Origin of the sequence: Clostridium sardiniense, assembly GCF_019753795.1 — a bacterium.
Lineage (GTDB): Bacteria > Bacillota > Clostridia > Clostridiales > Clostridiaceae > Clostridium > Clostridium sardiniense.
Window position 1 is genome coordinate 1 of the sequence record NZ_JAIKTU010000007.1, and the last position, 57,671, is coordinate 57,671.

At 28.8% G+C, this 57,671-nt stretch carries 52 protein-coding genes, 1 tRNA gene and 1 rRNA gene (1 of these 54 running past the window's edge); 47 read left to right on the forward strand and 7 right to left on the reverse strand.

Annotated features, from left to right (window positions below; genetic code table 11):
* The 10 genes from K5V21_RS09415 to K5V21_RS09460 form a co-directional block, all read left to right on the forward strand.
* Positions 1-175, forward strand: a 23S ribosomal RNA gene (locus tag K5V21_RS09415); the annotation flags it as partial.
* Between the two features lie 64 nt (positions 176-239).
* Positions 240-314: transfer RNA gene (locus K5V21_RS09420), tRNA-Asn, on the forward strand.
* A gap of 213 nt (positions 315-527) precedes the next feature.
* Positions 528-1,565 (forward strand): polysaccharide deacetylase family protein, encoded by a 1,038-nt coding sequence (locus K5V21_RS09425; protein WP_221861052.1) that lies wholly within the window; start codon positions 528-530, stop codon positions 1,563-1,565.
* A 104-nt stretch (positions 1,566-1,669) separates the two neighbouring features.
* Positions 1,670-2,353, forward strand: a complete 684-nt coding sequence (locus tag K5V21_RS09430) for a response regulator transcription factor (RefSeq protein ID WP_204595442.1) — start codon at positions 1,670-1,672, stop codon at positions 2,351-2,353.
* A 3-nt stretch (positions 2,354-2,356) separates the two neighbouring features.
* Positions 2,357-3,754 carry a sensor histidine kinase gene (locus tag K5V21_RS09435; RefSeq protein ID WP_221861053.1) on the forward strand — a complete coding sequence of 466 codons (1,398 nt, stop codon included), beginning with the start codon at positions 2,357-2,359 and terminating at the stop codon, positions 3,752-3,754.
* A 2-nt stretch (positions 3,755-3,756) separates the two neighbouring features.
* Positions 3,757-5,235: a hypothetical protein gene (locus K5V21_RS09440; RefSeq protein WP_221861054.1), complete on the forward strand. Its 1,479-nt coding sequence runs from the start codon at positions 3,757-3,759 to the stop codon at positions 5,233-5,235.
* An 11-nt stretch (positions 5,236-5,246) separates the two neighbouring features.
* Positions 5,247-6,629, forward strand: coding sequence for a TldD/PmbA family protein (locus tag K5V21_RS09445; protein WP_221861055.1), 1,383 nt, complete (start codon positions 5,247-5,249; stop codon positions 6,627-6,629).
* 15 nt (positions 6,630-6,644) lie between these two features.
* Positions 6,645-7,988: a TldD/PmbA family protein gene (locus K5V21_RS09450; protein WP_221861056.1), complete on the forward strand. Its 1,344-nt coding sequence runs from the start codon at positions 6,645-6,647 to the stop codon at positions 7,986-7,988.
* Positions 7,989-8,120: 132 nt separating this feature from the next.
* Positions 8,121-8,732, forward strand: a complete 612-nt coding sequence (locus K5V21_RS09455; protein ID WP_221861057.1) for a DedA family protein — start codon at positions 8,121-8,123, stop codon at positions 8,730-8,732.
* 87 nt (positions 8,733-8,819) lie between these two features.
* Positions 8,820-9,407, forward strand: coding sequence for a DedA family protein (locus K5V21_RS09460; protein ID WP_221861058.1), 588 nt, complete (start codon positions 8,820-8,822; stop codon positions 9,405-9,407).
* 21 nt (positions 9,408-9,428) lie between these two features.
* On the opposite strand, the gene K5V21_RS09465 is transcribed toward K5V21_RS09460, so the two are convergent.
* Complete coding sequence (locus K5V21_RS09465) at positions 9,429-11,318, reverse strand: LTA synthase family protein (protein ID WP_221861059.1); 1,890 nt, start codon at positions 11,316-11,318, stop codon at positions 9,429-9,431.
* 129 nt (positions 11,319-11,447) lie between these two features.
* On the opposite strand from K5V21_RS09465, the gene yedF reads away from it, so the two are divergent.
* The 4 genes from yedF (at position 11,448) to K5V21_RS09485 (ending at position 14,575) form a co-directional block, all read left to right on the forward strand.
* Positions 11,448-12,017, forward strand: coding sequence for a sulfurtransferase-like selenium metabolism protein YedF (gene yedF / locus K5V21_RS09470; protein ID WP_221861060.1), 570 nt, complete (start codon positions 11,448-11,450; stop codon positions 12,015-12,017).
* Positions 12,018-12,187: 170 nt separating this feature from the next.
* Positions 12,188-12,505 carry a diacylglycerol/lipid kinase family protein gene (locus K5V21_RS09475; RefSeq protein WP_221861061.1) on the forward strand — a complete coding sequence of 106 codons (318 nt, stop codon included), beginning with the start codon at positions 12,188-12,190 and terminating at the stop codon, positions 12,503-12,505.
* A 199-nt stretch (positions 12,506-12,704) separates the two neighbouring features.
* Positions 12,705-13,610 (forward strand): diacylglycerol/lipid kinase family protein, encoded by a 906-nt coding sequence (locus K5V21_RS09480; protein ID WP_221861062.1) that lies wholly within the window; start codon positions 12,705-12,707, stop codon positions 13,608-13,610.
* Between the two features lie 5 nt (positions 13,611-13,615).
* Positions 13,616-14,575: an NAD(P)/FAD-dependent oxidoreductase gene (locus K5V21_RS09485; protein WP_204595452.1), complete on the forward strand. Its 960-nt coding sequence runs from the start codon at positions 13,616-13,618 to the stop codon at positions 14,573-14,575.
* On the opposite strand, the gene K5V21_RS09490 is transcribed toward K5V21_RS09485, so the two are convergent.
* On the reverse strand, positions 14,546-15,121 hold the full coding sequence (locus K5V21_RS09490) for a GDSL-type esterase/lipase family protein (RefSeq protein WP_221861063.1): 576 nt from the start codon (positions 15,119-15,121) through the stop codon (positions 14,546-14,548). The two genes, K5V21_RS09485 and K5V21_RS09490, sit on opposite strands and share 30 nt — an antisense overlap.
* Positions 15,122-15,137: 16 nt before the next feature.
* On the reverse strand, positions 15,138-15,773 hold the full coding sequence (locus tag K5V21_RS09495) for a RusA family crossover junction endodeoxyribonuclease (RefSeq protein WP_221861064.1): 636 nt from the start codon (positions 15,771-15,773) through the stop codon (positions 15,138-15,140).
* Positions 15,774-15,972: 199 nt separating this feature from the next.
* On the opposite strand from K5V21_RS09495, the gene tsaD reads away from it, so the two are divergent.
* The 13 genes from tsaD to K5V21_RS09560 all read left to right on the forward strand — a co-directional run bounded on the left by tsaD (position 15,973) and on the right by K5V21_RS09560 (position 31,410).
* Positions 15,973-16,983: a tRNA (adenosine(37)-N6)-threonylcarbamoyltransferase complex transferase subunit TsaD gene (gene tsaD, locus K5V21_RS09500; protein WP_221861065.1), complete on the forward strand. Its 1,011-nt coding sequence runs from the start codon at positions 15,973-15,975 to the stop codon at positions 16,981-16,983.
* Positions 16,984-17,002: 19 nt separating this feature from the next.
* Positions 17,003-18,025, forward strand: coding sequence for an alpha/beta hydrolase (locus K5V21_RS09505; protein WP_221861066.1), 1,023 nt, complete (start codon positions 17,003-17,005; stop codon positions 18,023-18,025).
* A 181-nt stretch (positions 18,026-18,206) separates the two neighbouring features.
* Complete coding sequence (locus K5V21_RS09510) at positions 18,207-19,418, forward strand: S1C family serine protease (RefSeq protein WP_204595457.1); 1,212 nt, start codon at positions 18,207-18,209, stop codon at positions 19,416-19,418.
* Positions 19,419-19,544: 126 nt separating this feature from the next.
* Complete coding sequence (locus K5V21_RS09515; RefSeq protein WP_221861067.1) at positions 19,545-22,274, forward strand: sigma 54-interacting transcriptional regulator; 2,730 nt, start codon at positions 19,545-19,547, stop codon at positions 22,272-22,274.
* 249 nt (positions 22,275-22,523) lie between these two features.
* Complete coding sequence (locus K5V21_RS09520; protein ID WP_204595459.1) at positions 22,524-22,835, forward strand: PTS sugar transporter subunit IIB; 312 nt, start codon at positions 22,524-22,526, stop codon at positions 22,833-22,835.
* A gap of 59 nt (positions 22,836-22,894) precedes the next feature.
* Positions 22,895-23,191 carry a PTS lactose/cellobiose transporter subunit IIA gene (locus tag K5V21_RS09525; RefSeq protein WP_204595460.1) on the forward strand — a complete coding sequence of 99 codons (297 nt, stop codon included), beginning with the start codon at positions 22,895-22,897 and terminating at the stop codon, positions 23,189-23,191.
* Positions 23,192-23,267: 76 nt separating this feature from the next.
* Positions 23,268-24,161, forward strand: a complete 894-nt coding sequence (locus K5V21_RS09530; protein WP_221861068.1) for an N-acetylglucosamine kinase — start codon at positions 23,268-23,270, stop codon at positions 24,159-24,161.
* Positions 24,162-24,192: 31 nt separating this feature from the next.
* Positions 24,193-25,281 (forward strand): DUF871 domain-containing protein, encoded by a 1,089-nt coding sequence (locus K5V21_RS09535; RefSeq protein ID WP_221861069.1) that lies wholly within the window; start codon positions 24,193-24,195, stop codon positions 25,279-25,281.
* Positions 25,282-25,381: 100 nt separating this feature from the next.
* A complete protein-coding gene (locus K5V21_RS09540; RefSeq protein ID WP_221861070.1) occupies positions 25,382-26,716 on the forward strand; it encodes a 6-phospho-beta-glucosidase in 1,335 nt (444 codons plus the stop codon).
* A 196-nt stretch (positions 26,717-26,912) separates the two neighbouring features.
* Complete coding sequence (locus K5V21_RS09545) at positions 26,913-27,779, forward strand: DegV family protein (RefSeq protein ID WP_221861071.1); 867 nt, start codon at positions 26,913-26,915, stop codon at positions 27,777-27,779.
* A 19-nt stretch (positions 27,780-27,798) separates the two neighbouring features.
* Positions 27,799-29,160 (forward strand): MATE family efflux transporter, encoded by a 1,362-nt coding sequence (locus K5V21_RS09550; protein WP_221861072.1) that lies wholly within the window; start codon positions 27,799-27,801, stop codon positions 29,158-29,160.
* Between the two features lie 17 nt (positions 29,161-29,177).
* The gene (eutH, locus tag K5V21_RS09555) at positions 29,178-30,263 is read left to right on the forward strand and encodes an ethanolamine utilization protein EutH (RefSeq protein ID WP_221861073.1); all 1,086 of its coding nucleotides are present in this window, start codon (positions 29,178-29,180) and stop codon (positions 30,261-30,263) included.
* A gap of 13 nt (positions 30,264-30,276) precedes the next feature.
* On the forward strand, positions 30,277-31,410 hold the full coding sequence (locus K5V21_RS09560; RefSeq protein WP_221861074.1) for an ABC transporter substrate-binding protein: 1,134 nt from the start codon (positions 30,277-30,279) through the stop codon (positions 31,408-31,410).
* Here the strand turns inward: K5V21_RS09560 and K5V21_RS09565 are convergent.
* Positions 31,399-32,529 carry a glycosyltransferase family 4 protein gene (locus tag K5V21_RS09565; RefSeq protein ID WP_221861075.1) on the reverse strand — a complete coding sequence of 377 codons (1,131 nt, stop codon included), beginning with the start codon at positions 32,527-32,529 and terminating at the stop codon, positions 31,399-31,401. The two genes, K5V21_RS09560 and K5V21_RS09565, sit on opposite strands and share 12 nt — an antisense overlap.
* Before the next feature lie 119 nt (positions 32,530-32,648).
* On the opposite strand from K5V21_RS09565, the gene K5V21_RS09570 reads away from it, so the two are divergent.
* From K5V21_RS09570 to K5V21_RS09580, 3 genes are all read left to right on the forward strand, one after another.
* Positions 32,649-33,644, forward strand: a complete 996-nt coding sequence (locus K5V21_RS09570) for a CotS family spore coat protein (RefSeq protein ID WP_221861076.1) — start codon at positions 32,649-32,651, stop codon at positions 33,642-33,644.
* A 63-nt stretch (positions 33,645-33,707) separates the two neighbouring features.
* Entirely contained in the window at positions 33,708-34,337 is a 630-nt protein-coding gene (locus K5V21_RS09575) for a hypothetical protein (RefSeq protein WP_221861077.1), read from the forward strand.
* Between the two features lie 12 nt (positions 34,338-34,349).
* Positions 34,350-35,396 (forward strand): CotS family spore coat protein, encoded by a 1,047-nt coding sequence (locus K5V21_RS09580; protein WP_204595471.1) that lies wholly within the window; start codon positions 34,350-34,352, stop codon positions 35,394-35,396.
* Between the two features lie 49 nt (positions 35,397-35,445).
* Here the strand turns inward: K5V21_RS09580 and K5V21_RS09585 are convergent, their stop codons facing one another.
* Positions 35,446-36,567, reverse strand: a complete 1,122-nt coding sequence (locus tag K5V21_RS09585) for a glycosyltransferase family 4 protein (RefSeq protein WP_204595472.1) — start codon at positions 36,565-36,567, stop codon at positions 35,446-35,448.
* Between the two features lie 106 nt (positions 36,568-36,673).
* Here K5V21_RS09585 and K5V21_RS09590 point away from each other — a divergent pair, with 106 nt between their 5' ends.
* The 13 genes from K5V21_RS09590 to rho all read left to right on the forward strand — a co-directional run bounded on the left by K5V21_RS09590 (position 36,674) and on the right by rho (position 51,945).
* Entirely contained in the window at positions 36,674-37,675 is a 1,002-nt protein-coding gene (locus K5V21_RS09590) for a CotS family spore coat protein (protein WP_221861078.1), read from the forward strand.
* Positions 37,676-37,771: 96 nt separating this feature from the next.
* Positions 37,772-38,662, forward strand: a complete 891-nt coding sequence (gene yabG / locus K5V21_RS09595; protein WP_221861079.1) for a sporulation peptidase YabG — start codon at positions 37,772-37,774, stop codon at positions 38,660-38,662.
* A gap of 272 nt (positions 38,663-38,934) precedes the next feature.
* Complete coding sequence (locus tag K5V21_RS09600; RefSeq protein ID WP_204595475.1) at positions 38,935-39,171, forward strand: Veg family protein; 237 nt, start codon at positions 38,935-38,937, stop codon at positions 39,169-39,171.
* A gap of 360 nt (positions 39,172-39,531) precedes the next feature.
* Positions 39,532-41,094 carry a DUF3794 and LysM peptidoglycan-binding domain-containing protein gene (locus K5V21_RS09605; RefSeq protein ID WP_221861080.1) on the forward strand — a complete coding sequence of 521 codons (1,563 nt, stop codon included), beginning with the start codon at positions 39,532-39,534 and terminating at the stop codon, positions 41,092-41,094.
* A gap of 138 nt (positions 41,095-41,232) precedes the next feature.
* Entirely contained in the window at positions 41,233-42,078 is an 846-nt protein-coding gene (locus tag K5V21_RS09610; protein WP_221861081.1) for a cyanophycinase, read from the forward strand.
* Positions 42,050-44,656 carry a cyanophycin synthetase gene (gene cphA, locus K5V21_RS09615; protein WP_221861082.1) on the forward strand — a complete coding sequence of 869 codons (2,607 nt, stop codon included), beginning with the start codon at positions 42,050-42,052 and terminating at the stop codon, positions 44,654-44,656. The genes K5V21_RS09610 and cphA overlap by 29 nt, the downstream gene beginning before the upstream one ends.
* Positions 44,657-44,822: 166 nt before the next feature.
* On the forward strand, positions 44,823-45,665 hold the full coding sequence (gene ispE / locus K5V21_RS09620; protein WP_221861083.1) for a 4-(cytidine 5'-diphospho)-2-C-methyl-D-erythritol kinase: 843 nt from the start codon (positions 44,823-44,825) through the stop codon (positions 45,663-45,665).
* A gap of 66 nt (positions 45,666-45,731) precedes the next feature.
* Positions 45,732-46,427 carry a stage II sporulation protein R gene (spoIIR, locus tag K5V21_RS09625; RefSeq protein WP_221861084.1) on the forward strand — a complete coding sequence of 232 codons (696 nt, stop codon included), beginning with the start codon at positions 45,732-45,734 and terminating at the stop codon, positions 46,425-46,427.
* Between the two features lie 120 nt (positions 46,428-46,547).
* Positions 46,548-47,537 carry a tRNA 4-thiouridine(8) synthase ThiI gene (locus tag K5V21_RS09630; RefSeq protein ID WP_221861085.1) on the forward strand — a complete coding sequence of 330 codons (990 nt, stop codon included), beginning with the start codon at positions 46,548-46,550 and terminating at the stop codon, positions 47,535-47,537.
* A gap of 14 nt (positions 47,538-47,551) precedes the next feature.
* Complete coding sequence (locus tag K5V21_RS09635) at positions 47,552-47,965, forward strand: DUF1934 domain-containing protein (protein ID WP_221861086.1); 414 nt, start codon at positions 47,552-47,554, stop codon at positions 47,963-47,965.
* A 127-nt stretch (positions 47,966-48,092) separates the two neighbouring features.
* Positions 48,093-48,386 (forward strand): thiamine pyrophosphate-dependent dehydrogenase E1 component subunit alpha, encoded by a 294-nt coding sequence (locus K5V21_RS09640; RefSeq protein WP_221861087.1) that lies wholly within the window; start codon positions 48,093-48,095, stop codon positions 48,384-48,386.
* A gap of 203 nt (positions 48,387-48,589) precedes the next feature.
* A complete protein-coding gene (locus K5V21_RS09645; protein WP_221861088.1) occupies positions 48,590-50,197 on the forward strand; it encodes a CTP synthase in 1,608 nt (535 codons plus the stop codon).
* Between the two features lie 260 nt (positions 50,198-50,457).
* Positions 50,458-51,945: a transcription termination factor Rho gene (gene rho / locus K5V21_RS09650; protein WP_221861089.1), complete on the forward strand. Its 1,488-nt coding sequence runs from the start codon at positions 50,458-50,460 to the stop codon at positions 51,943-51,945.
* A 40-nt stretch (positions 51,946-51,985) separates the two neighbouring features.
* Here the strand turns inward: rho and K5V21_RS09655 are convergent, their stop codons facing one another.
* Complete coding sequence (locus K5V21_RS09655; protein ID WP_221861090.1) at positions 51,986-53,092, reverse strand: MGDG synthase family glycosyltransferase; 1,107 nt, start codon at positions 53,090-53,092, stop codon at positions 51,986-51,988.
* 120 nt (positions 53,093-53,212) lie between these two features.
* Complete coding sequence (gene rpmE, locus K5V21_RS09660) at positions 53,213-53,419, reverse strand: 50S ribosomal protein L31 (protein WP_204595487.1); 207 nt, start codon at positions 53,417-53,419, stop codon at positions 53,213-53,215.
* A 175-nt stretch (positions 53,420-53,594) separates the two neighbouring features.
* Between rpmE and K5V21_RS09665 the strand changes: the two genes are divergently transcribed.
* The 4 genes in view from K5V21_RS09665 to K5V21_RS09680 are tightly spaced (at most 59 nt apart) and all read left to right on the forward strand, a layout consistent with a single transcriptional unit that may run on beyond the window.
* Positions 53,595-54,182: a thymidine kinase gene (locus K5V21_RS09665; protein WP_204595488.1), complete on the forward strand. Its 588-nt coding sequence runs from the start codon at positions 53,595-53,597 to the stop codon at positions 54,180-54,182.
* Between the two features lie 14 nt (positions 54,183-54,196).
* The gene (gene prmC, locus K5V21_RS09670; RefSeq protein ID WP_221861091.1) at positions 54,197-55,969 is read left to right on the forward strand and encodes a peptide chain release factor N(5)-glutamine methyltransferase; all 1,773 of its coding nucleotides are present in this window, start codon (positions 54,197-54,199) and stop codon (positions 55,967-55,969) included.
* A gap of 50 nt (positions 55,970-56,019) precedes the next feature.
* Positions 56,020-57,102 (forward strand): peptide chain release factor 1, encoded by a 1,083-nt coding sequence (gene prfA / locus K5V21_RS09675; protein WP_204595490.1) that lies wholly within the window; start codon positions 56,020-56,022, stop codon positions 57,100-57,102.
* A 59-nt stretch (positions 57,103-57,161) separates the two neighbouring features.
* Positions 57,162-57,671 carry the 5' portion of a hypothetical protein gene (locus K5V21_RS09680; protein ID WP_204595491.1) on the forward strand. The gene runs 78 nt beyond the window's last position, so the window shows 510 of its 588 coding nt (coding positions 1-510); its start codon is at positions 57,162-57,164; its stop codon lies beyond the right edge, outside the window.

Below are 57,671 nucleotides of genomic sequence, written 5' to 3' on the forward strand. Positions count from 1 at the left end.
AAGTCGGGAAGGGATAAACGCTGAAAGCATCTAAGCGTGAAGCCCACCTCAAGATGAGATTTCCCATAGCGTAAGCTAGTAAGACCCCTTGAAGAACACAAGGTTGATAGGTCAGAGGTGTAAGCATGGCAACATGTTCAGCTGACTGATACTAATAGGTCGAGGGCTTGACCAATAAAAAAGACGATCAACAAAAATTCATGTGCAATTTTCAGAGAATAAAAATCTGAATAAAATATTCCGCGATAGCTCAATGGTGGAGCATTCGGCTGTTAACCGACAGGTTGGAGGTTCGAGTCCTCTTCGCGGAGCCATTTTTATTATAAGCTAATGATAGCTTATTTTTTTTTACCTAAAAATAAAAATTATTGTCTTTACATGTCATCGTAATGCAATAATTTTGTATTATAAAGAGTAAATAAAATTTCTAATGTATTACAAATTTGTAATAGATATTAATGTTTTTGTAATAGCAAATTTTTATATAAGTATTATAATTAAAGTATAGATCATAAGGGGGGCTATCTGTGAGGAGACAGAGTACATATAATAAACATAATTTAGAAAGAATGAAGAAGAATAGGATTATTGAGAAGAAGAGGATTATTAAAATGAAAAAAAGAAAAAAACAAAGTATGTTATTATTGGGACTAGCATTAGTATTAACTGTTGGAGGTATTGGAATTTATTCAGCTTTTTCATCGAACGGTAAAAGTGAACAAGCTTTAGCAGATGGAAAAGAAATTGATAATAAAGAAAGCAAAGATGATAAAGGTAAATCTTCAGAAGGTACTGAGGAAACTAAAAAAAATAATTTAGATAATTCAGGATATTTGACATTGGAAGAAGACCCTAATGCAGATGATGCAATTGTTGTTGCGAAACGTACTTCTGGACTTCTTAAGGGACAATTACATTATCCTGTAAGAGATGATGGAAAAAAAGTTGTTTATTTAACATTTGATGATGGTCCTTCAAGTACTAATACGCCTGAAGTTTTAAATATATTAGATAAATATAATATTAAAGGAACATTTTTTGTAATGGGTAAGAGTATTGAAGCTAAACCAGAAGTAACAAATGACATTTTAAAAAGAATAGCTTCAGATGGACATGCAATTGCAAATCATAGTTATAGTCATGATTATAGTTATTTATATCCGAATAGAGTTATAAATTCAGATAGATTCATGGGAGAATATAATAAAACAAATAAATTATTACAAGGTGTACTAGGAAAAGACTTTTCAACTAGAGTAGTTAGGTTCCCAGGTGGTTATTGGTCATGGAATGGAAGAGAACAAGCTAAGCCAGTTTTAGATAAGAATGGAGTAAATATAGTTGATTGGAATGCATTAAATGGAGATGCTGAAAATGGTGGAAAAAATACTTCAGAACAATTAGTTCAAAATACTAAAAAGAGTGTAGAAGCTTTAGGTTCAAATGCTGATAGTGTTGTATTTTTAATGCATGACACTTATGGAAAAGAGAATACAGTTAAAGCTTTACCAGAAATAATTGAGTACTTTAAAAGTAAAGGATATGAATTTAGAACAATGAAATAATATTTATTAATATTAAGAAACGTAAATATAGATTATAATAGTATTAAAAGAAGCTTGATAATGTTAAGCTTCTTTTTTGAAATTAATAAAAGAGGTGGTAGAAAGTGGCTAAAATATTATTAGTAGAAGATGAAATTAGTATACGAGGATTTTTAAAAATAAATCTAGCAAGAAATGACTTTGAAATAATAGAAGCAAGTAATGGAGAAGATGGTATAAAAAAAGCTATTGCTGAAAAGCCAGATGTTGCTATATTAGATGTTATGTTACCTGGAATAGATGGTTTCCAAGTTTGTAATAGATTAAGAAGTGAATACCCTGATATGGGCATAATAATGCTTACGGCGAAAGGGCAAGATATGGATAAGGTAATGGGACTAGAATATGGTGCTGATGATTATATAGTTAAGCCATTTAATCCATTAGAAGTAGTACTTAGAATTAAGGCTATATTAAGAAGGTTAGAAAAGACTGCAGATGTAAAATCAAATGAGATAATTAATGGACCATTTATAATAAATCTTTATTCACAAAAGATAACTAAAGATGGAGAGGAAATAGAGTTAACTCCTAAAGAGTATTTGATTATGAAAACATTTATTGAAAATCCGAACAAAGCATTTTCAAGGGATGAGCTTTTAAATAGTGTATGGGGATATAATTATTTTGGAGACCCTAAGATAATAGACGTAAACATAAGAAGATTAAGAGCAAAGATAGAGGAAGATGCTTCAAATCCAAAGTTTATAGAAACTGTATGGGGCATAGGATACAGATGGAAAGGGTAATATATGAAAAGTATAAAGAGTAGAATTATAAGAAATTTTATAGTAGTAATTCTTTCAACAATAATGATATTAGATATATTGCTAATAGTTTTTGTTAGGCAGTATTATTATGATAATGCTGAAAATATACTTACAAACCAAATTGATGTAGCAACTAACTTTTATGATAGATATTATTCAACTTCATCATTAGTATGGAATGTTTATGACAATGTTGATTCCTTTTGGAATCAAACAACAGCACAAGTTCAGATGTTTGATGAAAATGGAAAACTTCTAATGGACTCTATAGGAGTTAATGATAAGTCGCTAGAAGGTAATAATGAAGTTAAGAGAGCATTAAAAGGAGAAAGTAGTAGATGGATTGGATATGTAGGTTATACAAAATATAAAGTAATGGCCGTAACTAAACCTCTAGAAGTAAATGGCAAAATAATAGGTGTGATGAGGTTCGTTACGTCATTAAAAGATATAGATGACTCCATAGCTTCAATAGTAAGCTTTTTCATAATTATATCTGTTTTAGTTTTAATTATAGGAGTAGTTCTTAGTTTTATTATGGCAAAAAATATAGTTGGTCCTATATTGAAGCTTAAAGATACAGCGCAGAAGATGGCAAGTGGAGATCTAAATCAAAGAAGTAATTTCGTATCAAAAGATGAAATAGGGCAACTTGCAGATACTTTAGATTTTATGGCTGAAGAACTTACAGAAAAAGATCAGATGAAGAATGATTTTATATCATCAGTATCACATGAATTAAGAACGCCTTTGACTGCAATTAAGGGTTGGGTAATAACACTTAATAATGATAATACAGATAGAGAAACATTAAGTCTTGGATTTGATATACTTGAAAAGGAAACAGATAGATTATCAGCAATGGTTGAAGAGTTACTTGATTTCTCAAGGCTTATAAATAATAAAATTAGTCTTAATAAACAGCCTATAGCTATAAAAGATTTTGCAAATTATATACAATTATATATGACACCAAGGGCAGAGAGAGAGAATATAAATTTCTATGTTTATAATAATGCCGAAGATATGGAGATAAATATAGATCCAAATAGAATGAAGCAAGTGCTTATAAATATAATAGATAATGCATTTAAATTTACTCAAGAGCAAGGTAGGGTTAAAGTAGAATTTATAGATTTAGAAAGTAATTTAATAATTAAGGTTAAAGATGATGGATGTGGAATAGCAGCGGATGAACTTGAGAGAGTAAAAGAAAAATTCTATAAAGGTAGTAATGCAAATTCTAACGCTGGTATTGGTCTTTCAATAGCAGATGAGATAATTAAATTGCATGGTGGATCTTTAATAGTAAGAAGTGAGATAAATATTGGTACAGAAATTGAAATAATTATCCCTAAATTTGAAGGAGCTGAAATTTAAAAATGAAGAATAAGATAATATTATCTATAATTATGATAATTACCTTGTTTTCTTTGAGTGGCTGCGGGAGTATTAATGCTAATCAAATGGTTGAAATTAAATCACCTAGAAACAATGAATTGTCAATAAAAGGGGAATGGCAAGTTGTGGATTATATGGTTTTAGATAAAAATATATATGATAGTAGTAAGATTGGAGATTTAAAAAATCAATTTATTGACATTGGAACTAGAAACATAAATATTGATAATAAAGTATATAACAATGTTGATTATAAATTAAGGGTTGTTAAAAGTGATTATTATATTTCTTATGAGTCAGATTTTACAATTAAGGATTTAGGAATAAAAAATGAAGATGTCGATTTAATAACGGCAAATGATAAAAATAATATTATTTTTGATTTTTTCCATATAAAAGATAATAAAAGTTATATATATTATCAAGGCGTATTTTTAACAGTTAAAAAAGTCGGTGATGTCACCAAAGATACATTTATAAATTCAAATGAAAAATTATTGAATCAAAATGAAGCTGCAGATAAGAGTAAACAAGATGTTGGATTATACTTAGGGATTAAAGAACCAAGAAGATTAAAAGAAGATGGAACATATACTGATGAAACTTATAAAACATTATGGATAAGTTATAAGGATAATAAAGTTCAGCCTATAGAAAAGGCTAATGGAATAATATTTCCTAGAATGACAGGAATATGGACACTTGATAAAAAGACATTGGATAAAAATAATAAACATCAAGAGTATTTTGTAGCAAATACTATCGATAGAAAAAATAAAGAGAATCCGGTAGTAATAAAAAGTGATAAAGATATATATAGAAGTATTAATTTTATAAGTAATAATTATATATCAACTGAAGTATATGAGGGAAATGATTTTCAGAATAAATTTCCTCAATATGAGGTATTGCCAGTAGATAACTTATCTGTTGAAAAGGGCTTTGTTATACAAGATATATATTCAAAAGATATAAATGCTAGATATAAAAAGGATTATGAAAATTCATATGCAGGGCTTACTGAAAAGGAAAAAGAATTATCTAAAAAATATATTGATTATAGTAATTTCACTATGAAGAGAGAGAACGGTAAGTGGGTACTAGAAGGAAAAATATCACCACTAAGTGGTAATGGTGAATCTCATGATTATAGATTATCAATAAAACCAAATGAGAATTTGCTTAAATATGATTCTTTAGTAGTTCCGTGGAGAGTTCTAAAGAATGAAGTTCCATTTATGAAAGATGCATATATATCTCCAGATGGGAATATAGCTGTTATAATAATAGATGGTGAGTTATTAGTTTATGAAATGAAAGATAATAAACTATCACAAGAGCCAGCAGAAAGGTATGATCTTAATAAAGGTGATCAGGTTATAATGGCAGAATGGTGTGCAAGTGATTATGTAGATTATTGGGCGAATTCATTTAAAGAATTCCAGAAAGAAAAAAAATAAGGAGGGATATTATGTTATCAAAAGAGGTTATAGGTAAAGTCTTATCTAAATGTATGATTACAGGAGGAGATTTTGCAGAAATTTATGAAGAAGATACAATAAATAATTCCTTAGGGATTTTAGATAATAAAGTAGAGAGTGCTATAGGTGGAAGAAGCTATGGTGTAGGTATAAGAATATTTAAGGGGCTTAAAAGCGTTTATGCATATACTAATGCTAATACATTAAGTAGCCTTCTAGATACAGCTTATAAGGCTGCTGTGGCACTTGGAGATTTAAAAAATGAGAAAGAGATATTTGTCAATGACTCCATAATAGTACCTAATAAACATATAATAAAGTATTATCCAGGTGATATAATGTATGCAAAAAAAATTGGAGTAATGAAGATGGCATATAATAGCGCAAAGGAATATAGCACAGATATTACAAAAGTTAGTGTTAGTTATTCAGATAAGGATCAAAGAGTATTAATAGCTAATACAGATGGACTTTGTGTTGAAGATAGGAGAGTTAGAACAAGACTTGGAATAAGCGCAGTAGCATCAAAAAATGGAGAGAATCAAACAGGATTCGAAGGACCGGGACGTTCAATGGGATTTGAGATGTTCAATGAGATAAATCCAGTATGGCATGGAGAAGAAGCAGCAAGAAGTGCAGTCACAATGCTTCATGCAAAAGAATGTCCAGCTGGAAAAATGGCAGTTGCAATTGATAATGGGTTTGGAGGGGTGCTTTTCCATGAAGCATGTGGACACTCACTAGAGGCTACTTCAGTTGCAAAAGGAAATTCAGAATTTGCAGGAAAGATGGGAGAGCAAATAGCATCTTCAAAAGTTACAGCAATAGATGATGGAACTATAAAAAATGCATGGGGTTCAATAAATATAGATGATGAGGGAATGGAATCTCAAAGAAATGTGTTAATAGAAAATGGTATATTAAAAGGATACATGATAGATAAGTTAAATGGTAGAAGAATGGGAATGAAGCCAACTGGTAGTGCACGAAGACAAAATTATAAATATGCACCAACTTCAAGAATGACTAATACTTATATAGCTGCAGGTGAAGATAAGCCAGAAGATATAATAAAATCAATTAATGATGGATTATATGCAAGAAAGCTTGGTGGAGGATCAGTAAATCCTGTAACAGGAGAATTTAACTTCTCAGTAGCAGAAGGATACCTTGTAAAGAATGGAGCTATTACTGAGCCTGTAAGAGGTGCTAGTCTTATAGGAAAAGGTAGCGAAGTATTAATGAATATAGATATGGTTGGAACTAACATTGAACAGGCACAAGGAATGTGTGGTTCATCATCAGGTAGTATAGCAGTTAATGTAGGTCAGCCAATGATTAGATTAAAAGAAATAACTGTAGGTGGAAGATAGGAGGTGTTTTTAGATATGGAATTTAAAGATTTTAAAGAAAAGCTTTTTGAAGAAGCAAAAAATGAAGGGCTTACAGAATTTGAAATATATTTTTCAAATAAGGAAAGTTTAAGTATAAGTATATATAAAGAAGAGGTTGAAAAGTATAATTTAAATAAATCTTTTGGAATATCTTTTAGAGCAAAGGTAGATGAAAAGATGGGTTATTCTTATACTGAAATTATAGATGAGGATGCAATAAAAATGCTTGTAGAAAATGCAAAAGCATCTGCATTATCAATAGAAAATGATGATATGCAATTTATATATAAAGGTGATAAAAAATATAGTGAAGTTAAAAGCTACTATAAAGAGTTAGAAAATATTGATGCTAAAAAACTTATAGATTTAGCAATAGATATGGAGAAGGAATGTAAGAATTGTTCAGATAAAGTAGTTAATTTCATAGGATGCGGTATAAGTTATGTAAATGTAAAATATGGACTTATGAATTCAAAAGGCTTAGAACTTACTGATAAATCAAACCTTTTAACAGCTTATGTTGCACCAGTTATAGAGATAGATAGTAGAAAGTATGATGGATTTGGATACGATACAGCTAAATCAATAGAAGAAATAGATCCAAAGAAGATAGCAAAACAAGGAATTGATGAAGCCATGGAGAAGGTAGGAGCTAAATCAATAAAATCAAATAAGTATAAGACTATAATTAAGAATGAAGCTATGGTATCATTACTTCAAGCATTTTGGTCAGTATTTGATGCAGATTCAGCACAAAAGGGAATATCTTTATTAAAAGATAAAGAGGGAGAAATGATAGCCTCTGATAAAATCACATTAGTAGATAATCCTTTAATGGAAGATGGATTAGCATCTGTTGGATTTGATGATGAAGGAGTCGCAACATTTAAGAAATCAATTATTGAAAAAGGAAAGCTTATAACGTTACTTCATAATCTAAAGACAGCTAATAAGGCAGGTATAAAATCAACAGGAAATGGATTTAAGGGTTCATATGCATCACCAGTAAGTGTAGGACCTACAAACTTCTATTTAGAAAATGGAGAAAAAGATTTTAAAGAGCTTTTAGATGAGGTTAATAATGGAGTTGTAATTAGTGAATTTTCAGGACTTCATGCAGGAGCTAATTCAATAACAGGAGAATTCTCATTAGCAGCTAAAGGATTTATGATAGAAGAAGGAAAGCAAACATTCCCTATAGAACAGATAACTGTTTCAGGAAACTTCTTTAAACTTTTAAAGGATATTGAGGAAGTTTGTTCAGATATAAAATTCCCAATGAGTAGTTTTGGTTCTCCATCCGTGTTAATTAAAGAATTATCAATAGCAGGAGAATAAGAATTATAGCCTAAAGTAAGAGAATGGTAATAAATTTTACCATTCTCTTAATTTTTTTAATTATTAATAAATTTATAATATCTAGGTGCTATAATACAAAACAGAATTAAATATAAGGAGATAGGATTTTATATGGATTTTATGAATCATGTAATCGCTATTGCAACACACATCACAGAAAATTTTGGATATTTAGGAATATTTATAGCTACAATGCTTGAATATGCATGTATACCATTGCCAAGTGAAATTGTATTGCCTGCTGTTGGACTTAGCATTGCAAATGGAAGATATAGTTTTATATTAGTATTAGTATGCACAATATGTGCAGCTATTGTGGGGGCGTTAATAAGTTATGCAGTAGGGTATTTTGGTGGAGAAATTGTAATAAGGTGGCTTAAGAGAAAAATACCAAGTAGTAGAAAAGGAATAAAGATGATAGAAAATTTATTTTCTAATTATGGAAAATCTGCAGTGTTTTTTACAAGAGTAGTACCTTTTACTAGGACATATGTATCATTGCTTGCAGGGGCAGAGCGACTTAATAAACCTATATTTATTGTATTTTCAGCAATAGGAATAGGAATTTGGAACTTTGTATTATTACTTGTAGGCTTCTATATAGGTAACAATACGGAACTTATAGGAAGTATATTTAGAAAATACTCAACTATATGTATACTAATAGTAATAGTTGGTATAGTTATATTTATATATAGAAAGAGAAAAAGAAAAAATAGTTAAAATTTTTCACATTCTCACATTATTTAGCTTGTATTAATAAATTTCTAATAATTAGGTGATACAATTCTAAATAATGGAGGGTGTAGGATGAATGTTATAAATATAGCAACTCAATTAACACAAACATTTGGATATTTAGGAATTTGCCTTTTATGTATGATTCCATTTCCTAGTGAAGTAGTCTTACCATTTATAGGACTTGGTATTTCAAATGGGAATTTTAATTTTTTCTTAGCATTACTATGTACAATATTAACTGAAATATTAGTATCAATAGTTAATTATATAATCGGATATTATGGTGGAAATGATGCCTTAGCTAAGATAGAGAATAAGATTCCAAATAGCAAAAAAGGAGTAGATAAGATTGGCAAGATATTGCGTAAATATAGAGGATTTGCAATTATAATAGCCAGAATAGTACCTTTTCTACGTACATATATATCACTATTAGCTGGGGTAGAGAAATTAAATAAATATATATTTACAATACTTTCAGCAATAGGAATTACTATAGTAAATATATTTTTATTAGCCCTTGGATACTATATAGGCAATAATAAATCCTTAATTGGAAGTATACTAAAAAAATATTCTATAGTTACAATTATGATAATAGTAATTACTATAGTTGTATTTATAGTATATGATAAAATGAAAAAGAACAAGAAATAAAAATTCTTGCTCTTTTTTATTTTAATTTTTATTCATATTAAAGTAATCTGAACGTATCATCTTATCAGACATATCAAGAGATCCTTCTATAAGACTTTTATCTTTATCTGAAAGATTACCTAAATCTCCAACGAGCTTTCCATTTGTAAGTACTGCATAGTTTCTATTTGTGTTAAATAGATTTCTTCCAAGGGCAGTATCTTGGTATTCTTTTGATGGTATACCAAGTCCATATAGTAGAGTTGGCATTATATCAATTTGACCACCTATAGTATCAAATGTTTTTCCAAGTGGTTTGCTCTTATTGTAAATTATAAGTGGAACAGTTGGTTGTCCATGGTTTGAATACCAATCTTTCTTATTACTTAAGTTAGCAAATTTATCTTTATAATACTTGTCTATATTATCAATTCTATATTGATAATACTTATGAACACCGGTATGATCTCCTTCTATTGCAATAACTGTATTATCAAGTAGTCCAGCTTTATCAAGAAGATCTAAGAAGTATCCTATTTGAGTATCTGTATAATGAATACTTTCTATATATCCGCCAAGTTCGCCGAGGTCAGGATCTAAATTAAACTTAGTAAGATTTTCTGGAAGATCAAATGGACCATGACTTGTAAGAGTTACAGTAAATGCGTAAAATGGTTCTTTTAATTTTTCAAGCATAGGAACAACTTGTTTGAAGTAGCTTCTATCACTTATACCCATTCCAATTATTTCATCCTGGTTAAATGAGTGAGAATCAGTAAACTTATTAAATCCTATTCCAGTTAATCCACTTCTGTAATTCCAGAAAGAGCCTTTATCAGGATGGATAGCTTCTGTATCATAACCGTTATGCTCAAGTATTAATGGAAGAGAATTATAAGCTCTAGTTGGATATCTAAAGAATGTTGATCCTCTTCTAAGTGGTAGCATTGAAGTATTAATCATTAAATCAGAATCAGAGCTTGTACCCTCATTAACTTGTTCATAAATATTTGGGAAGTAAGCGCCCTTATTAATTAAACTATCTAATACAGGAGTAACTTTCTTACCATTTATCTCTTGTCCTAAGATAAAGCTTTCTAAAGATTCTACTTGTATTACTATAAGGTTTTTGCCTTTATACATTCCGTAGTATTCGTTGTTTGGTAAATTTTCATTTTTAAATTTATAATAGTCATTAATCTGATGTTCATCATCAGCCGTAATTTTATAAGGTTTTGAATCTTTATATACATTTATAGCATCAATTATATGATATCCAATAGGTGAAAAGTATTGAACCGTATTGGTTGGATCATAATTTTCAAAAAGATATGCATTTTTAACATATTTATTTCCAAGTACATAAATGTTAAATGGTACATAAGCAATAAATATTATAGGAAGTATTAATGTACATAAAAATGATTTAATAGCTCTTTTTTGCACTTTTACATAAGATTTTCTAGTAAAGTATACGTATATTCCCATTATTATGAAATCTATTACAAATAAGAAATCATATGGGCTAAACATTGAAAGTATACTTCCAGACATATTGTCTAAGTTAGCCGTCTGAGTAAATATAAGTAATGATGGAACTGTTAAGAATCCTCTAAAATATGTAATATCAGTTAAAATTAGTGCTGTTAATATTGCATCAATTATGAATAAATATATAACTCTACCTTTACCTTTAAATAGCAAAGCAAAGCTTAAAAAAACTAATGCAAAAGCATAATAATAATCTAAAAAATATCTAGCATTATTAAATCCTCCCACAATATTTAAGTTATGAGGATCCTTACTAGCAATAAAACATTGTAAAAGGATACCTTTAAAAACAATTCCGAATAAAGGTATTAAAAATAATATAAGTCTAAAAAGAGTATCTTTATTAAACTCAATCTTAGAGACTCTAAAAAACTTCTCCATATGGTCACCCCTTAAAGTATAATCAATTTAAATTATAGTATACGGACTATATTTAATCAATAAAGGTAAGGAAGAACATCAAGAAATAGTGTTATAATATTATTAATAACTGAAGTGAGAGGTGTTTTTATGAAAATAATTGATTGTAGTGGACTTGCATGTCCAAAACCTGTAATAGAGACTAAAAAATACTTTGAAAGTATAGAAAGTGGAGAAGCTATAATTGTAGTGGATAATGAGATTGCAAATACTAATATTACAAGATTTGCAGAAAATTCAGGATTCACAGTTAATAGCGTTGAAGAAGAGGGATTATTTAAGCTTACTATTACAAAGGAAGCAGATAACAATAGCTGTAATGGAAAAGATACATTCTCAATAATAATAACAACCGATAAAATGGGAGAAGGATCTGAAGAACTTGGAAAAGTTTTAATGAAAAGCTATATGTATGCTCTAGGTGAAGCTACGGAAATACCAGAAGAGATAGTATTTTTAAACAGTGGTGTAAAGCTTGTAACTGAAGGAAGTGAAGTGATTGACAGTATAAAAGAGCTAGAAGATAAGGGAACTAATATTATAAGTTGTGGTACATGCTTGGATTTTTATGGTCTAAAGGATAAGTTATTAACAGGAGAAATATCTAATATGTATGCAATTGTTGAAATAATGAATAGCAAGAGAGTAATTAAAATATAAAATAAGAATATTATATATGTAATTTACAATATGCAATAAGTGATATCAGGACGGATTAGGCTAAGATATTGCTCCTTGTATATTGAAAAATATATTGTGAATAATAATATAGAATTGTAAACTTTCTATGTGATATAATTTAAAATATTAATTATATAAATTGGAGGATTATGAAACATATTTTTATTATTAATCCCGTAGCAGGAAAAGGAAAGGGATTAGATTTTGAGAGAAAGATACATAATATTTTTAAAAAGATAAATTTCCCTTATGAAATTATAGTTACTAAAGAAAGTGGACATGCTATAGAAGTAGTTAAAAAGATAACATCAAAAGAAAAATGCATAGTATATTCAATAGGTGGAGATGGGACTTTAAATGAAGTTTTAAATGGAATTATTAATTCAGATAGTTCACTTGCTGTAATACCAGCTGGATCAGGAAATGATTTTGCTAGAACTTTGTATGGTATGCAATTGTTGAAATAATGAATAGCAAGAGAGTAATTAAAATATAAAATAAGAATATTATATATGTAATTTACAATATGCAATAAGTGATATCAGGACGGATTAGGCTAAGATATTGCTCCTTGTATATTGAAAAATATATTGTGAATAATAATATAGAATTGTAAACTTTCTATGTGATATAATTTAAAATATTAATTATATAAATTGGAGGATTATGAAACATATTTTTATTATTAATCCCGTAGCAGGAAAAGGAAAGGGATTAGATTTTGAGAGAAAGATACATAATATTTTTAAAAAGATAAATTACCCTTATGAAATTATAGTTACTAAAGAAAGTGGACATGCTATAGAAGTAGTTAAAAAGATAACATCAAAAGAAAAATGCATAGTATATTCAATAGGTGGAGATGGGACTTTAAATGAAGTTTTAAATGGAATTATTAATTCAGATAGTTCACTTGCTGTAATACCAGCTGGATCAGGAAATGATTTTGCTAGAACTTTGTATGGAGATATAAAGTCTGATAATTTATTAGAAGACTTAATACATGGAGAAGAAAGGACTATAGATGTTGCAAAGCTAAATGATCAGTATTATCTTAATATATCATCTATAGGATTTGACGCAAGTGTAGTTAATAACGCAAGACACTATAAAAAATATAAATTTATAAGTGGACCGATGGCATATGCAATAGCGGTAATGAAAACTCTTTTTACATTTAAACCTATGGAATTAACCTTTAAAATAAATGGAGCAGAAACAAAAGGAAATATGTATTTAATAGCAGTTGCAAATGGCAAATGTTATGGTGGTGGTATAAAAATTGCACCAAAGGCGAAACTAGATGATGGACTACTCGATATATATGCTATAAAAAAACCGAAGGTACATAGACTTATAAGATTTTTACCAATGGTAGTATTAGGGAAAGATACAAGCCATGTAGAGGAGATAAAATATATAAAGTGTAGTAAAATTCAAGTTATAGCAAAGGATGAAACCATCATAAATCTAGATGGAGAAATTTTATTTTCAAAAGACTTGACCTTTGAAGTTATTCCAAATGCATTAAAGGTTAGAGTTCCTAAGATAGATATAATAAAGGAAGTGTAAAATCCATGAAAAAATATGATTTAGTAGTTATAGGTGGAGGAATATCAGGAATGACAGCAACTCTTGCTGCTCTTCAAAATGGAATAAAAAATATACTTTTAATAGAAAGAGAAGATGAATTCGGAGGCATACTAAATCAATGTATTCATAATGGCTTTGGTAAATCATATATAGAGGATGAAGTTACAGGGCCAGAATTTATAGAATTTATTAGGCTTAAGCTTAATAAATATGAGTTCGATAAAAAGAAAAAAACGAGTGTTTTAAATGTATCAAATGGGAAGGTAGTAACTTATGTTAATGAAAAAGATGGAGTGAGGGATGTAAAAGCTAAAGCCATTATTTTAGCAACAGGATGTAGAGAAAGATATACAGGTAACGTATTAACTCCTACAAATAAGTTTACAGGAATATTTACAATAGGAAATGCACATAGATTTATAAATTTAGAAGGTGTACTACCTGGAAAGAATCCAGTAATAATTGCAAATAATAAATGGGCATTAATTCTTGCTAGAAGATTAGAAATTGAAGGCGGAAAAGTTGCAGCTCTTATAATAAATGAAGAAAGTGGCTTTAAGCTTACAGATAAGAATAAAGATATACTTGAAGGCTTTGATATAAATATTTTAGAAAATATAAAGCTTTTAGATATTGATGGAAATAAAAGAATTAATAAAGTTAAGTTACTTGATAAAAAAACAGAAGAGATTAAAGAAATTACATGTGATTCATTGTTTTTATCAGTTGGCTATTATCCAGAACTTGGAATGGTTAAGGAACTTAATATTAAGATTAATGAGGATACAAATACTCCTGTTGTAGATAATTATGAAACTTCGGAGCCTGGTATATTTGCTTGCGGAAATATTATATATGGAAAAGAATGCATAGAGATGGAAGATATAAATGGATATGATGCTGGATTAGTAGCATCAAATTATATCCATAAAATATCTGAATAAAAGTTCATTTCCTAACGAATTTAAATGAATACCATCTAAAAATATCTTTTCATTTATGTAGGTTTTAGTTAAAGTATAAAAATCAACATATTTGAAGGGGTATTTTTTTTGTAGCTTAATAATTTCTGATCGAAGTATTGGTAGTGAATTACTGCAATGAGTATAGTAATTTGAAGGCATAAATAAGTCTTCTGCTAAATCTTCAATAATAATAGGGGGAATACCAACTATAACTGAAGCGTTAATATCAAGACTATCTTTTATCATAAGTTCTAAATTACCAATAATATAATCTACATTTCTTCCACTTAATAAATCATTAGTACCACCCATTATAAATATTTTTTTAGGAGATTTACTAGTTACATCTCTGTAAAATCGAGTGAGCATTGATGAAGTTGTATCTCCATTCACTCCTTTATTTAATATAGTAAGGTTATTAAATCCTTGCTGAAGCTTATAAACCCAAGAGTCTTTTTTAGAGACTCCAAAGCCAAATGTAAGGCTATCTCCAAATAGAATCATATCTACATTACTAGAATTCATAAAAACACCTCTTAATTTAAAATAATTTATTAAAGCATTTCTTGCATATTAAGGTTTTTCCTTTATTAGCTTTAATTGAGTCTTTAGGAGAAATCTTTTTATTACATATTTCACATACATATACTGAGACATCTTTTTTGACTTCTTTAGACTTTATTTCTTTATGGCCTAATTCTTTTGAGATAGAAGATTTCTTTATAGGGCTATAAATTCTCTCTTCTAATTTTTCATCTCTTTCTTTTATTGAAAATGAAAGCTCAAATTGACTAAGAGGAAACAATTCAAGTTCAAAACGAGGATCTTCCTTGTCGTAATATTCTTCAACTATTATTTTTACTATTTGAGCATCATTTATAATAAGACCACTCTTTTCTATTCCATCAAAAATACTTTTTGAAATATTTATTGTATCTGGATGACGTTTTTCACTTTTATAATAAACTTTAAGTATAGCAATTAAGCTTTCAGTAAATACAGTGCTTGGGTTTTGAACTCTTGCAACATAGGCTATTTCTTGCTCATAAAGAGCATATCTATCATGATATTTACCTGTATTATAAGGAAGAATAGCTCTTCCATCTTTATTATGAAGTTTAAAGTTTGATTTTGTTATAGGAGATCCTTTAACAACGACTTTTGCATACTGTGACATAAAATAACTCCTTTTAGAGATTAATTTTCCAAATTTTGAAACATAAAGTTAATGATAATATATGCTTTAAAATATATAATTTAAATATACATTATTAAAAAATACTTAACAAGTACGTGTTTCATTGATAATAAATTGGTAATGAAGTATAATTACAAATAGTAAATTTATGCGATTATATAAAGAAGAGGGAATTAAAATGGATAAAAAAATAATTTTAGCAATTGAATCAAGCTGCGATGAAACATCAGCTGCTGTTGTTGTAGATGGTAGAAAAGTTTTATCTAATGTAATAGCTTCACAAATAGATACACATAAAAAATTTGGTGGTGTTGTACCAGAAGTGGCATCAAGAATGCATACTGAAGTTGTTAATGGTGTTGTACAAGAAGCTTTAAAGGAAGCTAACGTAACTCTAGATGATATAGATGCAATAGGTGTTACTTATGGACCAGGTCTTGTAGGGGCATTACTTGTAGGATTGCAATATGCTAAAGGTTTAGCTATGGCAACTAAGAAACCATTAATTGGAGTTAATCATATAGAAGGACATATATCAGCAAATTACATACAACATGAAGAGTTAAAACCACCTTTTGTTTCACTTGTAGTATCAGGTGGACACACATTTATTGTTTACGTAAAAGATTATGGAAAGTATGAAGTAATAGGAGAAACTAGAGATGATGCAGCTGGAGAAGCATATGATAAAGTTGCAAGAGCATTAGGTCTTGGATATCCAGGAGGGCCTAAAATAGATAAGTTAGCTAAAGAAGGAAATAAAGACGCTATAGCATTTCCAAGAGCTAAGTTCCATGATGATACACTAGATTTCTCATTTAGCGGACTAAAATCAGCAGTTCTTAACTATTTAAATAAAGCTAAAATGCAAAATACAGAAATAAATAGAGCTGATGTTGCAGCATCATTCCAAAATGCTGTAGTGGGAGTTTTAAAAGATAATGTTTTTGCAACATGTGACAAAAAGAATTTAGATAAAATTGCAATAGCAGGTGGAGTTGCATCAAATTCAGCATTAAGAGAGGCGCTAATTTCAGAAGGAAATGAAAAAGGAATTAAGGTATTATTTCCAGAGCCAATTTTATGTACCGATAATGCAGCTATGATAGGAAGTGCTGCATATTTTAGATTTATAAAAGGTGAAGAATCAACGTTAGATTTGAATGCTAAACCTAATTTAAAACTGTAGTATAAATAGGGGGATAGATATGAAGTTATTACCTAATTCTAATAGCCTACATACAGTTGATATGAAGGAAAAAATTTCGAAAATGACATTGTTTAAAAGAATAATTATAATAGCTTTAATTGTAATAGTTAGTGGACTTGTAATCCAATGGGGATATGGCTTTTATATAGGCGAAAAGTTTGGAGCTAGAATGAAATATACTAGAGTCAATGATAAGAAAATGGAGTATAATGTTTCAGGCAGTGGAGATTTTACAATAATTTTTGATGGCTCTACAGGAGCAAATGCCTATGAGTGGAAGACTGTAGCAGATGAAGTTGAAAAACAACTTGGTGTCAAAACATTTGTATATAATAGACGAGGATATGGATTTAATGACTCAGGAAGTAGGATTACTCCTAAAGAGCAAGCAGAAGACTTAAAGATATTATTAAGAAAAGCAGCGGCAGGTGGCCCGTATATACTAGTTGGTGAGGGATATGGAAGTTTAGTTATGACAAACTTTGCAAGCATGTATCCTGATAGTATAAAAGGAGTAGTGTTAATAAATCCATATGATGAAAATCAAATTAAAGAACAGAAAAATGGTATTAAAGATACACTTGATTTAGTTAGAAAGAAGATAGAAGATGTAGGATCGAATTTTTCTTTAACACTACTATTGGACAAACTTGGACTAGCTAATGAGAATAAAGATTTTGAAAATAACCTTACTGGTTTTGCTGGAGAAGAATTTTCTTATAAAAAAAATCAAAATGGTTATAGAGATGCTGTTTATAATGAAACAAAAAATATATATGATAGAGCAAGTGATAGCCAGAAAGAGGGAATGTTTAAGAATATACCATATTATATACTAAGCAATGAAGAGGATAATCCGCTTAAAAGACTTGGAAGTCCAGACTTAACATTCCAATATAAGAGCTCTTATGATGGAGCAGTTTATTCAATGATGGATTCAAAGAATGTGGAGAATGCAATTAAAAAAGTTGTTGAGTCAGCTAGAAGAATTGAAAAAAAGAATTCACAAAATAACGATTAATATAAAGGCTAAATATAAGACCGTATGGTTATACTAATACTGAATAGGAGCAGTCCTATTCAGTATTTTTTTGAAAAAATTGGGCTTATTAATCAAAAATTTTTTTTTATGCCATATAGTTGACACAAAAATTTTTTATACTTAAATTAAGAAGAATTTAAGATAAATTAGGAGGTACTTAATGAATAATGATGACAACTTAAATAAAGATTTAAATGACGGAATTGATGATAACACTAATAGAAGTGTTAATGACGATATGAACAATAATTATAATAATAGAAATTATAATTATGTAAATGAAAGTCCAGAACCTAAGAAGAAAAGGAGAGGTTCTAGAACCTTTGTAGTAGGCGCAATCATTGTCGTTGTAGCATTACTTGCTGGAATTTGTGGTAGTGGAGTAACATATTTCTTAATGAAGAACGATAATAAGGTAACTACTCAAAGTAAAGAGGGAAACGCACCAGATTTTAAGGATTCATCAGCTATGACAACTCAACAAGCATTTAATAAAGTAGCTCCAGCGGTAGTAATAGTTTCAACTAAAGGCTTAATGCAAAATGGAATTATACCGCAAGAGGTTGAGGGAATAGGATCAGGATTCATAATAAATGAAGATGGAGATATATTAACTAACTACCATGTTGTTAAAGGAGCGCAAGAAGTTACAGTAACTTTAAGTACTGGTGAAGAGGTTAAAGCAAAGGTAGTTAATTATGATGAAACACAGGATATTGCAATGATTAAGATGCAAGGTAAATTTAAAGTTCCAGCAGTTGCAGAACTTGGAGATTCATCTAAGCTTAAACCAGGTGAAGAAGTTATAGCAATAGGAACTCCTTTATCAAAAGACTTTGCTCAAACAGTTACAAAAGGTGTTGTAAGTGCAGTTGGAAGAACAGTAAATACTGAAACTGGTAAACAAGTTAATTTAATTCAAACAGACACAGCTATAAATCCAGGTAATAGTGGAGGACCTTTAGTTAATTCAGAAGGTCAAGTAGTGGGAATAAACACTTTAAAATTAGCTGGAGGAGCTGAAGGAATAGGATTTGCAATTCCAATAAATGAAGTTAAATCAAAACTAGATGTTTTATCAAAGCCTATATTAACTTTAGGAGTTAAGGTTAGAGAAGTAGATAAGAACTTATCAAAACAATATGATATTCCAGAAGGAATATATGTAGTTGAAGTAACTCCATTTTCACCAGCAGAAAAAGCAGGAATTAAACAAGGTGATGTTATCACAGAGTTTGGTGGAAAAAAAGTAAAAACTCTTGAAGAGTTAAATGCTATTAAAAACACTAAGAAGGCTGGAGATAAGGTAAATGCTAAGATTATAAGAGACGGAAAAGCAAAAACAGTTGATATAACATTAGAAGCTCAATAGAAAATATGAATGAATACACGCTAATTTTAAGAAAAATATAAATTAGTGTGTATTATTTTTTTGTGTGTACAAAAAGGTTTACCCATATAGTATAATTGATTATAGTGTTGAGAAAGGGAGGATTTTATGAGTAAGATTAATGAGGTCTATCAATCATTATTAGACCTTCAAGCACAAGAAAATAGAGGTGTAACGGCACAAGAACTAAGTGAATACATAAATTCAAATAGGGCAAATGTATCAAGATATTTAAATAAATTGTATTCTGATGGAAAAGTAACTAAAGAAGAAGGAAGACCAGTAAGATATGCATCAATTAACACAATAAAAGAAAAGGAAACTGTTCAAGATAGAAAACCTTTAAAAGTAAATTCTGGTGATAATAGTTTAGATATGATGGTTGGTGCAAATCAAAGCCTACAAGTACCTATTCAGCAGGCAAAGGCTGCAATGATGTATCCACCTAGAGGATTACATACTTTAATTCTTGGAGAAACAGGTGTAGGTAAATCGATGTTTGCAGAACTTATGTATCAGTTTGCAAAGGAAGATAATTTGCTAGATAAAGATGCACCATTTATAAGGTTTAATTGTGCAGATTATGCAGATAATCCTCAGCTTGTAATTGCTCAAATTTTTGGGGTGAAAAAGGGAGCGTATACAGGTGCTGATAAAGATAAAGAGGGATTGCTTAAAAAGGCAAATGGAGGAATAATATTTCTAGATGAAATTCATAGATTATCTCCTCAAGGACAAGAAATGTTATTTACATATATAGATAAAGGGTATTTTAGACCGCTTGGTGATACTGATAATCCAATATATTCAGATGCTCAAATTATTGCAGCAACAACAGAGGATCCAAAGTCATATCTTTTAAAGACATTTACTAGAAGAATTCCAATGTCAATAACACTTCCATCTCTTAAGGAGCGAAGTGCAGGTGAAAGATATCATTTACTAGAGCAATTCATAAAAGCAGAATCACATAGATTAGGAGATAGTATATATTTTAATAAAAATGCCCTTATTTCATTTTTATTATATGATTGTCCAAACAATATAGGGCAATTAAAGAGTGATATACAACTTGCATGTGCAAAGGCTTTTTTAAATTATAAAGCAAATAATAAAGATTTTATAATAGTTGAGCAAGGAGATTTACATCCAAGAGTAAATAGGGGGCTTATGAATCTTCAAGATCGTAGAAAAGAAATTGATGAACTATTAGGAGGTGCTTCAGACGTTTTAAGATTTTCATATAATGATGATAATATAATAAATCTTATGGATGAAGAAGAAGAGAATATTAAAGGCGATTATTTTTACGATATTATAGAAAACAAATTAGATTACCTAAAGAAAAAAGGTATGGAAGAAGAAGAAATAAATCAAATAATAAATATAGATATAGAAAGCTATTTTGAAAAATATATAAGGGATCTTCCAGAAGAGGTAAGAAAAGAAGAGATAACCAAGGTCGTTAGCGAAGATATTGCTAATATGGTAGAAGAAATATTAAATATGGCTTCAGAGAAGTTAAATACTCATTACGATGAAAAAGTGTATTTTGGATTAGCATTACATCTTCAAGGAAGTTTAGAGAGAATAAAGCAAGGAAATAAGATATATCATCCTAAATTAAATTTTGTTAGGTCTCAATACTCTAATGAATTTATGGTTGCAATGGAAGCTGCTAAAAAGATTGATGATAAATTTAATATACAAGTACCACTTGATGAGATAGGATATCTTACAATGTTCTTAGCAGCAAAGCCTTATGAGTTTGATGAGAAAAAAGAAGGTAAGGTTGGGGTAATTGTAATAATGCATGGACATTCAACTGCATCTAGTATGGTTGAGGTTGCAAATAAATTAATTGGAGAGACTCATGTAAATGCACTTGATATGCCATTAAGTATGAAGGCTGAAAAGATGTATGAGCTAGCAAAAGAAAAGGTAAAAGAAATAGATGAAGGAAAAGGTGTCATTTTATTAGTTGATATGGGCTCTTTAACTAATTTTGGTGAGATGATTAAAGATGAGACTAACATAGATGTAAAAACAATAGATATGATAAGTACACTTGCAGTTATTGAAGCTGGACGAAAAGCTCTAAATGGAAGAAAAATAGATGAGATATGTAAAGCTTGTTTAGAAATCAGTAGATTTGGATTAAAACGAGAAAAAAATACAAAGATTGAGAAAGAGAAAGTAATAGTTACAACATGTTTTACTGGAGAAGGATCGGCTGAAAAATTAAGGCAATTAATAGTTAGTGGAATCAATAATCCAAATGTAAAAGTTAAACCACTAAACATATTAGATAGAGATGACTTTATTAAAAATGTGGATAATTTAAAGAAATATAGCAATATTTTAGCGATAGTTGGTACTGTTAATTTAAATGTAGAGGGAATACCATTTATATCAGCGCCAGATATTCTAGCAGGAGATGGATTATCAGTACTAGAGAATTTTATAAGCCAAGAAGAAGACTTTCAAAAGATAGCGAATTCAATAGATGCTCAATTAGAAGAAGTAGATGGAGAATATCTTGTTAAAATAGTAAGAGAAGTTATTCAAGAAGTACAAGAGAATCTAAATATTAAAATATCACATGAAGTAGCTGTTGGTATGGTAATTCATATATGTTTCTTAATTGAAAAAATAATTGAGGGTGGAAAGAGAAAGAAATTTGATAATTTAAATGATTTTAGAAATAAACATAATAGAGAATTTATACTTATAAGACAAAATCTTAGAAAGCTTGAAGTTAATTATAATATAAAGATAAATGAAGACGATCTAGCATTTATAGTTAGAATGTTTTTAGAAAATATAGTCTCTGTGTAGAGTGTAAAAAGTGTGTAAAATATAAAGTTTGTAGTGTGTAATTTAAATTGCACACTACAAACTTTTTTTATTAAGATGAAAGTTAGTAAATAAGCCATAGTTACAAAAAAATAAAAAAAATTTTTTCGAGAATATTTTGGCATGCAATTTGCTATATATAAATAGTGTAAAGGAACACAAAACGAAAAAGTAAAATAATAAAATATAATATAAAAAATATAAAGTTTAAATCTTAAGGAGGAATTTATTATGAAAAAAATATTATTATGTTGTTCAGCAGGGATGTCAACAAGTTTATTAGTAACAAAGATGCAAGCAGCTGCAAAGGAACAAGGGATTGAATGTTTAATAAACGCTTATTCAGAAGCAGACGTTAAGAATCACGAAGATGAAATGGAAGTATTATTATTAGGACCACAAGTTAGATTCTTATTAAATAAAATGAAATCAAAATATGAGCCAATGGGAATTCCTGTTGATGTAATAAATACAGTAGATTATGGAACAATGAATGGCGCAAAAGTTTTAGCACATGCATTAAAATTAATCGATGAAAAATAAGATTCAGTAGATCATAACTGTGTCAAAAGTTTGGCAATATGAAGGGGAGTTAGGGACACATGGAAGAAATAATTTTAAACTTAATAATGCATAGTGGAGAAGCTAGAAGCTATGCAATGGAAGCTATGGAACTTGCAAAAAGTGGAGATATTGAAGGTGCTAGAGGATTAATTGAGAAATCAAATGAAGAGTTAGGACTTGCTCATCATTCACAAACTAGCTTAATACAAGGTGAAGCTGGAGGTCAAAAAGCAGAATTTTCATTATTATTAATTCATGCTCAAGATCATTTAATGACAACTATGACATTAAAAGATTTAGCAAGTCAAATAATTGACATACATGCAAGACTATAATTTATAGCATTTTAAATATGAACTCTAATGGTAAGCATTAGAGTTCATTAATTATATGTTAAGGAGATTAAAAATTATGAAATATATAATTGGTGTTGATGGCGGAGGTACTAAAACTGAAGCTGTAGCTTATAGCTTAGATGGAGAAGTTTTAGCTAAAAGTTTAACTGGTTTTGGAAATTTGCTTAATGATGAGAAAGAAGCCTTAAATAATATAACTAGCGCTGTTAACGAAATATTAGATAAGTTGAGTATAGATGGGTTAGAGGGTATATATCTTGGTATTGCAGGTTCAGAGGTATCTGATAATGCTAAAAAGATACAAAATGAGCTTAAGTCAAAGTTTAATTTAGATTCAGTTATTATGAATGATGGAGATTTAGCTTTAAAAGCATTACTAAAGGGTGAAGATGGAATACTTGTTATAGCAGGTACTGGTTCTACAGCTTTTGGTATAAATAGCACAAAGCAGGCTAGATGTGGTGGATGGGGCCATATATTAGGCGATGAAGGAAGTGCATATAAGATTTCAATTGAAGCATTTAAAAGAATGATTTATGAATATGATTTTGGTTTAGGAAGAAGTGAACTTTCACAATCAATACTTGATGAACTTAATGTTCAAGAAGTTGATGAAGTAATTGGATTTATATACTCAGCAACAAAGGATGAGATAGCAGGATTTGCGGGATTAGTATCTAAATATGCAGAAAAAGGTGATGAATATGCTAGGAGCATATTAGAAACTCAAGGGATTGCACTTGCAAAGGATGCAGAAAGAGTATTTAAAAGTCTAGATTTTAATAAGTGTAAAATAGGCCTTGTTGGAGGTGCTATAAAAAAATCTAAAATATTGAGAGATGCATTTGAAGAATACTTAAACAAAAATATAAATGTTGTTGAATTTGTAGATGAAGATGTATCAGCAGCAAAGGGTGCATACTATATATACAATAACAGTGTAAGGTAGAAAGATTTAGAAGGTATTGGAGGACATATTAATGAAGAGATTAGGTATTTCAGTATATCCAGGACATCGTCCAATTGATGAGATATTAGAATATATAGAGCTTGCCGCAAAGTATGGATTTGAAAGAATTTTCACATGCCTTTTATCAGCAGAAGGAAAATCAATAGAAGATATTGTAGAAGAGTTCAAAGTTATGCTTAATGTAGCAAATAAACATAACATGGAAGTTATAGCTGATTTAGATCCAACGGTATTTAATAATTTAGGAGCTAGTATCACAGATCTTAAGGTATTTAAAGATATGGGACTTAGTGGAATAAGATTAGATATGGGATTCTCAGGTAATGAGGAAGCTATAATGACTTTTAATAAATATGGATTAAAAGTAGAACTTAATATGAGTAATGGAACTAAATATGTTGATAATATAGTTTCATATAAACCAAATTTAAATAATTTATATGGATGCCATAATTTCTATCCTCATGTTTATACAGGACTTTCATATGATCATTTTATAAAGTGTAGTAAACAATTTAAAGAACTTGGAATAAATACAGCTGCATTTGTAAATTCCCCTAAGGCGGAATTTGGACCATGGCCAGTATCAGAAGGACTTTGCACATTAGAAATGCATAGAGATATGCCTATAGATGTACAAGCTAAACACTTATTTGCTACAGGTTTAATTGATGATGTAATAATAGCTAACTGTTTCGCATCAGAAGAGGAGCTTAAAGCATTAAGTGAAATTAATAAAGAAATGTTAGAACTTTCTGTTGAATTAGAAGAAGGTATACCAGAACTACAAAAGAAGATAGTTCTTGAAGAATTTCACTTTAACAGAGGGGATGTTTCAGATTATGTTATAAGATCAACTCAATCAAGAGTTAAATATAAGGGGGAAAGCTTTGCTCCATTTAACACAAAAGATATGAAAAAGGGTGATATCTTAATAGAATCAGATCTTTATACAAGATATGCTGGAGAGCTTCAAGTTGCAATAAAAGAAATGGAAAATAGTGGTAAAACTAATGTAGTTGGAAGAGTTGTAGAAGATGAGCAATTCTTATTAGATTATATTGAACCATGGAGTAAATTCGCATTTAAATTAAAATAATTTAAATATCATTAGGCTATGGGGATATTAATACCATAGCCTTTTAGATTAAAATCTTACAAAAGAAAATTACAGATTATTAAGTAAAGAGGTGTAGAGAATGAACAAAAAAGGAATAAAAATAGTTACTATTGGTGGAGGGTCAAGTTATACTCCAGAATTAGTAGAAGGATTTATTAAGAGATATGATAAGCTACCTGTAAGGGAATTATGGCTTGTAGATATAGAAGAAGGAAAAGAAAAGCTTGAGATAGTAGGAAACCTTGCTAAGAGAATGGTTAAAAAAGCTGGAATTCCTATGGAAATTCATTTAACTTTAGATAGAAGAGAAGCTTTAAAGGATGCTGATTTTGTTACAACTCAAATTAGAGTAGGTCTTTTAGATGCAAGAATTAAGGATGAAAGAATTCCATTAAGTCATGGCGTTATAGGACAGGAAACAAATGGTGCAGGGGGTATGTTTAAAGCATTAAGAACAATACCTGTAATCTTAGATATAGATAAAGATATGTCAGAACTTTGCCCAAATGCTTGGCTTATAAACTTCTCAAATCCAGCAGGTATGGTAACAGAAGCATTACTTAGACACGGTAGAAATAAAAAAGTCATAGGACTTTGTAATGTTCCAATAGGAATGGAAAAGGCAGCAGCAGATATGTTAGGTGTTGACCATTCAAGAGTAAGATTTGACTTCTTTGGATTAAATCATATGGTATTTGGAAAGAACATTTATGTTGATGGAGAAAATGTAACTAGTAAAGTTATAGATTCTATTGCAGAAGGTAAACTTGGATCAATAGTTAAAAATGTAAAAGATTTTGGATGGGATGCTGACTTTATAAAAGCTTTAGGAATGATGCCTTGCCCATATCATAGATACTATTTCCAAACTGCTCAAATGTTAGAGGATGAATTAAAAGAATTCTCAAAAGGAGAAACAAGAGCAGAGGTAGTTAAAAGATTAGAATCAGATTTATTTGATTTATATAAAGATGAAAACTTAGATATTAAACCACCTCAATTAGAAAAAAGAGGAGGAGCATATTATTCAGATGCAGCTTGTAGATTAATTTATTCAATCTATAATGATGAAGGAGATATTCAACCAATTGATGTTAGAAATAATGGAGCTCTTGAAGGAATAGATGATGATTCGGCTGTAGAAATATCATGTATGATTACAAAAGATGGTCCAAAGCCATTAGCTATGGGAGAAATTCCTGTATCAGTAAATGGATTAATTCAAACAGTTAAATCATTTGAAAGACTAGTTGTAGAAGCAGCTGTTACAGGAGACTATCATAAGGCGTTAATGGCACTTTGTATGAATCCATTAATACCTTCAGAAAGTATGGCTAAGACTCTTCTAGATGAATTATTAGAAGCACATAAAAATTATTTGCCACAATTTAAAGAATATTTTGAAGGTAAATAAAAAAGACTTTTTATAAAAAGAGTGAATCTATAAAGTAGATTATTATAAAAAAGAGCCTATTTATATGGGTTCTTTTTTTATGTATTAATATATTTTATTATTATATATAAATGAATAGAAAGTGAATGATATTGGAATAAAATATGAATAAGTTATGATATAATTGTTCTAGATTATTCAAATTTTGGAGGTAAGAATGGGCGTAAAAATAATAACTGATAGTACTAGTTATATTCCTAAAGATATTAGGAATGAATTGGATATTGAAGTTATTTCTCTAAATGTTATCTTCGGAGGAAGAAGCTATAGAGAAATTGACCTTACTAATGAAGAATTTTTTGATGAGCTAGAGAAATTAGATGATTTACCAACATCTTCTCAACCGAGTATAAATGAAGTTAAAGAAAAATTTGAAAATATTATTAAAAATGGAGATAAGGTTGTCTGCGTATTAATCTCATCTGATATGAGTGGAACTTACCAAAGTGCAAATATGATTAAAAATATAATCTTAGAAGAGTATCCAGAAGCAGAGATAGAAATTTTGGATTCTAGGACAAACTGTATGCAAATGGGCTATGCTGCAATAGTTGCAGCAAAAGCAGCAAAAGAAGGAGATGATATTAAGGGAGTTGTATCAAAGGCGGAAGAAGTAATAAATAAAAGCAAGTTCTTATTTATGCCAAAGACTTTAAAATATCTTAAAAAAGGAGGAAGAATAGGGAGTGCAGCTGCATTAGTTGGAAGTATATTAAAAATAGTTCCTATTCTTACAGTAACTGATGGAAAAACTACTATCTTTAATAAGGTTAGAACAAGAGGAAAGGCAATAAATGTAATAATCAATAAAGTTATAGAAGATATTGATAAAAAAGGACTTGGGGAGATTGCGATACATCATATAAATTGCGAGGATGAAGGAATAGAACTTAAAAAAAAATTAGAAGATAGACTAAAGCAAAAAGGAATAGAATGCAATATAATATTAGATTCTATAGGACCAATAATTGGATTACATGTTGGTCCAGGAAGCATTGGGGTTGCATACTATACTAAAAGTTAAATACATTAAGGGGGCAATTATGAATAGAATACTTAGCATGGATAAAAGTTTTTATAAGAAAGCACTTATTATAGCGTTACCTATAGTTATACAAAATTTTATAATGTCATCATTAAATATAGTAGATACAATGATGATAGGAAAGCTTGGAGAAAGTGAAATTGCAGCAGTAGGAATTGCGAATCAATATTTTTTCTTATTAAACATACTAATGATGGGGTTATTTAGTGGAATAGGGATTTTTGTATCTCAATATTTTGGTAAAAGAGATGAAAAGAACATTAAAAAACTTATTGGAATAGGAATTATAGCTGCAATAGTAATAGGTAGTATATTTAATATACTAGCTCAAATAGCACCAGAAGGAATAATTAGTATATTTAATAAAGATAAGTATGTTATAGATCTAGGAGCACAATATTTATTAATAGTATCTTTTAGCTATATTTTTACTGCTATAACATTTAATTATGGAATTTCGTTAAGATGTGTAGAAAAATCAATAGTACCTATGATAGCAAGTGCTATTGCATTAGTTACAAATACAGTATTGAATTATGGACTTATATTTGGAAACTTTGGCATGCCAGAACTTGGAGTAAGAGGAGCAGCTATCGCCACACTTATAGCTAGAATAATAGAGTTTCTAATAATAGTAGCTTATGTTTATATTAGCAAAAGTATTTTGGCAGGAAACTTAAAGGAATTATTCTCTTTTAATATAGAATTTGTGAAAAAGATATATATCACAGTAATGCCTGTATTATTAAATGAAGCTTGTTGGGGACTTGGTTCAGTTATGTATAATGTAATTTACGGGAGAATAGGAACTCAGGCAATAGCCTCAGTACAAATTGCTACTACCATAAATAATTTATTCATGGTAATAATTTTTGGTATGGGTAGTGCAACACTTGTAATGGTTGGGGCACAAGTTGGTAAAGGTGATGAAGAAAAGGCAGCAGAATATAGTAAGAATTTCCTAGTTATAGGATGTATAATCGGTATAATTATAGCTATAGCACTCTCATTATCTGCAAATACTATAGTCTCTGTGTATGAGGTATCAGATCAGGTTAAAACTTGGTCAAAGGCAATAATTTATGTTACATCAATAATAATGGTAATAAGAGTTTATAATATAATAGCAATTGTTGGAGTATTAAGGGGGGGCGGTGATGTAAAAGCATCATTTATTATAGAAGCATCAACAATGTGGCTTATAGGAGTTCCTTTTGCATTAATGGGAGCATTTGTATTTAAATTACCAGTATATTTAGTATATGCATTATGTACTTTTGAAGAAATTACAAAAGCAATTGCATGTTTTAAAAGAATGGCATCAAAAAAATGGATTAAAAATCTAGTAGCAGAGGCATAAAATGTAGGTGAGAAGTTATGGAGAATATTGTACTATATATTGTTGCTATATTTTTTTTAATAGGAGCGGCAGATTATGTTTGTGGAGATAAACTTAAATTAGGAAGTTATTTTGCTGATGGAATAAAAAGCATGGGACCACTTGCTATAGCAATGGTTGGAATAATATCTTTAACACCGGTAATAACAGAAGTATTAAATATAGTTTTAGTTCCAGTTGCAGATAAATTTGGAATTGATCCATCTATATTTATATCAAATATTATTGCTATAGATATGGGAGCTTTTAATATAGCAGAAAATATTGCACTTAGTAAAGAAATGATATATTTTTCAGGAGTTTTAATGGCTTCAATGCTAGGGTGCACTTTAAGCTTTACCCTTCCTTTAGCTCTTGGAATAATAAAAAAGGAAAATAGACAGCAATTATTTATAGGTATGTTATTTGGTATTATATCATTACCTTTTGGTTTATTTATTGGAGGATTGTTACTTAAGATACCTATAAATATTATACTTATAAATTTGATTCCTATAATTATAATTTCTATACTCCTTAGCATAGGAATATTATATTGCGAAAATAAAATAATTTTTATATTTAATATTTTAGGAAAAGGAATATTGTGGCTTAGTATAATTGGATTATCACTTCAAGGAATACAATCTATTTCAGGTGTAATGATTTTTAAAAATCTTATGCCATTACAAGAAGCTTTGAATATAGTAGGTAAAATTGCTATATTTTTAGGCGGTGCATATGTTATGCTTGAAGTACTAAAGAGATTGTTAGAAAGTCCTTTAGATAGATTAGCATTAAAATTTGGAGTTAACAAAAATTCGATTGCTGCATTTTTAGGAAGTTTAGCTTCAGCTATAATAGTATTTGTAAACTTCGAAGAACTTGATAATAAGGGGAAAATATTATGTAGCGCTTTTTCAGTTGGTGGGGCCTATGTGCTTGGAGGACAACTTGGATTTGTTGCAAGTGAAGCAACTGAAATTATAGGTATATATATATTCATCAAATTATTTTGTGGATTTCTATCGGTTTTCATTGCAATATTATATATAAAGAAAAAAGAGAGTATAGTTAAGAATTAGAAGGATTGATTTTATGAATGGTAAAATAAGAACAGTATTAATTTTTATTATAACTATAGTTGTATCTGTTGTAATAATAAATTATTTTAGTGATGATAAGCATAATAAAATAACAGGAGAAATTACTATTTGGGCAAATAATCATACGTATGATTACTTAGACGAACTGGCAAAGGATTATATGAAAAATAATAAGAGAGCAACGATTAAAATTGAGAATATTAATAATAATGAGTATTTTAATAAAATAGTAAATTTAAATAAAAAAGATGTACCTAATATTGTATTATTTAATAGTGAAGAGCTTACTAGCTTAATGAAAGAAAAGAAAATTAAACCAGAAGATCAGAGTAATTTAATAAATACTTATAAAATGAACTTTTCAAGTAGTAGATTACAAGAGGTAATGATAGATGGAAAGTTAATTGCTGTTCCACTTACAAGTAGACCTTTAGTAATGTATTTAAGAGAAGATGTATTAAAGGAATATGGATATTCTAGTAGTGATATAAATACATGGAATGATTTAGTTAAAGTTTCAGAAGATATTTATAAAAAAAGTAAAGGTAAGTATAGAGCATTAAATGGAACAGGACAAGATTATAATGATTTAAGGACATTACTTATAATGCAGAATATGCAGTATGAAAGTGATAAAGATAAGATAATAAAAAATGTAGAAAAAAATTTGAAGGATTTTAATGAAAAAAATATTATTACAAAAAACAATCATGAAAGATATTTTGCTAAAATATCTTCTATAAATGGAATGAAATCTATTGAAGGGTTAGAAACAAAATGTATTTGGACAGCAAATAATCCTCCAGCTGCTAAAGTTGGATCAAATAGATTTTTTGTAGCACAAGGTGAAAATCTCGTTGTTCTTAATAACGCTGAAGATAAGGAGCTTATAAATAGTTTTTTAGAGTATGTAAGTAATAATACAAATATAGCATTAAAATATGCACTTGATGGAAGTTTATTTCCAAGCTATATATATGCATATAAAAGTAATAAAGTAGAAGAGATTGTTAAGAATTTTGAGGGAAAGAGCCCTCTTGTTGTTATGAGTAATATCTCTAAGAAGGCTCCTAAAATAAATAATTATAATCTTTATAAAGAGATTGAAGGAAATCTAGTTAATTAAAGAATCTAATATTGTTTCATATACATTTAATGTAATTTGTGCAGTTTGCCTCCAAGAAAATTGGAGGCTTCTTTTATATCCTTTTTCAATTAAGTCATTTCTAAGGGAATCTTTTTCAAGTACATCAAATATAGCACTAGATAATTCATCTTCTATTGTAGGATTAATTAGTAGTGCAGAATCTTTAGTTACTTCAGGAATTGATGTAGTATTAGAAGTTATAACAGGAGTTTTACAGCTCATAGCTTCAAGTGGTGGAAGTCCAAATCCTTCATAATAAGATGGATATACAAAAAGATCTGCACCATTATAGAGAACAGGAAGATCTTTATCATCTAAAAAGCCAGTAAATATAATATCATTTTCTAAATTTAAGCTTTCAGAATAAGTTTTTAAATTAAGGCCGTCATCTTTTAAAGAACCTGCAAGAACTAGCTTATATTTATTAGAAAGACTGTTTTTAACTTTATTAAATGCACTTATTAGACCACGAACATTTTTTCTTGAGCTAAATCCGCCTATATATAATATATAAGGATCTTTAAAATTAAATTTACCTTGTATAGTTTCTCTACACTTATTTTTATTCATAGGAGTAAATTCATAATTTGTGGATAAAGGTGTCACAAATACTTTATCTTCTGGATAACCTTTAAAAAATTTTAGAATATCTCTTTTAGAATATTCAGAGACAGTAATTATACCTTTAGAATTTTCTATTATATTTGGAATATCTCTTAAAAATCTTTTTAAGTATCCTGGACCAACAGTTTCTGGCATTATATATGGTATAAGATCATGTATTGTTACAACTGTATTTATATCGTAATTAAAAGGGAATCCCATGCCATTTTGAGGAATATGATATAAATTTAATTCTCTATTTTTAATTAAATTTGGAATATATTCTTTTTCAAAAAAAGTACCATGGCGTCCAGAACAGTAAATAAGATCAGTATTTTTTTGAGTAAATCTAGTATCTACTTTTCCAGCCCATATAAGAGTAAATTGGTTATTCTTATCTATGTTTATCATTTCTGAAATTAAGTTTCTTGTATATGTTCCTATACCAGTTCCGGCATGTAAGTTTATACTTCTAGAATCTATGCAAATCTTCATTAAAACACCTCAATTTAGCTATATACTATAAAATATTATTGATAGTAAAATTTGTGAATGAAATCACATTAAATTAAGGATATTCATATAATAAATCAAATAAGTTTTGGGAGAAGTATATGAATGAAAAGATTATTAAAAATATAGTGGAAAAAGAGTACGATATAGAAGTTAAATCTGCAACAAAGATTAAAAATACTTATAAGATAAATGGAAATGAGGAATATTGTTTTAAGATTGTAAAATATAATTTTCCTCATTTTTATTTTATTTTATCTTCTATGTTACATTTAAAAAATAATGGTTTTTTAAATGTATTAGATATAATAAAAAATAATAAAGGAAGTTTGTATGTAGAGCTTACAAATGGAAATTATGCTTACTTAACTAAATGGGTAGATTCAAGAGAAAGCAATTATGATGATATAGATGAACTAAAAAAGATTTCTGAAAAATTATCAGAGCTTCATATCTGTAGTAGAAATTTTACTATAACACCTCTTATGAAGCCAAGAATATATTGGTTATCATGGATAAATACATTTAAAACAAGACGAGAAGAAATTCTTGATTTTGCACATAGAATATCTCAAAAGGCACATAAAAATAAATTCGATGAGGTGTTTTTAGAAAATTTAGATGAAGAGATTAGAAGAGCTGATAGGAGTATAAATGGACTTATCAAAAGTGATTATTCTTGTGTTATGGAAGAGCATTTAATGAAAAGAGAATTTTGTCACCATGATTTAGCGAATCATAATATATTGATAGGAAAAAATAATGATATAAATATAATTGATTTTGATTATTGTATCTTAGATAGTCATCTTCATGATTTATCTTCATTATTTATGAGAGCTATGAAATATCATAGGTGGGATAAAAATAAAGGTAATATAATACTTGAAGGATACTCTAAAAATATTGAGATTTCTGATAAAGAAAAAAAAATAATGAAATCATTTATGTTATTTCCACAAGATTTCTGGCAAAGAGGATTACAAATGTATTGGGAGCAACAACCATGGGGAGAGGAGTTTCTTTTAGAGAAACTTAATAAATATTTGAATGATAGAGAAGAGAAAGAAGAGTTTTTAAATAATTTCTTTAACTAAGGGGTGATTACTATAAATGAGGTAACTCTTAAAAATTATTTATTGGAAAATGACGTTTATATAATGGGAAATTATTTTAAAAAGAAGAAAAATGATATAGATATTTTAAATCATATAGATATAATAATTAACCTTCAAAAAATTTTGATGGGATACCATTCTGTTGAAAAAAACAGTATTTTAAGTGAAATAGGTAGAAGAGTTGATAGAATTTTTGTGATGACAAAAAAGTTAGATATAGGATTTAATGAGCTAAATTATTATGAAAAATGTGTATTAGATAAAGTAAAGAAACAGCTTAAAAGAATAGAGGATATTGATTATATAGATATATATAGAAGAGGGATGTATAAAGATGAAATATGTATTGAACGAGTTGATGAGAGTAATTTAAGAGTTGTAGATCAAGTAGAGATTGGTAAGATTAAAAAAATTAATTTTAACATAGTTGAGGAGGACTTTATAAATTATTTATTTAAATATAAGAAGAAATGTAATAAAGATGCTTTAAGAGAATATGCAAAAGAATATGTAAGAAGGTCAAACCTTAAAAAAAGTAGCCTTCAATATATAAACTTAATTGTTGATATGCCATGTGAGAGCCTTAAATATTGGTATAAAAATAGATATGAGTGGGATGAGCATAGTAGAGATGAATTCAGACTTATATCTGATAGAGAATTAGAATTCTAAAGGAGGTATGTAATGAGGAAGGTTAAATATGGAGATAAAAAGCTTTTATGTAGATATGATTTAAGTAAAAACTTTTTTGACAAGCTAGGACTTGATATATTAGATATAACTCCTCTAAGAAAGTTATATATATTAAATACAACTGAAGGAAAGAAAATATTAAAGAAAGTTGATTATAATGAAGAGAGAATAAAGTTTATAGGAGAGTCTCTTGAATATGTAAACAAGAATTTTCCATACATTATGAAAATGAATAAGTTACAAGCAAATGATAATTATATAAGCTGGCAAGGTGATAATTATATAGTAATGGATTTAATAGAAGGAAGAGAGGCATCAATAAGTAATCCCATAGAAGTAGAAATGTGCAGTGAGGCATTAGCTAGAATGCATAAGGCTTCTCAGATGATTAGCGATGTACTAGAGCCTAAAGAAATAGCTATTAAAAAATCTAACAATTTAGTTGAGTACTACAAATCAATAAAGGAAGATCTTATAAATATAAAGGACTGGGTAAGTTGTTATACTTATAAAAATGAATTTGATAAGCTTTTTATAGAAAATTGTGATAGATATATAGAAGAGATATCAAAGGTAAATGAAATGATTTGGGTTAGTAAATATAGAGATTTATTAATGGATAAGGAGTTAATATGTCTTTGTCATAATGACCTTGCAAATCATAACTTTATAATCAATGAAAATAAGATTAATATAATTGATTTTGATTATTCTACAATAGATTTAAGAACTTTAGATATAGCTGACTTTCTTTTGAAATGGATTAAGAATAGTGTTTTTGATATAAATAAGGGAAAGCTTGCACTAGAGAGCTATGATAAAATATTCAAAATAAAAGATGAGGAATATAAACTTATATATATTTTGATGAGTTTTCCAAGGGATATATATTCAATAATAAAATCATATTATCATAAGAGTAAAGAATGGGAAGAAGAGGTTTTTCTTCATAGATTCAAGACAAAACTTGAGAATGATGTATTTAGAATAAAATTTTTAGATGATTATAAGAAGTTTTATGAAGATAAGATATTATAAATAAATTAAAGAGTGAGTGATTAAAATTTTTAATCACTCACTCTTTAATTTATCTACTTAAAATGCTTTCATAAGCTTTAATAGTATTTAGAGCTGTATTTTCCCATGAAAATAACCTGCTTCTTGTTAGTGCTTTTTTTACCATAGCTAGGACTAGTAAGCTATCACTTAGAACTCTTTGCATTGCGTAACATAAATCATCAGGATTATGAGGGTTTATAAGTAATGCAGAATCATAACACACTTCAGGAAGGGATGTTTCTGTAGATGTTATTACAGGAGTACCACATGCCATAGCTTCTATAGGTGGCAATCCAAATCCTTCATAAAAGGATGGATATACAAGCATTTCACAAGCATTATAGAAATAAGGTAAGTCTTCAAGTGGGATAAATCCAGTAAATATAACATCATTTTCAACATTCAAATCTCTAGCTCTATTTAGGTAGACATCATATGAAAACCCTTTTTTACCTGTTATAACTAGCTTTGTACTTTTTCTATAAGGAGGAGGTAATAATGAAAATGCTTCAATTAGCCCAAGTATATTTTTTCTTGGACTAAAGCCTCCAACATATAATATAAAATCTGATGCAATACTATATTTTTTTTCAATATTTTTTTTGCATTGGCACTTACTCATAGGTCTGTAAATCTCTTCAGCAGCTAAGTGAGTTACATATATTTTCTCCTTAGGATAATTAAATTCCTTGCATATATCTTGTTTAGAAAATTCTGAAACAGTAATTATTCCATCACAATTATCTAGAATTTTAGGCATATCATCATTAAATATTCTAAGATAACGATCGCTAACTGTCTCTGGCATTCTAAGCGGGATTATATCATGTAATGTAATGGCTTTTTTGCAATTAATATTGTCAGAAAGTCCTACACCGTTTTGAGGAACATGATATAATTCCATGCTATTACTAGATAAAATATTAGGAACTCTTACCTCTTCCCAAAAGTGCTCCTTAACTACAGTATCAATTTTTTCGATTTTAAAATTAGAATTTAAATTACTTAGGTTGGGATTATCTGGTGTAAAAATTAAATAATCATTATTGAAATCTACATTATTTAAATTATTTATCAATTGGTGCGTATACGTGCCGATACCTGTTCCTCTATACCATTTTGCGGCTCTGCCGTCAATGCCAATTTTCATGATTTAATCCTTTCAAAGTATTCTTAATCTTATTATATTTATTTATAGTAAAAAATGTTAATAAAAGAAATAGGTAGGACATATAAATATTAAGGGGGTGATTAAAATGATGAGAGAGTTTGAAATAGAAAGACAATTTAATATTGAGATTGAAACTTTAAAAGCAAATAAAGGTGTATACTATTTAAAAACTAACAAGGGAGAACGTTGCTTAAAAAAAATAAATTATGGACCTCAAAAACTATTATTTGTATATGGTGCTAAGGAACATTTAATAAATAATGGATTTGATAAGGTAGACAAGTATTTTTTAAACATAGAGGGTGAACCATATGCATTAGTAAATGAAGATTTATATACTCTATCAATATGGCTAGAAGGAAGGGAATGTGATTTTCATAAAATTTCTGAAGTAAAACTTGCAGCAGAAACTTTAGCAAAGTTGCATGAAGCTTCAAAAGGGTATGATCCACCTGAAAATTCAAAGTTAAAGAGTGATCTTGGTAGATGGCTTAATCTTATGAAAAAGAGAGTTAAATCATTAGATAAAATGAGAGATATGGTTAGAAAGAAAAGTAATAAGAGTGATTTTGATTTAATATATATTAAATCAATGGAATTTTACAAAGAAATGGGGAGAGAATCCTATAACACTCTAGAGCAATCAAATTATCTTGGCCTTTGTGAAATTGCAGAAAATGATAAGAGTTTCTGTCATCATGATTTTACTTATCATAATATTATAATTGATAATAATAATGATGTTAATGTTATAGACTTTGATTATTGTAAGAGAGAAATAAGGGCTTTTGATATTTCTAACTTCATGACTAAAGTATTAAAAAGAGTTGAATGGGACTTTGAATATGCTAAAGCTATAATTGACTCATATAATAGTGTGTCTCCTATAAGAGAAGATGAGTATAAAGTTTTATTAGCTTATCTACAATTCCCTCAAAGATATTGGAGATTAGCTAACAGATATTATTACAATGAAGTTAACTGGGGACAAAATACTTTTGCTAAGAAGCTTCAAGGTATAATAGATGAAAGAGATAATTATCTAGAGTTTTTAAAGAAATTTAAAGAAGAATATAACATTGACTAAAATAAAACTCCATTTCGGTGGAGTTTTATTTTAATTAAATCATAAACTATATCTTTTACATAGAATAAATAGAGTAATAATATTTTAGGTGAAATTATGGTTGTAGGAGATATAGTTGTAAGAAAATCATATGATAAGGATGTTTCTTTCAAAGTGATTGATATAAAGGAGGTAGACGGAAAAGTTACATTCATATTAAAAGGGTTAAATATAAGAATTATAGCTGATGCTGAGAGTGATGATTTAGAGAAGGTATCAGAAGATTACTCAGGTGAGCAAGATAAAATTTTAAATAGTAGAGTTAATAAGGCTATAAAAACTGCTATTTCGACTAGAGATATATATAACAGAAAAGGTGCAACAAAAGCTAGTAATAAAGTAAGTAAGGTCTCTAAAAATGAAGAAAAGGAAGAATTGTTTTTTGGAAGACCAGGAAAAATACTTCACGTTGATGGGGATAAAGAATATATGGATACGTGCCTTAAAGTATATAAGCAACTTTCTCTTGATGCAGTGGGGGTAGCACTACCTGAGGAAGAACAACCTAAAAAGATAGTTGATCTAGTAAAAGAAATTAAACCAGATATAGTAGTTTTGACAGGTCATGATGGTGTTCTTAGAGGAACTAGAGATTATTTGGATCTTAATAATTATAGAAATTCGTTATTTTATAGAGATGCAGTAAAGGCTCTTAGGGATTATAACTCAAGCTATGATGAATTAATAATCTTTGCAGGTGCATGTCAAAGTTGTTATGAAAGTATGTTAGATGCAGGGGCAAATTTTGCATCTTCTCCAAGTAGAGTTCTTATTCATTGTTTAGATCCTGTATTTGTATGTGAGAAAATTGCATATACTAGAATTAATGAAATTGCATCAATTAAAGAAGTAATTGATAATACAATTACTGGTATAAAGGGTGTAGGTGGATTACAAACTAGAGGTAAGTATAGAGAAGGGTATCCGAAATCACCATATGTACTATAAGTAAAATTAAATATAGAGGGATAAGATTATAAATATAATATTTATAATAATTTATAATTAAGTCCCTTAAAGTTTATGTATTATATCTATTATTAATGAGAAATTAGTTTTAGATTTTATGCATAAATGTAAGTAGATTTACAAATAATAAAAAGGTAAGAAAAAGTATGAAAAAAATATTGACATTATAATTGTTAAGTGTTAAAATTAAGTTTTTGCTTGACGAAGCTTCAAAAAAATGGTATAATAAAAATAAGAAAGAGGGTGTTTTTATGGAAACTATTAAGACAATTGCCTCAATTAAAAAGAATATTGAGGGGCACCTTGGAGAAAAAGTAACTTTAAAAGCTAACGGAGGAAGAAAAAAGATTCTGGTTAACGATGGAGTTTTAGAAAGTGCTTATCCTAGCATATTCGTAATAAGATTAGACAATGACACCCAAAGAACCGTGACATATAGTTATTCAGATGTATTAACTCAGACAGTACAATTACATTTTCCAGGATAGAAAATAAAACTTCGATTTTCGAAGTTTTTTTCTATTTAAATAATTTTAAATAAAAAAAGAAAGATGGTGGGTTTCCATCTTTCAACTATGGTATAAAAGGGTATTGAGAATTTATGAGAGGTTATATGGTCAATAACCATTTACTATGTTACGACAAAAAAGTCTGTTTGTCAACAAAAATATAAAATAAATTTAAAAATAAGTAAAAAAAATATATACTTTATAAAAAATTTTTCTTTAATATGGATATTATGATGAAAAAACTTATAAAAAATAATTTGCTTTTCCTTCACATTAGGCATACATTTAGAATATTTTTATATAAATAGTAGTAGGTAGTTTATGGGGAGGGATTAAAAAATGTCAAAGATAGATGTTATAAAAGAAAATATCCAATTTGAACAACTTTTAAGAGAAAGCAATACTACAACTATGTTAAATGATGAATATCTTATACCTGATACTCATCCAGATGTAGAAAAAGTACTAATGATAGAGGCAAAACCTTCTATTACATCTAAAGAAACAATGGGGGATAAGATCGTTGTAGAAGGAAAGGTTGAATATAATTTAATGTATTTAGCTAAAGAGGAAAATATAGTAGTTTCATCAGTTAATTATTATCAAAAATTTAATAGTAACCTAGACTTAGAAGAAGCTGAACATAAAATAGTCTGCGAAGTTGAATGCAGAGTAGAACATATTGAAGCAAAGATAATCAATGAAAGAAAAGTAGCTATTGATGGGGTACTTAATTTTAATTGGGAAATGTATAAAGGAAAAGAATTAGAACTTATAAAAAATGTTGAGGGAACAGACGGCATAGAGATTCTTAAAAAAAATGAAGTTATAAATAATAAAAATGCAAATGAAAATATAGATATAGCTGGTAAATCAGTTATTAGAGTTAGCATGGATAAACCACAGATATCAAAGATATTAAAATCTAAAATTGAACTTCAAAAGAAAGAAATAAAAATTGGAGAAGATAAAGTACATTGTGGATGTTATTGTAAACTCGTAATATTATATTTAAGCAATGAAAGTAAGGATATCTTCTATTTAGAAGATAATATTTATTTATCAAAAGAGGTCGAAGTTGCAGGAGTAACTCCAGATATGATGGTAACAGCTGATTATGATATTAAAAATAAAGATATTACTGTTGAAGAAGATGATTTAGGTGAAGCTAGAATCCTTAATACGGAAGTTTTACTTAAATGTAATGTAAGAGTCTTTTCAAAGAAAAATGTTGATATAGTAATAGATGCATATTCACCAAAATTTCCAATTGAAATTTCCAAGGATCAATGTGATATGGGAATGATTCAAGGTGTATACAATGCTGAATCTATGGTAAAAGATAATCTTTACATGAATGAAGGCGCTATGATGCCTGAAAGAATAGTAACATTCTCAGGTAATGCTATAATTACTGAGAAATCTGTTGTTAATGATAAAATTATGGTTGGCGGATATATAAATGTTAATGTTATATATAAAACTAATGATGAAGATAAGTATCTAGATAAGGTTTCTGGTGATATACCATTTAATGTGAGCATCGAAGCAAGTGGCGCTAATGATAAGATGAAAGCACTAGTTAAAGCTAATATAGAAAATATGGATGTAGCAATAGAGGCTAATACTATAGCTATAAAGGCGACTTTAATCATGAATGCTAAGATATTATTTGAAGTTAAAAAAGAATTTGTAAAAGATATCTTAGAAGCTGAAGGGGAAGAAGTTGAAAAGAAAGCTAGTGTAACAATATATGTAGTAGGTAAAGGGGATACTTTGTGGAAGATTGCAAAGAAATATAGTACAACAATGAATGAAATTATAAGAATGAATGAATTAGAAGATCCTGATATTTTAGTACCTGGAGAAAGATTATTAATACCTGGAAGAATAGTATCTTAGTATAAAAAATAAGTCTTGCTAAATGTTTAGCAAGACTTATTTTTGCGTTTAAATGTTTAAAATATGAGTTTTAATATTCTTGAATAAATAATATAGCCTTAGGAAATAATAATAAACGCATGATTTGAGGTGAATATTATGAAATCTAAATTAAACTATGATTTGGTTGTTATAGGTGGAGCAGAAGATAAAGAAGGAAGAAAAAAAATCCTAAATGAAGTATGCGATTTAATTAATAAAGATAGAGATTTATTATTAGTCGCTACAATAGCATCTGAAATTCAAGAAGAAATGGAGGATGTATATGATAAGGTCTTCAGAGAAATAGGAGTGAAAAATATAGAATTTCTAAATATAGAAGATAGGGAAGAAGCTTATTTAGAAAAAAATATAGATCTTATAAAATCTTCTAAATTGATATTTTTTACAGGTGGAGATCAATTAAAAATAACTAGCCTCATAGGAGGAACTCCATTAAACAAAGCTCTTATTAATGGGATGCATAGTGGAAAAATAATAGTAGGAACATCAGCAGGAGCATCTGTAATGAGTGGAACTATGATCTTAGAAGGAGATGATGAAGAGTCACCTAAAAAACACAGTATTAATATGTGTCCAGGACTTGGATTTATTGAGAATGTTGTTATTGATCAGCACTTTATTCAAAGAGGAAGAATAGGGAGATTATTAACAGGTATAGCTGAAAATCCAGAATATTTAGGAATAGGAATAGACGAAGATACAGCTATAATAATTGATGAGAGAAAAATACTTAAGGTTATCGGAAATGGTGCAGTATACATAATTGATGGAAGTGGAATAAATCATACAAATGTGTCAGAGCAATTTAGAGATAAAACATTAAGTATATTTAATGTTAAGTTACATGTACTAATTGAAGGAAATAAATTTGATCTAATTAATAAGATACCTTTTGAGGAGGAAGTATTTAGAGATGAAGATAAAAGGGATAAGGATATTTAATGGAAGAAATATCTATTCGCATAGAAAGTGTATGAGAATGGATGTTGATTTAGAAGGATATTCTGAGATACCAAGTAATAAAATAGAGGGATTCAATGATGAACTTTTAAGACTCTTACCTATTCTAAAGGAACATAGATGCGGTATAGATACTGAGGGTGGGTTTGTTATAAGATTAAATGAAGGTACATATCTATCACATATTTGTGAGCACATAGTAATTGGAATGCAAAATATGTTAGGTATGGATGTTTCCTATGGTAAGGCTAGGGAATGTGAAGGAGACCATTACTATATTATTTATGAATTTATGTATGAAAATACGGCAGTTGAAATAGGAAAATTAGCCGTTGATTTAATAAATTCATTAATAACAAAGAAAAGTATAAATTTTGAAGAAAGATTAAAATTAGTTAGTGATATATTAAGTAAGGAATCAATAGGCCCAAGTACGGAAGCTATAAAAGTAGCTGCTGAGAGAGTTGGGTTGCCGGTTTTTGAAATAGACAACTCAGGATATTATCAAATAGGATATGGAAAACAAGGGCGTATTATAGAAGCTACTATAGGGTCAAATACTACATGTATTGGAGCGGATATAGCATGTGATAAGATGTTTACAAAAACCTTATTAAAGAGTCAAAGTATACCAGTTGCTGATGGAGAAAAAGTATATAATGTAATAGGTTTATTAAAAGCAGCTGAAAGTATTGGATATCCAGTTGTATTAAAACCACAATGTGGTAATCAAGGTAAGGGCGTATTCTTAAATATAAAAAATGAAAAAGAGCTTATAAAAGTTTATAACAAATTATCAAATGAATATAAAGATATAATAATAGAAAGATATGTAAGCGGAAATGATTATAGAGTATGTGTAATAAACAACGAAGTTGTTGCAGCTTCATTAAGAATTCCTCCAAAGGTTTCAGGTGATGGAAAGAGAAGTATAAGTGAACTTATAGAAGAGTTAAATAATGATCCTCTAAGGGGAGACGATCATGAAAAACCTTTAACTAAAATTAAGATTGATGATGATATGAAGGAACTTCTTTTAGAATCAGGATATAAACTAAGTAGTATTCCTAAAGTAGGTGAAGAAGTAGTCCTAAGAAGGAATGCAAATCTTTCTACTGGTGGAATGGCTATAGATTGTACTGATGAAATATGCGAAGAAAATAAGAGGTATTGTATAAAAGCAGCAAAGATTATTGGATTAGATATCTGTGGAATTGATATAACAGCTTTAAGTATAGGAGAACCTATAAAAGAGCAAGGTGTAGTAATGGAAGTAAATGCGGCACCAGGAATAAGAATGCATCACTATCCATCAAGTGGAGAACCGAGGGATGTAGGAAAGGCTATACTAAATCATTTGTATAATGGGAAACCTAGAAATATACCTGTAATAGCTATTACAGGAACTAATGGGAAAACTACAACAACTAGACTTATATCCTATGTATTAAATCTTATGGGAAATACTGTTGGCATGACATCTACAGAAGGTATTTATATTGGAGATGAATGCATAGATATAGGTGATGATACAGGTTATGAAAGTGCAAAATCAATTTTATTAAACAAAGATGTTGATGTTGCGGTACTTGAGACAGCCAGAGGTGGAATGATAAAGAAGGGATTAGCTTATGATTTAGCTGATGTTGGAGTAGTAACTAATATAACTGAAGACCATCTGGGACTTGATGAAATATACACAATGGAAGATTTAAGTTTTATAAAATCATTAGTAACTGAAGCTGTAAAGCCAAGTGGCTACTCTATAATAAATGCAGATGATAATTGGAGTAGAAATTTAATAGATAGAGCTAGAGGAGAGATAATATATTTTTCCAAAGATAAAAATAATAACTTAATACAAAAAAATATACTTGCTGGAAAGAAGGCTGTATTTATAGATGATGGTATTCTTTGTGTAGTTAATAATAATAAAAAATATAATGTGCTAAAGGTTGATGATATACCAATAACATTAAATGGCAGTTTAATATTTAATATTGAAAATGCACTAGCAGCATGTGCGGCATTAGTAGGAATTGGCATAGATTACTGCATGATAGCTAGAGGGTTTAATAAGTTTAAATTAGATTATGAACATAATGCTGGTAGGTTTAATATGTATAAATTAAATGGTAGAACTATTATATTAGACTATGGTCACAACGTAGATGGATTTAGGGCTATATTTGAATCTTTAAAATCTATGAATTTTAATAAACTAATTGGAGTTATAGGTATTCCTGGTGATAGAAATGACGAAATGGCAATTGATATAGGGAAAATAAGTGATAAAAATTTAGATTTTATTATAATAAAAGAAGACATTGATAAGAGAGGAAGAAAGCCAGGAGAAATTGCTAGTTTGATAGAAAATGGAATATCTGATAAAAACAAGTATAAAATTGTTTTGGAAGAACCAGAAGCTCTTAAAGAAGCTATAAGAATTAGTGAAGAGGGAGATGTTATAGTAGCATTCTTTGAAGAATTACAGCCTTTAATGAAGGTTGTTGAGAGTTATAGAGACGATAATGAAAAAGAAGAGTTGGTTAATTTATAAATATTTAAATTAAAGATTAGACACATAATATTTTTTAATTATTCTATAATCCATTTGAATTATTAAAAAATTATGTGTCTAATCTTTTTATATTACAAAAATAGACAGAGAGAATTAGCTATGATAAAATATGAGATAACATTGACGGAGGGAAGGGATATGTGTAATGAAAGCAAAGGCATATGCTAAGGTTAATATAGCATTAGATGTTATTGGAAAAAGAGAAGATGGATATCATTTATTGAGAATGATAATGCAAGCGATAGATTTATACGATGAGATATTGATAGAAAAGATAGATAAAGGAATAAGAATAAATTGTAATAAGCCATATGTACCAACTGATGAAAGAAATTTAGCTTATAAGGCAGCAAAGCTATTTATGGATAAATTTAATATTAAATCAGGAGTTAACATAACAATCAATAAAAACATACCAGTATCTGCTGGGTTAGCTGGTGGAAGCACAGATTGTGCAGCTGTATTAAAGCTCATGAATAAGATGTTTAAGACTAATCTTAGTGATCAAGAATTAATGGATTTAGGTGTTAAACTAGGTGCAGATGTTCCTTACTGTATAATTGGAGGAACGGCACTTTGTGAAGGAATAGGGGAGAAGATAACTAAGTTAAAACCATTTAAAGATAAAATACTAGTTTTAGTAAAACCTCCTTTTGGTGTTTCAACGAAGGTAGTATATCAAGAGTTTGATTTGTCAAAGGTTGTATTCCATCCTAATGTAGAAGGACTTATTAAAAATATAGAAGAAGATAATTTGAAATATGTAGCAAGTAATATGAAGAATTTACTTGAAAATGTTACTCTTGCAAAGTATAAAGAGATAATATCCATTAAACAATCAATGATTGAATGTGGATCTATTGGAAGTATGATGAGTGGGAGTGGGCCAACTGTATTTGCATTTTTTGATGATATGGTTAAAGCACAAAAGTGTTATGATATAATGAAAAAGAAATATAAAGATGTATGTATAACAAGAACCATATAAAATAAATATATATGTATAGAACTCCTTTAACTGGTAATAATGATTACTAGTAAGGGGGTTTTTATTATGAAAAAAGTATTTTATGCATTTATATTAATTATAATTTCAATGTTATTTTCAGGGTGTACAGGCAGTGAGGTGGGCAACTTAAAGGTAGATAGTGAAATCACTTATGATTATGATAGTGTGCAAGAGGAAATAATTAGATTTCACGTAATTGCAAATAGTGATACGGATGAGGATCAAGAGCTAAAACTTAAAGTGAGAGATGAAGTAATTAAGTTTCTTACACCGTTACTAGATGAGTCATCAAATATAGAAGAATCTAGAGAAATACTTAAAGAAAATGATAAGAAGGTTATAGATATAGCTAAAAAAGTTATAAAAGAAAATGGATATAATTATAGTGTTAAAAGCGAACTTTCAAGAGAGAATTTCCCAGAAAAGATATATGGAAATATAGTATTACCACAAGGAGAATATGAAGCTTATAGAATATTGATAGGAAAGTCATCAGGACAAAATTGGTGGTGTGTTATGTTTCCACCATTATGCTTTGTAGATGTAACTAAAGGTGAGGTTGCATATAATGAGACAGAAAGGCAAATGAATAAAGTTGTTGAAAATAAAAATAAACCTGTGGAAAAAAGTGATAGTAAAAATGATAAGGATAATAAAATAGAGGATGATACAAAGATAGATAAAAAAGAAGAGTTTAACGTTAAATTTAAGATTGTAGAAGTTATAAAGGAATTATTTTAATAGTTACCTTAAAAATTAACTTGATAAAACTAATGAAGAATCATAAACTATAATTTGTAACAAATTATGAATTTGGGATAGTTAAAGTTTAAATAAACTAATTATTAGGAGGAAATTTTAATGACTAGAGCACTAGCTATGATATCAGGTGGATTAGATAGTATATTATCAGCAAAATTAATTAAGGATCAAGGAATAGAAGTAATAGGAATATGCTTTAAATCATATTTTTTTGATGAAGAAAATGCTAAAAGAATGACTGAACAAATAGGTATACCTTTAGAGGTTGTTGACTTTTCAGTTGAACATTTTGAAATGGTTAAGGATCCTAAAAATGGATGGGGAAAAAATATGAATCCATGCATAGATTGTCATGCTATGATGATGAGGTATTCAGGAGAATTAATAAAGAAATTTAATGCAGATTTTATAATAACAGGTGAAGTTTTAAATCAAAGACCAATGTCTCAAAATAGACAAGCTTTAAATAAAGTTAGAAAAGAATCAGGTTTTAAAGATATTATACTAAGACCTTTATGTGCAAAAAATTTAGATGAAACTGAAATGGAAAAATCAGGGTTAGTAGATAGAGAAAAATTACTTGATATATCAGGAAGAAGTAGAAAAGTACAAATGGAACTTGCAGAAAAGTGGGGAATAAAAGATTATCCATCACCTGCGGGCGGATGTAGATTAACAGAGCCTAATTATTCATTAAGACTTAAAGAATCACTTGAAAGAAATGGTGATGTATCTCCAAAAGAAATAGAATTATTAAGATTTGGAAGACATTTTGTTAGTGAAAATGGTTGTAAAATAATAGCTACTAGAACTAAAGATGAGGGCGATAGAATAAAAAATGTTTTAACTAAAGAAGATTTAGTATTATATCCAACAAGCCATAATGGTGCTATGATAGTGATAAGTGGAAAGTATAATGAAGAAGATAAGGAATTAGCAGCTAAGATAGCAGGTAGATATTGCAAGGGGAAAGATCTTGATGAGGTGGAAATATCTTATGGGAAATTTGGATGCAAATTTGAAGGAACTTTAAAAGTTAAACCAGCTAGTGAAGATGAGATAAATAAGTACATAATACAAGGTAAATAAGGAGGTAGAGCATTTTGGAAAAAAAAGCGATTATTAAGATAGTTAGTAATGCTACTATGGAAAATGAAGAACTTATAGAAGTGGTTACTCCAGGTAGCTTAAAGAATGAGAATGATGAAATAATTGCAATGTATAAAGAGACTGAGATATCTGGAATGAATGGAACGGATACAAAGCTTAGAATTGGTGATGAATATATCATTCTTGAAAGAGAAGGAAGCACAACAACAAAAATGCATTTTGAAAAAGGCAAACCATCTGTTTGTTTATATAATACACCTTATGGAATGTTGGAATTAACAATTGATACTAAAGAGTTAAAAATAGATATGACAGAAGATGGCGGGAATGTTGAGATAAAGTATGAAATGCAAGTAGAGGGGCAACCATCATTTAAGACACAATTAAAATTAGATATAAAAGCATAATAAAATCACCTTACTAGATTATGATTACGTTAATTTAGTAGGGTGATTTTTTATTAAATTTGTTTAAATTAAATCTTGTCTATAAAAATAAAAAGTGGGAATAATTTAATAAAAGGAGGGAATGTGTATGATTAATGAGGAAAAGTATTTTAGAATAATAAAACAAATATGTGTCTTTAATAATATATCCAAAGAAGAATTACTGGATATATTAAAGGAAAAAGATATGAAATACTTACTAATTTTATTTTTGAAAAAATATGATTGTTGGAGTGAAGAAGAATTAAAAGAAGTTTTAAATGTTAAAACACGAAAAAGCATACATTATAACTACCAGAAAGCTGAAGAAAAATTATTGATAAATAAGAAATTTAGAGATAAATATTTTGAAATAGAGAAAAAAATAGACGCAGAATTATAAAAAAATAGGAAATGAACAAAATATAAATAAAAAATGACTAGATATTAAAAAATAAATGTGGTACTATATTATCTATGTTATTTAAAGAGAATTGTTTTAGCACGAATACCCCATAAATGAAATTTATGGGGTAATATCTATTATAACTTTGAATAGTTTATATGTCAATAAAAAAATAAATTTTCTCATAGGGAGGAACTAAAATGAACAAAAGAACTAAGTATGTATTTGTAACAGGTGGAGTTGTTTCAGCATTAGGAAAAGGAATTACAGCAGCATCGCTTGGAAGATTATTAAAAAATAGAGGGGTAAATGTATCAATACAAAAGTTTGACCCATACCTAAATGTAGACCCAGGAACAATGAGTCCATACCAACATGGAGAAGTATTTGTAACTGATGATGGAGCGGAAACAGATTTAGATTTAGGACATTATGAAAGATTTATTGATGAGAACTTAACTCAAAATAGTAATGTTACTACTGGTAGAATATATTGGTCAGTTATATCAAAAGAAAGAAGAGGAGAATACTTAGGTGGAACAGTTCAAGTAATACCTCATATAACTAACGCTATAAAAGAAAAAGTTTATAGAGTTTCAAAAGAAAGAGATGTTGATGTTGTTATAACAGAAATTGGTGGAACAGTTGGAGATATTGAATCACAACCATTTTTAGAAGCAATAAGACAAGTTAGAAGTGAAGTTGGTCCTGAAAATGTTTGTTTTATACACGTTACATTAGTTCCATACCTTGGAAAAGCAGGAGAGCTTAAAACTAAACCAACTCAACACTCAGTTAAAGAGTTAAGAAGTATTGGTATACAACCAGACATAATAGTATGTAGATCAGAAAAAGAATTATCAGAAGATATTAAAAATAAGATAGGCTTATTCTGCAATATGGATGGAAGATCAGTTATCCAAAATTTAGATGCTGAACATCTTTATGAAGTTCCTTTAATGTTACATGCTGAAGGATTAGATAATTTAGTATGCGAAAAGTTACACCTTGGATGTAAAGATATAGACAATAGTGAATGGATAGACATGGTTCAAAGAATTAAGAACTTAGAAAATGAAGTTACAATAGCTTTAGTTGGTAAATATGTTGAATTACATGATGCGTACATATCAGTAGTAGAAGCTTTAAGTCATGGTGGTCTAGCAAATAACACTAATGTAAAAATTAAATGGATAAATTCAGAAGAATTAGAAACTCAAGATGTAGATAAAGTTTTAGCTGGTGTAAATGGTGTTTTAGTTCCAGGTGGATTTGGAGATAGAGGTGTAGAAGGTAAGATAGAAGCTATAAGATGGGCTAGAGAAAATAAAGTACCTTTCCTTGGAATTTGTCTTGGAATGCAATGTGCAGTAATTGAATTTGCAAGAAATGTTGTAGGACTTGAAGGTGCACATAGTTCAGAATTAGATCAAGAAACAAAATATCCAGTTATAGATATTATGCCAGAACAAAAAGATATAGAAGACTTAGGTGGAACAATGAGACTTGGATTATATCCATGTAAGTTAGATGAGACAACAAAGGCTTATGATTCATATAAAGATGAAATTATATATGAAAGACATAGACATAGATATGAATTTAACAATGAATTTAGAAAAGAAATTACTGAAAGTGGTATGACAATTTCAGGAACAAGTCCAGATGGAAGATTAGTTGAAATAGTTGAAATAGAGGATCATCCATGGTTTGTTGCAGCTCAGTTCCATCCAGAATTAAAATCAAGACCAAATAGACCACACTCATTATTTACTGGATTTATAGAAGCTGCTTTAAAGGAAAAATAAAATAAATTATTATATAATAAAGGTATTCTAAATTTTTAGAATACCTTTATATATTTTAGGAGAAGATTATAAATATAATTATTATAAAATGAATCTTTTTAATTAATTATAAACAAATACCCTAAATACCTTGCAAACATAAGGTTATTGAAGGATAATAAAATAAAAGTCAAGTTATCTAAGAATCTTACCTTAAGAGTTCCCTAAAGAATGAATTTAAGTTTTTATATAAATATTGAACTAAATATGGAGGTGTCATTTTGACAAGAGAAGTTTACGAAGGTATGACATTAGCAAGTCTAAAAGAAGTTGCTAAAGAGTTAAAAATAAAAAATATATCAAAATATAAAAAAAGTGAATTGATAGATGAAATTCTAAAGAATAAAGTAAATTCTATAGAAAAAGATGGTGTTATATTAAAAGAAAAAATATCACCTAAGCCTAGAGAAATAAATACTCAAAACTATCAAAATAATCATCAAAACACTCAAAACAATTATCAAAACACTCAAAATAGTTACCAAAATACAAATAGAAGTCACACTCAAGGTGATAGGAATTATACTCAAAATGATAGAAGGTATAACAATCAAGGGGATAGAAACCATAATCAAAATGATATGGCTCAAGCTGTTACAGTATCAGGTATATTAGAGATTCAAGAAAATAATAGCTTTGGATTTTTAAGAGGAAAGAATTGCTTAAGTAGTAATGAAGATGTGTATGTATCTCCAGCTCAAATTAGAAGATTCAACCTATCAACTGGAGATAAATTAGAAGGTAAGGTTAGGGAGCCTAAAGAAGGAGAAAAGTTTAAAGCGTTAATATACTTAGAAAAAGTAAATGATGAAAATCCTGAAAAGGCTGTAGGAAGAACTAAATTCGAAAAGTTAACTCCAATATATCCAAAGGAAAGAATTAGACTTGAACGTAAGGGAGAAAATGATCTTTCAACAAGATTAATGGATATAATTTGTCCTTTGGGAAAGGGACAAAGAGGTATGATTGTTGCACCACCAAAGGCTGGTAAAACAACACTTTTAAAGAAATTAGCTCAAAATATATCAAAGAATTGTCCGGAAGTTAAGCTTATAGTATTACTTATAGATGAAAGACCGGAAGAAGTTACAGATATGCAAAGATCAATAAATGGAGAGGTAATGTACTCAACATTTGATGAAGAACCTCAAAATCATGAGAAGGTATCAAAAATGGTATTAGAACATGGTAAAAGAAGAGTTGAGCAAGGTCAAGATGTTGTAATTCTTTTAGATAGTTTAACAAGACTTTCAAGAGCATATAATTTAACAATTACTCCAACAGGAAGAACATTAACAGGGGGATTAGATCCTGGTGCATTAATAATGCCTAAGAAATTCTTTGGGGCTGCAAGAAATATTGAAGAGGGCGGTAGTTTGACAATTCTTGCAACAGCTCTTGTAGATACAGGTTCAAGAATGGACGATATGATATTTGAAGAATTTAAAGGTACTGGTAATATGGAAGTACACTTAGATAGAAGACTTCAAGAGAGAAGAATATTCCCAGCTATAGATATTTATAAATCAGGAACAAGAAAAGAAGATTTATTATTGAGCAATCAAGAAAGAGAAGTTGCATTTGCAATTAGAAAAATAATGTATACAGATGGAAATGTAGATAACGTAACAGAAAATCTAATTAAAATGCTAGGTAAAACTAAAGATAATGAAGAGTTTATAAGAGTATTTGAAAAAAATAATATTTAAAATAAAAAGACTGATACAAAAAGTTAAATGACTTTTTGTATCAGTCTTTATTACTAATTAAATAGTTTACTAAATCAACTATTGAAGATGATGAATATGTATCTGCTAAAGATTTTAGTTTATTTTTCATTTCTTCAAGAATAGCTGGGTTTTCAATTAATGAATCTATTATAGGGTTAATTTCTTTCATATAATTTACGTGAAATGCATATCCTTCTTTAGTAAGAAATTCAGTATTTTCTTTCTCTTGCCCAGGTATTGCAAACGGTATTATTAAAGGTAAATTTTTTGCAATTGACTCAGTAACTGTAAGTCCTCCAGGTTTTGAAATTATAACATCTGAGTATTCCATAAATGAAGATATGTCATTTGAAAAACCTAATATATGCAATTTTTTATCTTTATATTCTTTAGTACAATGTTTCATTAAATTATGCTTTAAGTTTTTATTATTTCCACAAACAACTGTAATTCTAAGTTTATTATCATTTTTTAATAATTCATCAAGAACATAAGAAATATCTTTTAACCCCATACTTCCACTCATAAGTAATATATTGAAGTATTCTGTACCCTTTATATGAGGAATGTTTTTATCTCTCTCAAAAAAGGATTCTCTTATAGGAATACCAAAAGGAAAAATTCTATCTTCTAGTATACTTTTATCTATTAAAGATTGCTTAGTATATTCACTTCCTGTTATATAAGCATCAACATTCTTTCCTATATATGTATAATGTGCCTTAAAATCTGTGACAACTGAAATGAAAGGTATATTTAAGCCTTCACTTTTTAACTTATCCATTATACAGACACATAACGGGTGAGTAGATATTATTATATCGGGTTTTTTTAAGCTAATTAGATTAGCAAGCCTCTTTTTTACAAATAAAAAAGGTATATTATCTAGCGTGTTTATAAATCTATTATTGGTTAGTTTATAAATAAAACCATAAATACCTGGAAAACTCATTGCAGATACTTCATATCCACCTACTACAGCATTTATTAAGAACTTACTACTATTACTTAAAAAGTCATAACTTATGCATTCATAATCGTTTTTTTGAAGCAATTCGCTAAGTGATTTAGCTGCTTGATTATGTCCCTGCCCAGTAGAAGTAGTTAATATAAGAACTCTCTTCATTCAATTCACTCGCTTCATATAATTTTTTATATAAATATAGTTTAACATTATTTCAGTATAATTAAAATAAATTTAGCAAAAAAGAAAATGGGAAAGACTTGAAGTCTTTCCCTAAATTTCTTATTTTTTAATGTTGAATCTCTTGTTGAATTTATCAACTCTTCCACCAACATCAACGATTTTTTGCTTACCAGTGAAGAATGGGTGGCATTTAGAGCATATTTCTACTTTAAGTTCTTCTTTAACAGAACCAGTTGTAAAAGTATTTCCACATGCACACTTAACCACTGCGTCGTGATGGTATTCTGGATGTATGCCTTCTCTCATGTTTTTCACCTCTTTGTGTTTTAGTTTTATTGTAGCATTGTACAATAAATAACTACTAGAGTATATCATAGTAACCTATAGCAGTCAATAAAAGACAAAATTAAAAAAAACTTTTTATAAAGGTGCATAAATGCTATAATCATTATTAACTGAAATGTAGAAGGAGAGAAAAAAATTGAGTAAATTATACTTTAGATATGGGGCTATGAATTCAGGAAAATCAACGCATTTAATGCAAGTTGCTCATAATTATGAAGAAAGAGGAATGAGAGTTTTATTAATGAAACCATCAACAGATAAAAAGGGTGGTAATAAACTTGTTTCTAGATTGGGAGTAGTTAGAGAAGTTGATGTTCTAGTTGGAGAAAATGAAAATATTTGTAATATAGTTAAAAACAATGTTAAAGAGTATGGGAAATTACATTGCATTTTAGTAGATGAAGTTCAATTTATGAAAAAAAATCAAATAGATGAATTATTTGAAGTTGCAGTAACACTAGATATTCCTATAATATGTTATGGTCTAAGAACTGATTTTAAGATGGAAGGTTTTGAAGGAAGTAAAAGACTACTATTAATTGCACATAGTATAGAAGAGATGAAAACTATATGTAAATGTGGTAACAAAGCTGTAGTAAATGCGAGAAAGATAAATGATAGATTTGTATTTGAAGGTGAGCAAGTTGCTATAGATAATATAGGTGATGTTCATTATGAATCATTATGTGGAGAGTGTTACTTTAAATATAAGAACCAAAAATAAGGAGGGGATATATATTGAAGAAATGTGACGTGGGTGGTCAAGCTGTTATTGAAGGTGTAATGATGAGAGGTAGTAAAGGAATGGCAACAGCCGTAAGAAAAGAAGATGGTAACATCGAAGTTGAAGTCAGAAAAATTACACCAATTACAAAAAAATACAAGATATTAAATATGCCATTTATAAGAGGTGGCTTTATACTTATAGATTCTTTAATACAAGGAATAAAATCATTAAATTATTCAGCCTCTTTTTTTGAAGATACTGAACCATCAGCTTTTGAAGATTGGCTTAAAAAGAAGTTTGGAGATAAAAGTAATGATGTAATAATTACTTTTACGATGTTTATTTCATTTATACTTTCAGCATTTTTATTTATTGCAATACCTACAGGAGTTGCTTCACTTTTTTCTAAACTCAACATATCTAGCATAGGTCTTAATATGATAGAGGCAGCTATTAGAATAGGAATATTGCTATTATATATGTGGGGAATTAGTAAATTAGATGATATATATAGGTTATTTCAGTATCACGGTGCTGAGCATAAGACTATCTTTTGTTATGAATCTGGAGAACCCTTAAAGGTTGAAAATGTAAAGAAATATTCAAGGTTTCACCCAAGATGTGGAACAAATTTTTTATTCCTTATAATGTTTGTAAGTATAATAGTTTTTGCTTTTACTGGATGGGGAAGTTTTTTTGAAAGGCTATTACTTAGAATAATACTAATACCAGTTGTGTCAGGAATAACTTATGAGCTTATAAAATGGCTTGGAAAGTCTGATAATAAGCTAGCAAAAATTATTGCAGCTCCAGGATTAAAATTACAAGAGATTACAACAAGAGAGCCAGATGATTCACAGATAGAAGTTGCAATTAGATCTTTAAGAGCGGCTGAAGGGTTACCGGAGGAAGAAATGACAATAACAGAACTTTTAGATGAAGGAACAAAGATATTATTAAATGTAGATAAGGAAAATGCAAGATTAGATGCTACATTATTATTAGGATATATAATAGGTAGAGATAGGCTTTATATACTAACTCATGGTGAAGAAAATATAAATAATAATGATAAGAAAAAGTATCTAGAGCTTATAGAGAAAAGAAAATTGAAGATGCCAATTAAATATATTTTAGGTTCTTGTGAATTCATGGGATTAGACTTCGATGTTGAAGAGGGTGTATTAATTCCTAGAGGAGATACAGAAATATTAGTTGAAGAAGTTTTAAATCATATAGATGATGATGAAAAGTTAGATGTATGTGATTTATGTTCAGGGAGTGGTGCTATTGGTATATCACTTGCACACTACAGAAAAAATATTAATGTAGATGAAATAGATTATTTTGAAAAACCAGAAAAAATCACAATTAAAAATATTAAAAAACATAAATTAGAAGATAGAATAAGATTTATTAAAAGTGACTTATTGAAAGTTGTTATAGATGAAGATAAGAAATATGATATCATTGTTTCAAATCCTCCATATATAAAGGAAGAAGAAATAAGAACTTTAATGGATGATGTTAAAAGATACGAACCTCATAGTGCTTTAAGCGGAGGAGAAGATGGACTTATTTTCTATAGAAGAATAGTTAATGAAAGTAAAATTCTTTTAAAGGGAAAAGGAATATTAGCCTTTGAGATTGGGCATGATCAAGGAGATGAGGTAAAAACGCTTATGGAAGAAAATAATTTTAAAGATGTAAGAGTTATAAAGGACTTAGCAGGACATGATAGGGTAGTTGTAGGAAACTTTACCCTTGTTGAAAAAGGATTATAATATGTGATATAATGTTTAAATATGAAATTAGATAATACGGAGTGGATAAAATGTTATTAGATAAATTAGCATTCATAGAAAACAAGTATGATGAATTATCAGTAAAGATTAGTGATCCTTCAATTATGGCAAACCAAAACGAGTGGAGAAAACTATGTAAGGAACATGCCGATTTAGAAATAATAGTTGGAGCTTACAAGGAATATAGAAAAGTTATAGAAGATTTACAAGATAATAAAGAAATGCTTGAGATTGAATCAGATAAAGAAATGAAAGAAATGCTTAACGATGAAATTAATGAGCTTAAGAAAAGAGAAGAAGAATTAGAAAAAGAGATACAAATTCTACTATTACCAAAAGATCCAAATGATGATAAGAACGTATTTGTAGAAATAAGAGCAGGTGCAGGTGGAGACGAGGCAGCATTATTTGCAGCTAACCTTTTCAGAATGTATACAAGATATGCAGAAAACAACAGATGGACTGTTGAACTTATGAGTACTAATGAAACTGGAATTGGTGGACTTAAAGAAGTTGTATTTATGATTAAAGGTCATGGTGCATACTCAAGACTTAAATATGAAAGTGGAGTTCATAGAGTACAAAGAGTTCCAGATACAGAATCAAGTGGTAGAATACATACATCAACTGCTACAGTTGCAGTATTACCAGAAGTTGATGATGTAGAAGTTGAAATTAATGATAAAGATATTAAGTTTGATGTATTTAGAGCATCCGGTAATGGAGGACAATGTGTTAATACAACTGACTCAGCAGTAAGACTTACACACATACCTTCAGGTATAGTAATATCATGTCAAGATGAAAAATCACAGCTTAAAAATAAAGAAAAGGCTATGAAAGTTTTAAGAGCAAGACTATATGAACAAGCAGAAGCAGAAAGAGCAGCAGGTATTGCAGAGGATAGAAAATCACAGGTTGGTACAGGGGATAGAAGTGAAAGAATAAGAACTTATAATTACCCACAGGGGAGAGTTACAGATCATAGAATAGGATTAACTCTTTATAAATTGGAAATGTTCTTAAATGGAGATATAGATGAAGTTATAAATGCACTTATAACTGCTGACCAAGCTGAAAAAATGAAACAAATGGGAAATACAGAGCAGTAATTTTAAAAAAGCCTTGCATTGATAATGTAAGGCTTTTAGAATATATAAAGGGGCAAAGTATGGATATTTATAAAGCATTAAAAAAAGAAAAAAAAGCCATAAAAAGATTTTATATATACATGGGTATATTAGCTTTGTTATTGCCAACTACATTATGGCTAACAGATATCAAAACAAAATTTTTTATATTTTATGTGCTGATTTTAGAGCTTTTAATAATACTTGCTGTTTTAAAAAAAAGGGATTATACAAAGCTTGAATTTAAATATAAAAATAATAGACTAAAGTTTACGAGCGGATTATTTAGCCAAACTAACACAATATTATGCGATACTATAGCCATAGTTCATACTGATGGTATGGAAGATTATATGAAGATAATATTAGTTAGTAATGCAAAAGTTAGAAATAGAAGAATGAAGCTAATATCAAAAGGATTTTTAAAAAGATATCCAGAAGTAGCTGAACTATATGATAAAATAAAAAGATTAGATCCAGATGAAATTTACTATTTTCAAATAGTGAAGAAAGGTGGACTAAAGAAATATCCTTTTCTAGATGAGGTATTT

Excerpts from the sequence above, each read along its gene's own strand:
- K5V21_RS09435 (WP_221861053.1), top strand. The coding sequence starts at position 2,357 with ATGAAAAGTATAAAGAGTAGAATTATAAGAAATTTTATAGTAGTAATT.
- K5V21_RS09440 (WP_221861054.1), top strand. The coding sequence starts at position 3,757 with ATGAAGAATAAGATAATATTATCTATAATTATGATAATTACCTTGTTT.
- K5V21_RS09445 (WP_221861055.1), top strand. The coding sequence starts at position 5,247 with ATGTTATCAAAAGAGGTTATAGGTAAAGTCTTATCTAAATGTATGATT.
- K5V21_RS09450 (WP_221861056.1), top strand. The coding sequence starts at position 6,645 with ATGGAATTTAAAGATTTTAAAGAAAAGCTTTTTGAAGAAGCAAAAAAT.
- K5V21_RS09455 (WP_221861057.1), top strand. The coding sequence starts at position 8,121 with ATGGATTTTATGAATCATGTAATCGCTATTGCAACACACATCACAGAA.
- K5V21_RS09460 (WP_221861058.1), top strand. The coding sequence starts at position 8,820 with ATGAATGTTATAAATATAGCAACTCAATTAACACAAACATTTGGATAT.
- K5V21_RS09465 (WP_221861059.1), bottom strand. The coding sequence starts at position 11,318 with ATGGAGAAGTTTTTTAGAGTCTCTAAGATTGAGTTTAATAAAGATACT.
- yedF (WP_221861060.1), top strand. The coding sequence starts at position 11,448 with ATGAAAATAATTGATTGTAGTGGACTTGCATGTCCAAAACCTGTAATA.
- K5V21_RS09475 (WP_221861061.1), top strand. The coding sequence starts at position 12,188 with ATGAAACATATTTTTATTATTAATCCCGTAGCAGGAAAAGGAAAGGGA.
- K5V21_RS09480 (WP_221861062.1), top strand. The coding sequence starts at position 12,705 with ATGAAACATATTTTTATTATTAATCCCGTAGCAGGAAAAGGAAAGGGA.
- K5V21_RS09485 (WP_204595452.1), top strand. The coding sequence starts at position 13,616 with ATGAAAAAATATGATTTAGTAGTTATAGGTGGAGGAATATCAGGAATG.
- K5V21_RS09490 (WP_221861063.1), bottom strand. The coding sequence starts at position 15,121 with ATGAATTCTAGTAATGTAGATATGATTCTATTTGGAGATAGCCTTACA.
- K5V21_RS09495 (WP_221861064.1), bottom strand. The coding sequence starts at position 15,773 with ATGTCACAGTATGCAAAAGTCGTTGTTAAAGGATCTCCTATAACAAAA.
- tsaD (WP_221861065.1), top strand. The coding sequence starts at position 15,973 with ATGGATAAAAAAATAATTTTAGCAATTGAATCAAGCTGCGATGAAACA.
- K5V21_RS09505 (WP_221861066.1), top strand. The coding sequence starts at position 17,003 with ATGAAGTTATTACCTAATTCTAATAGCCTACATACAGTTGATATGAAG.
- K5V21_RS09510 (WP_204595457.1), top strand. The coding sequence starts at position 18,207 with ATGAATAATGATGACAACTTAAATAAAGATTTAAATGACGGAATTGAT.
- K5V21_RS09515 (WP_221861067.1), top strand. The coding sequence starts at position 19,545 with ATGAGTAAGATTAATGAGGTCTATCAATCATTATTAGACCTTCAAGCA.
- K5V21_RS09520 (WP_204595459.1), top strand. The coding sequence starts at position 22,524 with ATGAAAAAAATATTATTATGTTGTTCAGCAGGGATGTCAACAAGTTTA.
- K5V21_RS09525 (WP_204595460.1), top strand. The coding sequence starts at position 22,895 with ATGGAAGAAATAATTTTAAACTTAATAATGCATAGTGGAGAAGCTAGA.
- K5V21_RS09530 (WP_221861068.1), top strand. The coding sequence starts at position 23,268 with ATGAAATATATAATTGGTGTTGATGGCGGAGGTACTAAAACTGAAGCT.
- K5V21_RS09535 (WP_221861069.1), top strand. The coding sequence starts at position 24,193 with ATGAAGAGATTAGGTATTTCAGTATATCCAGGACATCGTCCAATTGAT.
- K5V21_RS09540 (WP_221861070.1), top strand. The coding sequence starts at position 25,382 with ATGAACAAAAAAGGAATAAAAATAGTTACTATTGGTGGAGGGTCAAGT.
- K5V21_RS09545 (WP_221861071.1), top strand. The coding sequence starts at position 26,913 with ATGGGCGTAAAAATAATAACTGATAGTACTAGTTATATTCCTAAAGAT.
- K5V21_RS09550 (WP_221861072.1), top strand. The coding sequence starts at position 27,799 with ATGAATAGAATACTTAGCATGGATAAAAGTTTTTATAAGAAAGCACTT.
- eutH (WP_221861073.1), top strand. The coding sequence starts at position 29,178 with ATGGAGAATATTGTACTATATATTGTTGCTATATTTTTTTTAATAGGA.
- K5V21_RS09560 (WP_221861074.1), top strand. The coding sequence starts at position 30,277 with ATGAATGGTAAAATAAGAACAGTATTAATTTTTATTATAACTATAGTT.
- K5V21_RS09565 (WP_221861075.1), bottom strand. The coding sequence starts at position 32,529 with ATGAAGATTTGCATAGATTCTAGAAGTATAAACTTACATGCCGGAACT.
- K5V21_RS09570 (WP_221861076.1), top strand. The coding sequence starts at position 32,649 with ATGAATGAAAAGATTATTAAAAATATAGTGGAAAAAGAGTACGATATA.
- K5V21_RS09575 (WP_221861077.1), top strand. The coding sequence starts at position 33,708 with ATGGGAAATTATTTTAAAAAGAAGAAAAATGATATAGATATTTTAAAT.
- K5V21_RS09580 (WP_204595471.1), top strand. The coding sequence starts at position 34,350 with ATGAGGAAGGTTAAATATGGAGATAAAAAGCTTTTATGTAGATATGAT.
- K5V21_RS09585 (WP_204595472.1), bottom strand. The coding sequence starts at position 36,567 with ATGAAAATTGGCATTGACGGCAGAGCCGCAAAATGGTATAGAGGAACA.
- K5V21_RS09590 (WP_221861078.1), top strand. The coding sequence starts at position 36,674 with ATGATGAGAGAGTTTGAAATAGAAAGACAATTTAATATTGAGATTGAA.
- yabG (WP_221861079.1), top strand. The coding sequence starts at position 37,772 with ATGGTTGTAGGAGATATAGTTGTAAGAAAATCATATGATAAGGATGTT.
- K5V21_RS09600 (WP_204595475.1), top strand. The coding sequence starts at position 38,935 with ATGGAAACTATTAAGACAATTGCCTCAATTAAAAAGAATATTGAGGGG.
- K5V21_RS09605 (WP_221861080.1), top strand. The coding sequence starts at position 39,532 with ATGTCAAAGATAGATGTTATAAAAGAAAATATCCAATTTGAACAACTT.
- K5V21_RS09610 (WP_221861081.1), top strand. The coding sequence starts at position 41,233 with ATGAAATCTAAATTAAACTATGATTTGGTTGTTATAGGTGGAGCAGAA.
- cphA (WP_221861082.1), top strand. The coding sequence starts at position 42,050 with ATGAAGATAAAAGGGATAAGGATATTTAATGGAAGAAATATCTATTCG.
- ispE (WP_221861083.1), top strand. The coding sequence starts at position 44,823 with ATGAAAGCAAAGGCATATGCTAAGGTTAATATAGCATTAGATGTTATT.
- spoIIR (WP_221861084.1), top strand. The coding sequence starts at position 45,732 with ATGAAAAAAGTATTTTATGCATTTATATTAATTATAATTTCAATGTTA.
- K5V21_RS09630 (WP_221861085.1), top strand. The coding sequence starts at position 46,548 with ATGACTAGAGCACTAGCTATGATATCAGGTGGATTAGATAGTATATTA.
- K5V21_RS09640 (WP_221861087.1), top strand. The coding sequence starts at position 48,093 with ATGATTAATGAGGAAAAGTATTTTAGAATAATAAAACAAATATGTGTC.
- K5V21_RS09645 (WP_221861088.1), top strand. The coding sequence starts at position 48,590 with ATGAACAAAAGAACTAAGTATGTATTTGTAACAGGTGGAGTTGTTTCA.
- K5V21_RS09655 (WP_221861090.1), bottom strand. The coding sequence starts at position 53,092 with ATGAAGAGAGTTCTTATATTAACTACTTCTACTGGGCAGGGACATAAT.
- rpmE (WP_204595487.1), bottom strand. The coding sequence starts at position 53,419 with ATGAGAGAAGGCATACATCCAGAATACCATCACGACGCAGTGGTTAAG.
- prfA (WP_204595490.1), top strand. The coding sequence starts at position 56,020 with ATGTTATTAGATAAATTAGCATTCATAGAAAACAAGTATGATGAATTA.